Below are 54,663 nucleotides of genomic sequence, written 5' to 3' on the forward strand. Positions count from 1 at the left end.
GCGATCCGCCGCCTCTGCCGGGCGGTCGGCGGCAACATCGGCCATGAGGGAAGAAAGACCCCGGGCGAGGCCGCGGCGTTCCGGCTTGCGATCGTTCATGCGTTCCTCCGGTCAGGCCTGTTGAAGGCGGCGATGGCGCGCCAGGAATTCCTCGGCCAGCGCGCGATAGGCACTGCTGCCCTTGGACTGCGAATCATAGGCGAGGATCGGCAGCGCATGCGAGGGCGCCTCGCTGATGCGGACGTTGCGGGGGATCACGGTGGTGAACACCAGCGTGCCGAGCGTATCGCGCACATCGGTTTCCACCTGTTGCGACAAGCGGTTGCGGCCGTCGAACATGGTGAGCAGCACGCCTTCGATCCGCAGCGCGGGGTTGGCGGCGGCGCGGACCTCGCGGATGGTGAGCATCAGCTGCGACAGGCCTTCAAGCGCGAAAAACTCGCTCTGCAACGGGATGAGGACCGAATCGGCCGCCACCATTGCGTTGATCGTCAAAAGGCTGAGCGAGGGCGGGCAGTCGATCAGGATCAGGTCGAAACGATAGCGCGACAGCGCCGCGGGCGACAGCGCATCGCGCAGCAGGAAGCTCCGCTTTTCGTTCGCCACCAGATCGAGATCGGCCGAGGACAGGTCGGTCGTGGCCGGGGCGATCCAGATATTTTCGGCGTTGGTGGGGCGGATGACCGATTCGGGTTCGGCATCCTCGATCAGCAGGTCATAGGTCGTCATCCCGCGTTCCGACTGCGGCACCCCGAAGCCGGTGGAGGCATTGCCCTGCGGGTCGAGATCCACCAGCAACACGCGCAGGCCCCGTTCCGCCAGCGCGGCGGAAAAGTTGATCGCGGTCGTGGTCTTGCCCACCCCCCCCTTCTGGTTGGCGATCGCGATCACGCGCGGGGCGGCGGGGCTGATCGGGTCAGACATGGGTGAGGTTCCGAAGTTCCAGGATGACGGCCTTGGGGTCAGTGATACTCGGATGCGCGGTCGAGGTGAACCGCCAGTCTGCCGCGGCCTCTGCCAATTCCTGTTGATAACCCGCACCTTTGGGCAAAAGTGCGATGGTCTGCGGGGCCGCGTGCAGGGCGATGAGGGGCAGAAGGCGGGGCAGCGGCGCCAGCGCACGGGCGGAAATCACGTCAGCGGCCAATGGCCGGGTCGATTCGGCGCGGGTGGTGAGAATCACCGGGTTCAGGCCAAGTTGCCGGGATGATTCGGCCAGAAAGGTGGCCTTGCGCTGATCGCTTTCCACCAACGTCACGCGGGTTTGCGGGCTGTCCTGCGCCAGCAACACCGCGATAATGATACCGGGAAAGCCCCCGCCGCTGCCGAGGTCGGCCCAATGCGCGATATCGTCGCGGGCGTGGCCCAAGATCTGCGCCGAATCGAGGATATGGCGGTGCCAGAGATGCGGCAGCGTGCTTTTCGCCACCAGGTTGATGGCGGGGTTCCATCTGTGAACCAGCGCGGCGAACGCTTCCAACCGCGCAAATGTTTCACGTGAAACATCCCGGCCAAGAGCGGCGGTAAACTCCTCAAGGGTCATGCCCTTGCCTTCGCCTTCTGCGCGTTGCGGATATGGGCGAGGATCAGCGTCAGTGCCGCCGGTGTCATCCCCTCGATCCGCCCCGCCTGGCCGAGCGTTTCGGGTCGCACGCGGTTCAGCTTCAGCTTCAGTTCCGTGGACAGGCCGGACAGCGCACCGTAATCGAAATCCACCGGAATCCGCTGATTTTCATCCCGCGCCACAGCCTCTATCTGCTGCAACTGGCGCGGCAGATAAGCGGCGTAGATCGCGTCGCTGCGCAGCTGATCCAGAATCGCAACGGGGATCTCGTTCAACCCTAGCACCAACGGTTTCAGCGCCTCGGGATCGGTATCGGTAAAAGCCAGTAGATCCAGCGCGCTGCGTCGCTGGCCATCCTGATTCACCGGGATACCGTGCTGTTGCAATTGCTTCGGGGTGAACCGATCCGCGCTCAACGTGGCGCGGGCCGCCTCCAACCGTTCCATTTTGGCCTCGAACTGCCGTTGCCGGTCGGCGCCGACACAGCCGATCTCTACCCCCAAGGGCGTCAGGCGCTGGTCGGCATTGTCTGCCCGCAGATGCAACCGGAACTCCGCGCGCGAGGTGAACATGCGATAGGGCTCCGTCACCCCGCGGGTCGTCAGGTCATCCACCAGCACGCCCGTATAGGCGTTCGTGCGGCTCAACTGCACCTCATCCCGGCCCAGAACCGCCGCCGCAGCATTAAGCCCCGCCAGCAGACCCTGCGCCCCGGCCTCTTCATAACCCGTGGTCCCGTTGATCTGACCCGCGAAATAGAGCCCGGACAGCGCCCGCACCTCCAACCCCAAGGTCAGCCCCCGCGGGTCGAAGTAATCATATTCGATGGCATAGCCGGGTTGCAGGATCTCCACCCGCTCCAGCCCCCGGATGGAACGCACGTAATCCAGTTGCACCACCGCAGGCAGCGAGGTGGAAATCCCGTTTGGGTAGATAACATCGTTCGTCAGGCTTTCCGGTTCCAGAAACACCTGATGCGTCGTCTTGTCCGCGAACCGCACCACCTTGTCCTCGATCGAGGGGCAATAGCGCGGGCCGACGCCCTCAATATGCCCGCCGTACATCGCGGACAGATGGAGATTCTCGCGAATCACCTCATGCGTGCGCTCGTTGGTATGGGCGATGCCGCAGGATACCTGCCGCGCAATCGGCGCATCCGACAGGAAGGACAACATGACCGGCGCGTCATCGCCCGGCTGCACCTCCAATACCGACCAGTCGATGGTGCGCCCGTCCAGCCGTGGCGGGGTACCCGTTTTCAGCCGCCCAACGCCAAGCTCCAACCCCGCCAGCCGCCGTGCCAAGGGCTGCGAGGCCGGATCACCGACCCGCCCGCCGGGCCGCCGCTCGGCCCCCACATGGATCACACCGTTGAGAAACGTCCCCGTGGTCAGCACCACCGCCTGCGCCGTGACCTCTGCCCCGTCGCCCAGAACCACCCCGGCCACCCGGCCATCGCGAATCAGCAGGTCGCTGACCTCACCCTCCAGCAGGTCGAGATTGTCCTGAGCCCGCAGGATCCGCTGCACCGCGTCCCGATACAACGCCCGGTCCATTTGCGCCCGGGGCCCCTGCACCGCCGGCCCCTTGCGGCGGTTCAACAGGCGATACTGGATCCCCGCCATATCCGCCGCCCGCGCCATCACACCATCCAGCGCGTCGATCTCGCGCACCAGATGACCCTTGCCGAGGCCCCCGATAGCCGGGTTGCAGGACATCACCCCGATGGTGTCGATCTTCATCGTCACCAGACAGGTGCGCGCACCCATCCGCGCCGCCGCCGCCGCGGCCTCGGTCCCCGCATGCCCGCCGCCGACCACCAGCACCTGATATTGTTTCACGTGAAACACTCCTCATTTGCCGATGCAGAAGGACGCGAACACCTCGTCCAAGACCTGCTCGATATCCACCTTGCCGACGAGCGATTCAAGCCGCCCGATCGCCACCCGCAACTCGCTGGCCACGATTTCCTCGCTCACCCCACGGTCCAGCATTTCCGCCGCATCCTGCAAGGCCACCCGCGCCGCCAGTACCGCATCCCGGTGCCGTGCCCGGGTGATCGTCGCGGCCCCCGCCGCGCGCCGACCCAGTTCCGCCGCGATGGCGGCCAGCATTTCGGGCACACCCTGCCCCGTCGCACCCGATACCGCACCCGCGCCACCGCCCGACAGATCCGCCTTCGCCCGCAGATGCAGATCCCCCGGCCGCGCAGCGACAGTATCGGTTATCCCCTCCCCCTCGGGAAGCAGGAATATCCGCATATCCGCCATCTCGGCCCGTCGCCGCGCAAGATCCACGCCAAGCGCCTCGATCACGTCGCCGGTGTCGCGCAGCCCCGCCGTATCCAACAGCGTGACCGCTAAGCCCTCCAGGTCGATCCGCACCTCGATCACATCCCGAGTTGTCCCCGGAATATCGGATGTCAGCGCCGCCTCCCGCCCCGCGATCCGGTTCAGCAGCGTGGATTTCCCGGCATTCGGCGGCCCCACAATAGCCACCTCGAACCCGTCGCGAATCCGCTCCGCCACGCCGAAACCCGCTTCCTCCGCCGCCAGCGCCTCGGCCACCCCATCGACCAGCGCCAGAACCTCGGGACGCACGTCCACCGGCACATCCTCATCGGCAAAGTCGATCACCGCTTCCAGCAACGCCGCCGCCCGGACCAGATCGTGCCGCCACCCCTCGGCCTTGCGCCCCAGTGCACCGGAGAACACCCGCATCGCCTGCCGCCGCTGCGCCTCGGTTTCGGAATCGATCAAATCCGCCAGCCCCTCGACCTGCGCCAGATCCAGCCGCCCGTTTTCCAGCGCCCGCCGCGTGAACTCCCCCGGTTCCGCCATCCGCAGCCCCGGCATCGCGGCCAGCATGTCCAGGACCGCCTGCACCACCGCCATGCTGCCATGCAGATGCAGTTCCACCACCTCTTCGCCGGTAAAACTCGCCCCGGCCTCGAACCACAGCACCAGCGCCTGGTCGATCACCTCGCCCGCATGACGCACGGCCCGCAGCCCCGCCCGCCGCGCGGGCGGCAGATCGCCCACCAGCGCCCGCGCCGCCGTACCGGCCCCCGGGCCGGATACGCGGACAACCGCCACGCCAGCGCGCCCCCGCGCTGTCGCCAGGGCAAAGATCGTATCCATGGCGCCGGAACCCGGTCAGCTGTTCATCGAGTCGAAGAATTCCGAATTCGTCTTGGTCTGCTTCAGCTTGGAGATCAGGAATTCGATCGCATCCGTCGTCCCCATCGGGTTCAGGATCCGCCGCAACACATAGGTCTTCTGCAAGTCGTTCTTGGCGACCAGCAGTTCTTCCTTCCGCGTCCCGGACTTGAGGATGTCCATCGCCGGGAAGATCCGCTTGTCGGCCACCTTGCGGTCCAGCACGATTTCGCTGTTGCCGGTACCCTTGAACTCCTCGAAGATCACCTCGTCCATGCGGCTTCCGGTGTCGATCAGCGCCGTCGCGATGATGGTCAGCGACCCGCCTTCCTCGATATTCCGCGCCGCACCGAAGAACCGCTTCGGCCGTTGCAAGGCGTTCGCATCCACACCCCCGGTCAGCACCTTGCCCGAGGACGGCACCACCGTGTTGAACGCCCTACCAAGCCTTGTGATCGAATCCAGCAAGATCACAACATCTCGCTTATGCTCCACCAGCCGCTTGGCTTTCTCGATCACCATCTCGGCCACCGCCACGTGCCGCGTCGCCGGTTCGTCGAAGGTCGACGAAATCACCTCCCCCTTCACCGACCGCTGCATGTCGGTCACTTCTTCGGGCCGCTCGTCGATCAACAGCACGATCAGATAGCATTCGGGATGGTTCACCTCGATCGACCGCGCAATGTTCTGCAACAGCACGGTTTTCCCCGTCCGCGGCGGCGCCACGATCAGCGCCCGCTGGCCCTTGCCGATCGGCGCCACCAGATCGATGATCCGGGCCGAACGGTCGCGGATCGTCGGATCCTCAATTTCCATCTTCAGCCGCTCGTTGGGGTAAAGCGGCGTCAGGTTGTCGAACAGAACCTTGTGACGCGCCTTTTCCGGGTCGTCGAAGTTGATCTTCGTGACTTTGGTCAGGCTGAAATACCGCTCGTTCTCGCGCGGGGCCTGGATCACGCCCTCGACCGTATCCCCGGTGCGCAGCGACCACTGGCGGATCATGTCGGGGCTGACATAGATGTCATCGGGGCCGGGCAGATAGTTCGCCTCGGGGCTGCGCAGGAAGCCGAAACCGTCCTGCAACACCTCCAGCACGCCGTCGCCGCCGATTTCCCAGCCTTCCTCGGCATGTTCCTTCAGCAGCTGGAACATCATCTCGCCCTTGCGCATGGACGAGGCGTTCTCGATCTCCCATTCCTCGGCCATCGCCAGCAGGTCGGCGGGGGTCTTGGCCTTGAGATCGGCAAGCCGCAAGCGTTCGGTCGTCATCGTCATCACCAGGAAAGGCGCAGGGGCGCAGGACAGCGCGGCGCGAGGATATGCAGGGGGATTCCCGTCCGGGACCGGACGGAAGCTGCGGTACCTGCGATAGCGCGCAAAGTCAACGCTTCAGAACTTCACGATCACGGCAAAGACGATCACCAGCAGCAAAAGCGTCGGTACTTCGTTCATCATCCGGTAGGTCCGGCCCGTGCGGGTGTTGCGTCCCTCGGCGAACTCGCGCCGCCGCGCCGCCAGCCACATGTGGAACCAGGTCATCGCCAGCACCGCCGCCGCCTTGGCCCAGGGCCACGCATCCGACCAGTCCACCACCCCCGGCGTCAGCACCAGCAGCAGCCCAAAGACCCAGGTGGAAATCATCGCCGGATTCATGATCGCCCGCAGCAACCGCCGCTCCATCGTGCGGAACAGGTCCTCCGCCTGGGGCAGGCCGTTGGCCACCTGTTCGGCGTGATAGACCATCAGCCGGGGCAGGTAGAATATCCCTGCCATCCAGGCGATGACCGACACGACATGCAGCGCCTTGATCACCAGATAATATTCCGAAAGCAGGTCGAGCACCGGCAGCCTCCATCGTTGCCTCTTCTTAATCAGAAAGAAATATTTAAAGAAAGGATTCAGAGAATGTTGGCCCTCGGGATAACAGGAAAGCCACAGTTTTCCACCGGATCGCCCCATGGGAAAACCCTGTGGAAAATACCGGGCGCGGCGACGAAACTTTCGTAAAGCCCGAATTATATCATTTGAAATCAATGTCATGACAGGATGATGACAAAGCGGTATCCTGTTGATGCTTTTCCCGCGCCGCCGTGGATGCCCTGTTGCCCACAGGCCGCCTGTTATCCTGTCCCGAGGTGGAAAACCTGCCCCGGCGCTTGACAGCAACGGCGCCAGAGGGCCACTTCCCCTGCAACGGCTCCGGTTGCGCCCACAGCGCCCGCAAGAACAAAACGGCATTTTCCACAGACACGCCCACATCGGATGACAATACCCCTGATCCTTGCCTCCGCCTCGCCCACCCGCACGCGCCTGCTGGCCGATGCGGGCGTCGCCGTCACCACCCGCCCCGCGCGCGTGGATGAAGACGCCCTGCGCGCCGCCATGACGGCAGAGGGCATCCGCCCGCGCGATCAGGCCGACATGCTGGCCGAACAGAAGGCCCGCCGCGTCGCCGCCCAGGCCCCGGATGCGGTGGTGATCGGCTGCGACCAGGTGCTCGACTTCCGCGGCGAGGTCTGGGGCAAACCGGCGGATGCTGATGCAGCCAGGGCACAGTTGCTGGCTCTTCGTGGCCAGACCCACCATCTGCACACGGCGGTCGTGCTATACGAGGCCGGCGCGCCGGTCTGGCGCCATGTGGACGAGGCAAGGTTGACGATGCGCGACTTTTCCGATGCCTGGCTGGCCGGCTATATCGCGCGGGCCGGGGCGGGCATCACCGAAACCGTCGGCGGCTACCGGATCGAGGCAGAGGGCATCCGCCTTTTCTCGCGCATCGACGGGGATCACTTCGGCATCCTCGGCCTGCCGCTGCTGCCGCTTCTCACCTATCTCGGCCAGAGGGGAATGATCGAGTCATGACCGCCGCACCTGCCCGCATTCCGCTTGCCGGTGTCATCGGCTCGCCCGTCGCGCACAGCCGCTCGCCCGCGCTGCACGGCTACTGGCTGCGCCACTACGGGCTCAAGGGCCACTATATCCCGATGGATATCGCGCAGGCCGATCTGCGTCAGGCGCTGGAGGTTCTGCCCAGGCTCGGCTTCGTCGGCGTGAACGTGACGATCCCGCACAAGGAAACGGTGCTGGGTCTGGCCGACATCATCACCGACCGCGCGGCGCTGATCGGCGCGGCGAACACGCTGATCTTCCGCAAGGATGGCCGGATCCACGCCGACAACACCGACGGGTCCGGCTTCATCGCCAACCTGCGGCAAGAGGCCGCGCACTGGAACCCCGGCGCGGGCCCGGCGGCGGTTCTGGGTGCCGGCGGCGCCGCCCGCGCCGTGGTCGCCGCCCTGCTGGAGGTCGGCGTGCCGGAGGTCCGCGTGGCCAACCGCACCCGCCCGCGCGCCGATGCCCTGCGGGCCGATTTCGGCGCGCGCGTCGTGGTCTACGACTGGGTGCAGGCCGGCAACATGCTGGAAGAGGCCGCGACCGTGGTGAACACCACCGCGCTCGGCATGACCGGCAAGCCGGAATTCCGCGTGCCTCTGGATGCGCTCGACCCCCGCGCGCTGGTGACGGACATCGTTTATACGCCCTTGGAAACCACGCTGCTGCAACAGGCCCGGGCCATCGGCTGCACCACGGTGGACGGGCTCGGCATGCTGCTGCATCAGGCGGTGCCGGGGTTCGAACGCTGGTTCGGCAAGCGGCCCGAGGTCACGCCCGAAACCCGGGCTGCGGTGCTGGCGGGATGACGGTGCCGTTCCGCCTGGGCCTTACCGGTTCCATCGGCATGGGAAAATCGACCACCGCCGGGCTCTTCCGGGCGGAAGGCGTACCCGTCTGGGACGCCGACGCCGCGGTGCACCGTCTTTACGCCCCCGGCGGTGCGGCGGTCGCGCCGCTGGCCGCGCTGCATCCGCCTGCGCTGGTGGATGGCGGTATCGACCGGGGCGCGCTGAAGGCATGGATCGCCGCCGACCCATCGGCGCTAAGCCGGATCGAGGCCGTGGTCCACCCCCTCGTCGGCGCCGACCGCGCGGATTTCATCTCGCAGGCAACAGCCGACATCGTGGTGCTGGACATTCCGCTGCTGTTCGAGGGCGGCAGCGACGCGATGATGGACGCCACCCTTGTCGTCACCGCCCCGCCCGCGCTGCAACGCGCCCGCGTCCTCGCCCGCCCGGGGATGACCGAGGCGCAGTTCGACACCATCCTGTCCCGCCAGATGCCGGACCGTGACAAACGCGCCCGCGCCACCCATATCATAGAAACGCTGGCGATGGAGTCCGTCCGCGCCTGCGTCATCGCCCTGATCGCCTATATCCGCAGTACCCGCCATGCGTGAAATCGTTCTCGATACCGAAACAACGGGGTTCGAACCCTCGGAAGGCCACCGCATCGTCGAAATCGGCGCGGTGGAGCTGGTGAACCACATGCCCACCGGCCGGACCTACCACCAATACATCAACCCCGAACGCGACATGCCGGCAGAGGCTTTCGCCGTTCACGGGCTTGGCGACGATTTCCTGCGCGACAAGCCGGTTTTCGCACGTATCGCGGCGGATTTCGTGGAATTCATCGCCGATGCGCGGCTGGTGATCCACAACGCCACCTTCGACATGAAGTTCCTGAACTTCGAACTGGGCCTTCTGGGCTATCCGGCGATGCCTGCCAACCGCGCGCTGGATACGCTGGCGATGGCACGCAGCCGGTTTCCCGGGGCGCCGGCCTCGCTGGATGCGCTGTGCCGTCGCTTTGGCGTGGACAATTCGGCGCGCACCAAGCACGGCGCGCTGCTGGACAGCGAGATCCTGGCGGAAGTCTATCTGGAACTCATCGGCGGCCGTCAGCCCGGGCTGACACTGGCCGTCGGCCCCGCGACGCCGCGTGCGGGAAGCGCCGAAACCCTGGGCACCTGGCGCCCCGGGCCGCGCCCGCGCGCCCTGCCCCCGCGCGTGACAGCAGAGGAAACCGCCGCCCATGCCGCCTTTGTCGGGGCCATGGGCGATGCGGCGATCTGGAAGAAATGGGGCGGCTGACCGCCCTCAGTTCGTCACCGCCGGCTGCTGCTGTTGCCGCCGGGCCAGTTCCTGCCGGTAAAGGCCGAGGAAATCCACCGGATCGAGGTTCAGCGGCGGGAAGCCGCCGTCGCGGGTGATGTCCGACACGATGCGGCGGACGAAGGGAAAGGTCATCCGCGGGCATTCGATCAGCAGGAAGGGGTGCATCTGGTCTTCCGGCACGCCTTCGACATGGAACACCCCGCCATAGTCGATTTCCAGCAGGAACAGCATGTCGCCATTGCCACTGCGGTTCTTGGCGGTGATCTTGTATTTCTGCGTCACCTCGTACTGGTGATCCGCCGACCGCTTGGCCGCGTCGAGGCTCACCTGCACCTGGATGTCGGGCTGGACCTCATTGCCCGATTGCAGGCCGCGTTGCACGAGCGCGTTCTCGAACGACAGGTCGCGGATGTACTGCGCCATCACCTGCAAGCGGACCTGCGGTGCGGCCTGCGGCTCTGCCTGCGGCGTCCCCCCATTGGCGTCGGACATGGTGTTCTCCTGCTGAAATGCTTTGTGCGGCCTGTCTATCAGGAAGGCAGGTCGCCCACAACGTCACCGGCCAGCGTCATTGGCCCCTGTCATCGGGCAGCGGCGGGCGCGTCCAGCCAGAGGGGCGGTGGCGGGTGTCGGAAGGGTCTACCTCTTCCCATTCGCCCTCGATCGTCTCGCCCCGCATGCCGGCCCCGCGTGCGGCGAAACCGCCCAGGTTGACCGTGACCACCCGCGCGCCCACCCAGCCGATCAGCGCCCGGCGCAACGGCGGCGTCAGCAGCATCAGCGCGACCGCATCCGACAGGAACCCCGGCAGGACCAGCAACACCCCCGCCAGCATGATCAGCGACCCTTCGGCCAGCGCCCCGCCCGGGTCCGCGCCCTGCGCCAGCGCCGCGCGCATCCGCCCCGCCGTCACCGCGCCCTGGCGGCGCAGCACCGCCATGCCCGCCACCGCCGCCAGCACCACCAGCGCCAGCGTCGGCCACAGCGAAAGCCACCCGCCGACGATCACGAACAGCGCGATCTCGATCAGCGGCAGCAGGACGAACGCCCAAAGAAGCCCCCTGGCCATCTTACCTCCAGTGCAAAGGTGGACTTGACCCCACCCACCGCTTACATAATGAAAAGCGGCCCTCTCACCAAGCGGTCGCCCCCGGATTTCCGGGCAGACGACCCCCAACCGAGGTAACGATGAGCTCTCCCGTGTTGCAGCTTCTGGTTCTGGCCGCCATCGCGGTGTTTCTTATCCTGCGCCTCCGAAGCGTTCTCGGAACGCGCGAAGGATACGAAAAACCGCCCCTGCCGCCGGCGACAGAGGCGGATGAACGCCCGCGCCGGCGCGATTTCGCCGTGATCGAGGGCGGACCCGACCGCGACATCACCGACCACGTGCCCGAGGGCAGCCCCTCCGCCCGCGCGCTGGCGGCGATGAAGAACGCCGAACCCGCCTTTTCCGTGTCGGATTTCCTGCATGGCGCGCGCGGCGCGTATGAGATGATCCTGATGTCGTTCGAAAAGGGCGATCTGGCGGCGATCCGGCCTTTTCTGGCCGAAGAGGTCTACCAGACCTTCGCCGAGGTGGTGGCCGCACGCGAACGTGAAGGGCTGACGGTCGAGGCGAATTTCGTCGGCCTGCGGGAACTGACGCTGCAATCCGCCACCTTCGACCGCGACACGCGCGAGGCCGAACTGACCGTGCGTTTCGTCGGCGAACTCACCTCGGTCGTGCGCAACCGCGTGGGCGAGGTGGTCGAGGGCAGCCCGACCGAAATCCGCCGCCAGCGCGACGTCTGGACCTTTGCCCGCAACATGGGCTCCGACGATCCGAACTGGCAGCTGGTCGCCACCGGGGAATGATGCGTGCGGCGGCCCGCGCCCTTGGCGCCGCCCTTCTGGCCGCGGCCCTTGCCGTGACCGCCGCCCCCGCGCAGGAACTGTCCTTCGACGATCTCGAAGGTTGGGCGCGCGACGACCACGCCGCGGCGCTGGCCGCCTTTCGCGGCAGTTGCGACCTGATCAGGGGGCCGGAATGGGCCCCCCTGTGCCGTCTGGCGGCGGATGTGACCGATGCGCGGGCATTTTTCGAACTGTTCTTCCGCCCCGTTCAGATCGGCGCGCCCCCGGCGCTGTTCACCGGCTATTACGAACCCGAACTGGCCGGATCGCCCACCCGTTCCGGGCGCTTCGCCCATCCGATCTATGCCAAGCCGCCGGAAATGAACCCCCGTTCCATCTGGCATTCGCGGGCAGAGATCGAACGGCGCGGCCTGCTGCGCGGGCGCGGGCTGGAACTGGCCTGGCTGGATGACCCGGTGGAGGCGTTCTTTTTGCAGGTGCAGGGATCGGGCCGGATCCGTTTCCCGGACGGGCGGGTGATGCGGGTGGGTTTCGCGGCCAAGAACAACCACCCATACCGTTCCATAGGCGCCGAACTGGTGCGCCGGGGGCTTTTCAAGGCGCATGAGGTGTCCGCCCGCGCCATCCGCGATTACGTGCGCCGCAACCCGGCGGCGGGGCGGGCGCTGTTGTTGACCAACCCGTCCTTCGTGTTCTTCCGCCGGCTGGACGACCTGCCCCCCGAAAGCGGGCCCTTCGGCGCGATGGGGCGGCCGGTGACGGGCGGGCGGTCCATCGCCGTGGATCCGGCGCATGTACCGCTCGGCGCGCCGGTCTGGGTGGAAAAGGACGCGCCGGGGCCCCTGCGGCGGCTGATGGTGGCGCAGGATACCGGCACCGCGATCAAGGGCGCGCAACGGGCCGACATCTTCTATGGCACCGGCATGGCGGCGGGCGAGGTCGCGGGCCGGGTGCGCGATGGCGGGCGGATGGTGGTGCTGATGCCGCTGGCGATCACCCTGACAGCCGCGGGGCGGTGACATGGCGCGCCCGCCCCGCCCCCTGCACCCGGAAGAGGCCGAATTGTGGGACCGCGTGGCCCGCAGCACCCGGCCCCTGCACCCCCACCGCCCGAAGGCGCCGGAACCTGCGGCAGAGCCCCCCGCCCTGCGCCCACCCCTGCCCCGGCAGGATGCGCCGGGCCTGTCGGCCTTCCGCATCGGTGCGCATGCCCCGGGCGGCGCCCGCAGCCATGACCTTGCCCCCCCGCTGCGCGATGAACTCGCCGCCGCGCCGTTACGGATGGATGCCAGGACCTACCGCACCATGCGCCGCGGCAAGACGGTGCCGGAGGCGCGGCTGGATCTGCACGGCATGACGCTGGCAGAGGCGCATGGCGCGCTGATCCGGTTCATCCTCGGGGCGCATGCGGGCGGGCTGCGGCTGGTGCTGGTGATCACCGGCAAGGGCAAGATGCGTGACGATCCCGGCCCCATTCCGGCCCGCATGGGGGCGCTGCGCCATCAGGTGCCGCGCTGGCTCCACCTGCCGCCGCTGTCCGCCGTGGTGTTGCAGGTGGCCGAGGCGCATCTGAAACACGGCGGCGCGGGGGCCTGTTATGTCTACCTGCGCCGCCACCGCGGTCAGGACTAGTCCACCAGCCCCACCACCGGCGACAGGATGATCTGCGTCGCGTTCTGCACCGTCAGCACCGCCCCCGGCAGCAGCCCCACCCGCCCCAGTTCGTCGGCCCGCAGCGCGGTGTTGATATCGGGCATGCGGCTCAGCAACTGGATCAGCGCGGGCGAGGTGCCGGGCGTGAAATGCCCCGTGCCGTCCGAATAGGCCCCGACCTCCAGCAGCGTCACGTTCAGGTCCTTGAGTTCCGCCACATCCCGCAGGTTCCCCAACCGCGCGCGTTCGCCCGTGATCCGCGCCGACAGCGCCAGCGCCATGTCGCGGCGCGAGGTGAAGACGACGAAGGGCTCCGACAGATGCCCGACCGCGCTGGCCTGCGCCTTGAACACATCCACGTCGATGTCGGGCGAAATCAGCACCACCCCGCCGACCTTGCGCAGCACCTTTGTCTCGCCCCGGATCGACATCTGGCGCAGCGCCTCCATCGTCAGATTGGCGCCCATCGAATGCGCCACCAGGATGATCCGTTCGGCACCCGCCGCAGAGGTTTCGAGGATCAGCCGTTCCAGCCCGTCGCGGGCGAACAGCGCGGAATCGCGGTCGTAGACATAGCCGAGGGGGCTTGCCCGCGACGGCCAGGCGTAATGCGCCACCACGCCGGACATCTTGAGGTCATGGCCGAACTGCGCGATGCGATAGACGCCTTCGGCGAAATTGGTGTTGAACCCGTGGACAAAGACCACCGCCTCGCGCTGGCCCTTCGGCAGGGCGCGCAGCGACCGGCCCATCGCGGCGCGGAATTCGGCGGCCGACCCGAACTGTTCCGCCGCGGTGGTCAGGAACTGCGTCCGCGGGTCGGGCGTGCCGCGCCGGGGCGCCCAGGTGATGGTGCCCAGTTCCCGTTCCGGCGGGATGGAGATCGCGTAGCGTTCGTAGGTTTCCGTCAGGTTGCGCAGATGGCCGTGGACGCCGGTTCCGGCATCCACATCGCGGCTGGTGGCAACAAAGATCTCTTGCGTCGTGCCGATGTCCGCCGCCTCGGGCAGCAACACCATCGCCCCGCGCGGGGCACAGCCCGCCAGCAGCAGCGCCAGCGCCAGCAGCCGCAGCGCGTCAGAGAACATAGCGGCTGAGGTCCGCCGAGCGGGCCAAGTCGCCGACATGGCGTTCCACGAAGCCGTCATCCACCACCACCTCTTCGCCGCCACGGTCGGGCGCGGTGAAGGACAGGTCCTCGAACACGCGCTCCATCACCGTATATAGCCGACGCGCGCCGATATTCTCGACGCTTCGGTTGACCTCGGCGGCAATCCGCGCCAGCGCGGCGATGCCGTCGGGGGTGAAACGGACCTGCACGCCTTCGGTTTCCATCAGCGCGGTATACTGGCGGGTCAGGGCGTTGTCGGTCTCGGTCAGGATGCGGGTGAAATCTTCTTCCGTCAGGGCGGAAAGCTCCACCCGGATCGGCAGCCGCCCCTGAAGTTCCGGCAGCAGATCCGACGGCTTGGCGATATGGAACGCGCCGGAGGCGATGAAGAGGATATGGTCGGTCTTGACCGGCCCGTGCTTGGTGGAAACGGTCGTGCCTTCGATCAGCGGCAGCAGGTCGCGCTGTACGCCTTCGCGGCTGACATCGGCGCCGCGGGCCTCGGCGCGGGCGCAGACCTTGTCGATCTCGTCGATGAAGACGATGCCGTCTTCCTGCACCGCCTCCAGCGCCGCGGCGCGGACCTGTTCGTCGTCCAGCAGCTTGTCGGCCTCTTCCCCGATCAGCACCTCATAGCTTTCGGCGACAGTCATCCGCTTGCGGACCCGCCGCCCGCCAAGGGCCTTGCCGAACAGATCGCCCAGATTCATCACCCCCATGCCCATCCCGCCCGGCATTTCCATCTGCGGAAAGGGGTTGGAGGTATCGGCGACCTCAAGCTCGATCATCGTCGCGTCAAGTTCGCCGCGCTTGAGCTTGCCGCGGAACATGTCTTTCGTCGCCTCGCGGGCATCGGTGCCGGCCAGCGCGGCGATCACCCGGTCTTCCGCCGCCTTGTGGGCGCGGGCCTTCACCTCTTCGCGCATCCGCGCGCGGGTCTCGATCATCGCGGCGTCGGTCAGGTCACGGATGATGCTGTCCACGTCGCGGCCGACATAGCCGACCTCGGTGAACTTCGTCGCCTCGACCTTGAGGAACGGCGCGCGGGCCAGCCGCGCCAGTCGGCGGCTGATTTCCGTCTTGCCCACGCCGGTGGGCCCGATCATCAGGATGTTCTTGGGATAGACCTCGTCGCGCAGCCCCTCGTCCAGCTGCCGCCGCCGCCAGCGGTTGCGCAGCGCTACGGCCACGGCGCGCTTGGCGTCGCGCTGGCCGATGATGAAGCGGTCAAGCTCGGATACGATCTCGCGCGGGGTGAGGTTGGTCATGGTTGCTCCGCATAGGGGGGAAGGCGGTTCTTGCCCGGAAACGCGGGCAGCGCCCGCATCAAGGCGCCGCGCAGGTCCGTCCACCAGCTGCCGAGGCCGGTGACGATGGCGCCGAGGATCAGCAGCAGAAGGGCGATGGACCCGGTGCTTTCCCCGATCCGCAGGGCCCAGACCAGCAGCACCGCCAGATAGCCCAGACCGGCGGTCAGGAAACTGCGCCGGTCGATCGCCAGCGCCAGCCCGGTGATGACCACCAGCGCCAGGGCCAGCGCCAGATACCCCGCCGTGCCCCCGGTGTTCCAGGCCGTCAGCGCCACGGTGTTGACCAGCGCGGGGGCGGCAAGGATATGCAGCCAGAACCCGGTGGCCGACCACCGCCCCAGCCGCCAGGGATCGCGCATGTCGCAGTAAAGCCCCGCCGCCAGCGCCAGAAGCCCGAAGATCAGCGTGGCGACGGGCAGGCCGGTGCCATGCGTCAGGTCGAAGGCGGCCTCCCAGCTGTCGGGGAAATCGCCGAAGGGCATCACCCAGTCCACCAGCAGGAACACGATCGCGGCCGCCACCAGCCCCATCGGCAGCGCCATGAACGGCACCCGGAAGGTGCGGAAATGCGCCGCCAGCGCGATCAGCCCCAGAACGGCGTAAAGCAGGACCCAGCCCCGCGCCTCCTGCATGTTGTCCAGCATCTTGCCCATCAACTGGCCGATGGTCCCCAACGCCCCGCAGGCAAAGGCCACCGCCAGCACGATCGAGGGCAGCGTCATCCGCCGCCGCCGGGTGAAGTAGAGCGCCAGCCCCCAGGCGACCGCCGCCGCGATGGCGGGCAGGACGGGGCCTTCCATGATCGCGGCCAGCGTCATGACCCCGGCGATCAGCAGGATGAGCCCGACCGACACGAAGATCTCGGCAAAGCCCTTGAACAGTTCGAACGGCTCGTCATCCGGGCCCATCGCGGCGCGCTGCCCGGCGCGGGCCTGCGCCAGAACGGTCAGCCGCGCCGCCTGCGCCTCGGTGATCGTGCCGGCGGCAACGGCGGCGCGCAGATCGTCGGGCGTCAGCAGGGCGGTGCCATGGGGCAGCGCGGCGGTCTCGGTCATCGGGCGGGCCCCTCGGTGGTTCGCCGATCACAGGTATGGCCAAGCGCAGGGCACTTCAAGCCGCAAGGGCTGGCCGTATCGCCGCCTAAGCCCCGATCCGTTCGACCGTCAGGTTGCCGTTGGTATAGACACAGATATCGGCCGCGATGGCCATCGCCTTGCGCGCGATCTCCTCGGCGCCCAACTCGGTTTCCATCAGCCCCCGCGCCGCGGCCAGCGCGAAGTTGCCGCCGGACCCGATGGCCGCCACGTCATGTTCGGGTTCCAGCACGTCGCCCGCCCCGGTGATGACCAGCAGCACCTTGCCGTCGGTGACGATCAGCATGGCCTCCAGATTGCGCAGGTACTTGTCCATGCGCCAGTCCTTGGCCAGTTCCACGCTCGCCCGCGCCAGCTGCCCCGGCATCGCCTCCAGCTTCTTCTCCAGCCGTTCCAGCAGGGTGAAGGCATCGGCGGTGGAACCGGCAAAGCCCGCCACCACCTGATGCCCGCCGGGCGACAGGCGGCGCACCTTGCGCGCGGTGCCCTTGATGACGGTCTGGCCCAGGCTCACCTGCCCGTCGCCGGCCACCACCACCTCGCCGCCGCGCCGCACCGCGAGGATCGTGGTGCCGTGCCAGCCGGGAAACCGTTCTTCCGCCATCGCCTGTCCTCCGCCTGCCATCGCACTATGACCACCGCGCCCGGAAAGCCGACGTCATCTTGCCCCGACCCTGCCCGAAAACAAAGGGCGCCCCGCAAGGCGCCCCGACCGACCCCAAGGGGCCGAAACCTCAGATCGCGCTTTCGATCCAGCTTTGCAGCGCGGCCTTGGGCGCGGCGCCGACCTTGTTCGACACCACCTGCCCGTCCTTGAACAGGAACAGCGCCGGAATGCCGCGAATGCGCATGTCGGCGGTGGCGCCGGGGTTTTCGTCCACGTTCACCTTCACGATCTTCACGCGGCCGGCATAATGTTCCGACAGCTCTTCCAGCGCGGGGCCGATCTGTTTGCAGGGGCCGCACCATTCGGCCCAGAAATCGACGACCACGGGGATGTCGGACTGGCGGACTTCGGCGTCGAAGGTGGAATCGGTGGCGGCGACGGAGGGCATTTCATATCTCCCAGACGGAATGTGTCGCCTCAGAAGGTAAGAAGGCGGCCGGGGGCCGTCAACCCACCGCTGCGCGCCGCAGCGCCGCATTCACCAGATCTTGTGGCAGGGGCATCAGAAGGGGCGCGGCGGTCCAGACCACCGCCGTTTCCACCCGCCGCCCGGGATAGATCTGCGCCAGCGCCGCCGCATAGGCGCCCATCTGGCGCAGGATGCCTTCGGGCACGTCCTCGGGGCGGGGGGGCACGATGCGGTTGGATTTGAAATCCACCGCCAGCACACGGTCGGGCGTGACCACCAGCCGGTCGATCGCCCCCATCATCCGTCGCCCGCCGAGATCCGCCACCACCGGCACCTCTGCCAGCGTATCGGGGGCGAACAGGGCCGCCAGCGCCGGATCGCGCAGCACCGCCCCCGCCTCTGCCAGCAGCCCCGCATCCGCGCCCGGCAGGGTGCGGGCCAGCGGTTCCCATTCCGCCTCTGCCCGCCCGGGCAGCAGTTCCAGCAGCCGGTGCAGCGCCGTTCCGCGCGCAAGCGCGTCCGGGTCGCCCTCGCCCGCCAGCGCCTTCGCCCCGCCGAGGTCGGATGGCGACAGCGCCGCCATGGGCCGGGGGGGCGTCGCGGCATGGCTGCGCGCCCAAGGGGGCAGGGGCGGCGGGGCGGGGGGTGCTGCCGCCACTACCTCTGCCGCCGTATCGGGCCAGTCGCCGTGTTGCAGGCGCAGCCCCGCCCCGGTCGGGAAATCCTGCGCAACCGCCCCCGCGGCCTCTGCCCCGGCGCGGATCAGGTCGTGCCAGGCCTCGCCCTTGTCCAGCTTGCCCGCCGCCGCCACGATCAGCCAGCTTTCCGCCCGCGTCATCGCCACATACAAAAGCCGCAGGTTTTCCGCCGCGCGCCGCGCCTGCGCCTCTGCCCGGGCTTCGGCCATCGCCGGGGGCATGTCGGCGCTGGCCACGCGCCAGATCGGCGTGCCATCGGCGAGCGTGACGATTTCACCCTGTTCGGGCAGTTTGCGGTCGGCGGTGTCGGGCAGGATGACCACCGGTGCCTCCAGCCCCTTGGCGCCGTGCACCGTCATCACCCGGATCCGGTTGCCCGCGCTGTCGGGCTGGCGCTTGACCTCGATATCGTCGGTCTGAAGCCAGCCGAGAAAGCCGGTCAGGCTCGGGATTTCCACCCGCTCATAGGCCAGCGCCTGTTGCAGGAACTGGTCGATGCCGTCCTCCGCCTCCGGCCCCAGACGGGCGATCAGCTTGCGGCGGCCGTCATGGCGGGTCAGCATGCGGTCGATCAGTTCGAACGGGCGCAGGTAGTCGGCCTGGTCGCGCAGGTCGGTCAGCACGCCATGGGTGTCGGCGAAATCCGTCGCCCGGTCGCGCAGCGCCGCCCAGAGGTATCCCTTGCGGCCATGGGCGAGGTCGTGCAGCGCCGCCTCGCCCCAGCCGAACAGGGGCGACCGCAGAATCGCCGCCAGCGACAGGTCGTCCTCGGGCAGCGACAGAAAGGACAGCAGCGCCGCCAGATCCCGCACCGCCATTTCCGCACCCAGACGCAGCCTGTCGGCCCCCGCGATCGGCAGGCCGCGGGCCTTGCAGGCGCGGATGATCTGCTGGAACAGGGCCGATCTGCGCTGCACGAGGATCAGGAAATCCCCCGCCCGCACCGGCCGGAACCCGCCCCCCTGCGCCGGCACCGGCGCACGCGCCGCGATCATCCGGCCGATTTCCGCCGCAATGGTTTCGGCCAGTTCGGCGGTGTGGTGGCGCGGGGCGGGCATGTCCACCGGGTCGAACCAATCCTGCGGTTCGGGGTCGTCCGCCGGGGGCAGGGCGGGCCAGACATCGACGCGCCCGGGCATGGCCGAACGGAACGCCAGATGCCGCACCGCACCGCCGAGCGCCTCGGGCCCGAAGGTCCGGTCCACCACGTTCAGCACCGCGGGCGAGGACCGGAAGGAATATTCCAGTTCCAGCACGTTCAGCCCCTGTTGCGCGGCCGCCAGCCGGGTGCCGAACTGGGCCTGCATCGCCTCGAAAGTCGAAAGGTCGGCGCCCTGGAACGAATAGATCGACTGTTTCCTGTCGCCGACGACAAAGATCGTCCGCCCCTCGCCCCGCGCGCCTTCGCCGGCGGTGAATTCCTGCGCCAGAAGCTCGATCACCTTCCACTGGTCGGGCGAGGTATCCTGCGCCTCGTCCACCAGAATATGGTCGATGCCGCCATCCAGCCGGTACAGCACCCATTGCGCCACCGAAGGATCGGTCAGCAGCGCCCGCGCCCGCAGGATCAGGTCGTCGAAGTCGAGCCATCCGCGCAACAGCTTGCGGCGTTCGTATTCCGGCAGGAATCGTGACGCAAACGCCTGCAACACGGCCCCCCGCATGGCGGCCACGAGGGCGAGCCGTCCGGGCCGCGCGGCCTCTACCCGCGCCATCCAGTCCTCCAGCGGCGCCAGCAGGGGGCCAAGCGCCGCGCGCGTGTCCTTGGTGGGCAGGCTGCCGATCTTGGCGGCAAAGGGCGCCTTGGTCTTCTCGCCGAAAAGGAACAGCCCCTCCAGCGCCGCCAGCACGCCAAGATCGGGCGCGTCCAGGTCCAGCGCCGCGAGCGTTTCGGCCAGCTTGACGTCCGTCGCCTTGCCCTGCGCCAGCACCGGCGCGGCCTTGGCCAGCCACGCAGCCTCACCCCCCAGGAACACATCGGCCAAAAGGCGCTTTGCCGTCATCCCCTCCGGCAGGCCGAAAGCCGCGTGCAGGTCGTGGGGGGCGGCAAAACCGGCACGGTGGCGGGCGCATTCCGCCGCCAGATCGGTAAAGCTTTCGCCGGAATAGTGACGCGCCAGCGCGGCGATCACCCCGTCATCGGCATCCGCCATTTCCTCGATGATCTCGGCCCGCAGCAGTTCGGCGGTGCGGTCGTCCATTTCCGTGAACTGGGGCGACACCCCTGCCTCCAGCGGAAAGCGGCGCAGAAGCGAGGCGCAGAAGCTGTGGATCGTCTGGATCTTCAGCCCCCCCGGCGTCTCGATCGCGCGGGCGAACAGGCGGCGGGCGGCGGCGAGCGTTTCGGCATCCTGCGTGCCGCCGACGCCAAGCTGGTCAAGCTCTGCCCGAAGCGCACCTTCCTCCAGCATCGCCCAGGCACCCAGACGGCGGAACAGCCGGTTCTGCATCTCGCTCGCCGCGGCCTTGGTATAGGTCAGGCACAGGATCCGCTGCGGCTGACAGCCCGCCAGCAACAGCCGCGCCACCCGGTCGGTCAGCACCCGGGTCTTGCCCGACCCCGCATTGGCCGACAGCCAGGTGGATGCCCCCGGATCCGCCGCCTGCACCTGCCGTTCGCTGGCCGCATCGCGGATCATTCGGCGCCCCCCACATCGACGGGCACCGCAGGGTCGCTCTGATCCCATTCGCCGTAGCGGGCGAGGTGGTCGTAATCGCCGCCGAAGCGCAGGTTGAACACGGCACGGCGCGAGACATAGCCCTGTTCGCGCCGGGCGTAGCGGGCCAAAAGCGTCTCTAATCCGGCCCAAGCCGCCTGCAATTCCTCCGGCCCCATATCCACCGCCCGCGCCTCGGGGCTGGTGCCGAGGCCGACATAGGTGCCCCGCCCCGGCTCCACCGGCCCGATGGCGGCAAAGCCCCCGCGTTCGGCCAGCGCGGCGGTCAGCAGCACCTGTTTGTTGAAATGGGTCAACTGGTCTTTCGACGGCGGGCTGCCGGTCTTGTAGTCGATCACATGCAGCCGCCCGTCCGGCATCATGTCGATCCGGTCGGGTTTCGCGGTCAGGGTGATGTCCACCCCCGGAATAGTCACTGCGCCGGGGGTTTCCAGCACCACGGGCACGCCGGGGTTCGCCGCCTCGAACGCCACGAACCAGTCGGCCACCCGCGCGATCCGCGACAGCCACAGCGCCCGCGCGGCGGGCCAGGGCACCAGCCGGTCAAGCTCCGCCCGCGCAGTGGCGATCAGCCGGTCGCGGGCGGCGTCGGGCGTCTCGGCTTCCGGCCGGGCCAGGGCGAAACGTTCCATCACCGCATGCAGGACGGATCCGCGCAGCCGCGCATCCGGCGCCCGGCCGAGGGGGTCGAGCGGATAGAGCCGCAGGATATGCCGCGCATAGACGGCATAGGGATCGCGGATCAGCGTCTCGATCCGCGTCACCGGCAATATCCGGGGCCGCTGTGCCACCGGCGGGCGCGGGGCGGGGCGGGTGGCGCGATCCACCGCGTTTTCGGCGGTTTCGAGACTGCGGGCATGGGTGAGCCAGACCCGCCCCCGCGCCCGCATATCGGCCAGCGCCTCCGGCCCATGCCGGCCGGCCAGCCCCTGCATCAGGTTCGTCAGCCGGTTCAGCCAGCGCGAGGGCAGGGTTTCCGCCTCTGCATCCCGCACAGCGCGGGTCAGCACGACCTGCGGTGCGGCGATCGCCTGTTGGAAATCATGCGCCGACAGGCCGATGCGCCGCTCGGGCAGCAACAGCCCCGCGCGCAGCCGCATCTGCCGGTTCAGCCAGGGATCCGGCGGGGGCAGTTGCGGCCAGGTGCCGTCATTGAGCCCGCCGAGGATCGCCAGATCCGCGCCCTGCACCCGGGCCTCCAGCGTGCCCCAGATCATGATCGCGGGATGGGGAATGGCGCTTTCGCGGACCTCTTCGTGCAGCAGCGCGGCGAAAAGCGCGTCGTAATCCGCCGGGCCCATCGGCCCGCCATGATCGGCCTCTGCCACCAGCGCCGCCACGGCGGCCTGCGCGGCCTCGCCCGCCGTATCCTGCCACAGCCTGCCGGTACCCCCTTCGCCGGGGCCCTGGGCGAGCGTTCCGGCCAGCGACAGGTGATGCGCCAGATGGTCGGCCAGCGGGCGTTCGCCGATGCTGTCGATGCCGGAAAGGCACTGTTCCAGCCAGACCCCCCAATCCTCTGCCCCCCGCGCGCTGGCCCATGCGCGCAGCAGCGGCCCATCGGGAAAGGCGGGGCCGTTGCGGCGCAGGTCCAGTTCCAGTTCGCGCACCAGCAGCAGATGGGGGCCGCGATCCACGCCGGAATGCGCCAGCGGATGCTTCAGCAGCGCCAGCAGCGCGGGTGCCGTCAGCCGCTGACCGAAGAGCCGCGCCACCTGCCGCAGGAACCGCCCCGGCGCCGACAGCGCCAGTGGCTGGCCCGCGCTGTCGTCGGGCAGGATCCCCCAACGGTCGAGCGCCGCCACCACCTGCCGCGCCAGGCCTCGGTCGGGGGTGACCAGCGCGGCGCGGCGGCCATCCTCTGCCGCCTCGCGCAGGATCAGGGCGATGGCCAGGGCCTCGTCCCGCGGGCCGGGGGCCTCGATCAGCGTCAGGCCCGCGGTGGCGGCGCGCAGATCGGGCAGGGCGGCGCCTTCGGCCAGCCACTGGTCCGTCACCGGCGCGGGGCGCAGTGCCAGAGAAACGAGCCTGTTGCGGCCCAAATCGGGTGGTTCGGTACCGCACCACGCCTGCACATCGCCGGGCCGCAGGTCCAGCCCGCGCAGCAGATGGGCAAAGCGGTACTGAGGGTGGTCCTCTGCCGTCAGCGCATCGTCGAGGTTGTCCCAGACCGCCGCGGGCATGGTGAAATCGAACCCCGGCAGGATGATCGCCCCCTGCGGCAGCCGCGCCACCGCCTGCATCAGCAACGCGGTCGTCCCGCGCGACCCGGTAGATCCCGCGACGATCACCGGGCCCAAGGGCGGCGCCTTGGCCCATGCGGCGGCCAGAAGGGTCACGGCCAGCCGCCGCCGCGCCTCGGGGTCCGGGGCGGTGCTGTCGGCGAAGAAGGGGGTGATGATGGACAGGAAGGCCTGCGTCCGCTGCCAATGCGCCGAATGGTCCGACACGTCGAGCGCGGCGACCCGTTCCGGCGGCACGCCCTCGCCCGCCATTTCATCCATCAGCGCGGCAAGGCTGTCGGCCAGATCATAAAGCGCCGCGCGCGGGGCCATGTCGGGCTGCGCATCCAGCAGCCGGGCGATCAGCCGCGTCAGTTCCAGCCGCCGGCGAAGGGGAGGCAGCGCGGCGGGTACGCCGGGCAGCGGGTCATGCGTCAGATCGCTGACCAGCCGGATGCGCGGCAGCAGGCCCGGCCCGGCGGCGGCGAAGAGATCCGTCACCCGGCGGCGCATGCGGGTGGTGTTGACAAACAGCGTGACACGGGCCAGCGCCTCCGGCGGGCCGGGCAGGCGGGTGCGCAGTCCCTCGACCAGCGCGCGGGGGAAATCGACCCCGGGGGCGAGGCCGAAAACCCGGGGGGCGGGCCCCTCAAACACGCCCGGCCTCTTGCAGCATCGCCTCGGCCAGCGCGATGCCCTCGGGCCGGCCCACATCGCACCAGCCGCCGTGGTGGAGCATGCCGTGCGCCGTACCCCCCGCGATCATCGCATCCCACAGGCGGTTGAGCGAGAAGGCGCCCGGAATCATCTCTATCCCGGCCGGATTCACGATCTGCGCCCCCAGATAGACCAGCGGCCCGCCGCGCGTGATCCGCCCTTGGTCGTCCAGCGCGAAATCCCCCTTACCGCTGTGCCCCGTCACCCGGTCGGCGGGCGCCAGCAGCAGCAGCGCGCGCATATGTGCCGGATCCCAGCCCGAACGCAGGCGCGACAGCGGGTTTTCCCCCGTCCAGACCGCATCGGTATTCAGCGTGAACACCGGCCCCGGCCCCAACAGGGGCAGCGCGGCGCGCAGGCCCCCGCCGGTTTCCAGGATCTCGGGTTCCCACGACAGGGCGACATCCGCCCGCCCGGCCAGATGCGCGGCGATCTGGTCGCCCAGATAGTGCAGGTTCACCACCTTGCGCGCCACGCCCGCCCCGTCGGCCAGCGCCAGCGCATGGTCGATCAGCGCCCGGCCCGCGACCGGAACCAACGGCTTGGGCCGCGTCGCGGTCAGCGCGCCCATGCGGGTGCCGAAACCCGCGGCGAACAGCATCACAGCGTCGGGATCGTGCCGCATTGGTCCGTGATCCGTTGCAGGGCGGCGGGGGAGGGCGGCGGCAGGGCGGCCGCGCGCGCCAGCCCCGTAAGCGCCGGATGGGCAAGGTTCTGCTGCAACTGCCCCCAGACCCGGGGGATCAGCCGCACATAGCCCGGCTTGCCGTAATGCAGCGACAGCCGCGCGAAGGTACCGAGGATCCGCAACGCCCGTTGCGCCCCGAGCGCGGCGCAGGCGCGGGCGACCTGTGCCTCCTCCCGCCCCGTGGTATCGGCGAAACGGCGGATCATCGCGGGCTCGATCCCGGGGGACACATCGCGCCGCGCGTCCTGCAGCATCGAGATCAGGTCATATGCGGGCTGTCCCATCTCTGCCGACTGGAAATCCAGCAGGCCGACACGGGCAAGGCCCGCGCGCCCCGGCAGCCACAGCAGGTTTTCGGCGTGATAGTCCCGCAGGATCACCACCGGGGGCTCTGCCGCCAGCCGGTCCAGCGCCTCGGCCACGGCATCCATCAGCGGTGCGGGGTCCGCCCGTTCGCCGGTGATCGCGAAGGCATACCAGCCGACCGCCAGCCCCGCCGCCCGCGCCATGGCGGGGGTGTCATAGGCCGCCAGCCCTGCGGGGGCCGGATGGGCATGCAGATGCGCCAATACATCGGTTGCGGCGGCATAGAGACGATCCTCGCCCGCCGGATCGCGTTCCAGCACCCGGGCGTAAAGGTCGTCGCCCAGATCCTCCAGCAGCAGGAATCCCGCCGCCTCGTCCGCCGCCAGACATCCCGGCGCGCTGAGGCCGAGGGCGCGCAGATGCCCTGCGATATGCAGAAAGGGGCGCACGTCCTCGCCCTTTTCCGGCGGGGCGTCCATCAGCACGGCGGTTTCCGCGCCACGGTGCAGGCGGTGATACTTGCGGTTCGACGCATCGCCGGCCAGAAACCGCATCTCTGCCGTGCCCCACCCGGCTTGCCCTATGAACGCCGCCATAAGCGCCGCGCGGTCAGTCATCGAAACCCTCTTCTTCCAGCGCGGCCAGCAGGCCCGCCCATTTCGGCCCGCCGGCGAAGGCGGCCCGCCGCCCTTCGCCATCCGCGGAAAGTTTCACGTGTAACGCATCCGTCGGGGTGGCGGCACCCATCCGGTCGGGCCATTCGATCAGGCACAGGGCGGTGCCGATGGCCTCTTCCAGCCCCAGTTCGGCCAGTTCGTCCGGGTGCGACAGGCGGTAGAGGTCGGCATGCCAGATCGTCAGGCCGCCCGCCTCATAGCTTTGCACCAGCGTGAAGGTGGGCGAGGGCACGTCCTCGTGCAGCCCTTGGGCCGCCAGCCGCGCCTGGATCAGCGCGCGGGCCAGATGCGTCTTGCCCGCCCCGATCGGCCCCGACAGCAGCACCACATCCCCCGCGCCGAGCCGCCCGGCCAGCCAGCGGCCAAGGCGGTCTGTGGCTGCGGCATCGGGCAGCGGCAGGGAAAGCGTGCGGTCGGTCATGGGGCAGAGTTGTAAACGCTCTGCCAGCCCCCGCAAGCCCGGTTCAGGCACCCTGGCGTGCGGCCGCGCGGGCGGGGCGGGCATCGGGCGGCTGATCCGCCCCCTGCGCGAGTGAGAACCCCGCCAGCGTCGCACCCCCCGGCAACGGCACGAACCGGCAGGCAAGCGCCCGACCGTCCAGCAGCCGGGCATGGGCCTTCCATGCCGCGCGCGGGCCGGCATCGGCAAGGAATTCGCCCGCCTGCATCCAGACCGGGCTCGGTGCCGTCAGCGCCTGCCAGCGGGCGCAAAGACCGCTTGCCCCCGCATCCGCCAGCACCGCGCCCGGATCCTCGCCCCAGAGCGCGGCATAGGCGGTGTTCGACATGATGACCTGCCCGGCGGGGGAAAAGACGGCCACCGCCTCTTCCATCGTGTCCACCACCATCTGGCCCAGTTCCACATCGGCGCGATAGCGGCGGGTGCGGCTGATCTCGTCGGTGATGTCCTCGATCATCAGCGCCAGTGCGCCTTCGGGGTGCGGGCGGCCCAGAACGTGATAGGTCAGACCCGAGGGCAGCGACCATGTTTCCTCGAACACGCCCTCGCTGGCCGATTTTTCCAGCGCCGCGATCTGCCGCCGCCAGCTTTTGTAATCCTTCGGCTCGGGGATCATGCGGCGGCTGCGCATCGCGTCGAGAAAGGAAAAGAGGCTCGGCCGGGCGGACAGGAAATCCACCGGCAGGCTGCTGAGGTCGGTCAGCGCGGGGTTGAACAGTTGCAGCCGCCGCTGCCGGTCGAAGATCGCCAGGCCGATGGGCAGATGGGCAAAGGTCTTGGTCAGGGTCTGGACGAATTCGCGCAGCGCCTCTTCGGCCTGCACGGCGCCGTCGGCGGGCAGGGCGAACACCAGTTGTTCTGCGCCCGCGGCAAAGGCGTGGTGGTCGAACCAGAGCGGCCTGTCCTGCCCCGTCACGGCGATCTGGAACCGCTGACCCGCCGCCGCGCCCTCTGTCACGGTGGGGAAAAGCCGCGGCAGCGGCCAGACCCAGGCCCCTTCCTCGCCCAGCACCCGCGCGGCGAGGGCGGAATAGGCGCTGTTCGCCCAGGTCACGCTGCCGTCCGGGGCCTCGCGCCAGATCGGGAAGGGTGCGGTATCGGTGGTGTGGCGCAGGGATTCCAGTTCCTCATCCTGCGCGCGTTGGGTCAGTGCATCCACCATCTGCGCCCGCCCCTGCGCATGCGGGTCGAGCACCGAGAACTTGCGCAGGCCCCCCCGCCATTCCGCCACCAGCGTGATCGGATCGGCGGCGCGCGAGGTCAGCGTCACCCGGCCGAGGTCGGGCAGGTTCGTCACCATCGGTTCGAACCCGTCGAACCGTTGTGCGGCAAAGGCGGCAAAGCGCATCCAGGGATCGCCGCGCACCGGCATCGCGGCCAGCAGGGCGCGGCCGGAATCGCTTGCATCCACAAGGGTTTCCCCGTCGAACAGCAGGACCGTGCCGGGTTCGTCCTGCGTGAACAGCGATGTGGCGGGCAGCCGCCGCGCCGAAAGAATGGAAAGCACCATAAGGGCCGAAAGCGCCGCCGCAAAAGAAACGGCGAAAAGACTGAACACAATACCCAGATCCACTGACACCTCCAGGAACCCACAGATGCACGGGCAGCTGCGGGCACAACTAGGAAGTGTAAACGTTAAGCAAAGCTTAATTTGTGCGATTAAATCGCACAGCCGCAGCCGTACAAACCGTGTGTTGCGGTTGCGTCACGGGGTGAAGGGCTGGTTGCCGCCCAGGGCCTCGGTCCCCTCTGCGGCGATACGGTCCAGCGGCCAGACCACCTCCACGATGGCGCCGGACCGCGCCGGGCGGTCGCCCTCGGGCATCTCGGTGCCGTTGGCGAAGGTCAGTTCCGCCCCCGACCGTTCCAGCAGCGTCTTGGCGATGAACAGGCCGAGCCCCATGCCCTCATACCCCGCCCGGCCCTCGTTGCGGCTGCGCATGAAGGGTTCGCCGATGCGGCGGATGGTCTGCGAGGGATAGCCGGGCCCGTCGTCGGTGACGCGCACGGTCAGCCTGTCGGCGGTCCAGCGGCCGTCGATCCAGACGTTGCCCTGTGCGAAATCCACCGCGTTCTGGATCAGGTTGCGCAGGCCGTGCAGGATTTCCGGCGCGCGGTGCACGGTTGGCTGGCGCAGGTCGCCGCCGGGGCCGGGCGCCAGGTCGAAATGCAGCACCTTGCCCCGCGCGGCATGGGGCTCGCCCGCCTCGCGCAGCAGCGTATCCAGCGGCGCGGTGCGCATCAGCTTGTCGTCCTTGCCGGCCCGCCCCATGGACCGCAGGATATCGCGGCAGCGGTCGGCCTGATCGCGGATCAGGGCGGCGTCGTCGCGCAGATCGGGCAGGTCGCGGTCGTCCAGTTCCTCGATCAGTTCGGCGCTGACCAGCTTGATCGTGGCCAGCGGCGTGCCCAGTTCATGCGCCGCCGCGGCCACCACCCCGCCCAGATCCGTCAGCTTCTGTTCCCGCGCCAGCGCCAGTTGCGTCGCCACCAGCGCCTGCGACATCGACCGCATCTCTGTCGAGATCCGGTGGGAATAAAGCGCAAGGAACGCCACCCCGATCACCACCGCCAGAAGAAAGCCCCATTCCAGCACCGGCGGCAGCGCCAGCACCGCCCCGTCCGCCAGCCGCAGCGGCAGGTTCACCTGCCAGACCAGCGCCACCAGCCCGATGGCCAGCGCCCCCAGAACCAGCGTGCTGCGCAGGCCCAATGCGGTGGCCGAAACCGTCACCGGCGCCGCGATCAGCAGCGCGAAGGGGTTCGCCAGCCCCCCCGTCAGCGCCAGAAGCCCGGCCAGCTGCGTCAGGTCGAACACCAGCGTGACCAGCGTTTCCGGTTCCGACAGGCGGCGGTTTTCCGGAAAGACGAAGGTCGCCACCAGGTTGGAGATCATCAGCGCCCCCACTGCGGCCAGACAGGGGCCGAGCGGCAGTTGCACGCCCAGATAGCGGTCGGCCAGCAGGATCGCCGCGGTCTGCCCGATCACCGCCAGCCAGCGCAGCCATACCAGTGTGCGCAGGCGGATCCGCGCGCGTGCCGCATCGGCATCGGAAAACTCGTCAAAAGCGGTGGAATGGGTCATCGGGCGCTCCACTGGGCCTTGACCCTTGTTAGCGGGGGCGCGATCAGGGATCAATGAGGCGGCAGTAGAAGGAGTATCCGGTCATGTCGAAGCTTTATGCAGGCTCTGCCGTCGCCGTCGTGCTGGCGTTGATCGCCGGCAGCCTGTGGTACGTGATGGGCGGTCGCGGCGACGATCGCTTTGCCGAATGCCGCACCTCTGCCGTCGCCGGCGGGGCCGGGGCCATCGGCGGGCCCTTCACGCTGGTCGATCAGACCGGCGCCACCGTCACCGACCGCGATGTCATCACCAAGCCCTCGCTGGTCTATTTCGGCTATACCTTCTGCCCCGATGTCTGCCCGATGGATGCCGCGCGCAATGCCGAGGCGGTCGATATCCTCGAGGAAATGGGATACGAGGTGACGCCGGTCTTTATCTCGATCGACCCCAAGCGCGATACGCCCGAGGTGCTGGCGAATTTCGCCGGCAACATCCACCCGCGCATGATCGGCCTGACCGGGACGGAAGAACAGGTCAAGGCCGCTTCGCTGGCATACCGGACCTATTACAAGGCGCAGGAACCCGCGGACGACTACTATCTGGTCGACCATTCGACCTTCACCTATCTGGTCCTGCCGCAAACCGGCTTTGCCGAGTTCTTCAAGCGCGAGACCACGCCCGACCAGATGGCCCAGCAAGTGGCCTGTTTCATCGACGCTTCCTGACCCGGGGGCAAGGCCGCGTGCAACCGTGCAAGACGGTTTGACCATGCCCGCGCCCGCCCCTAAAGTCGTTGCGCACAAAGCGGAGAATGCAATGAACGATCAGCCTCTGGCGGAGATTGGACCAGACCGCAGCCTGCTTCTTGTCGATGACGACGAGGCATTCGTGAAGCGGCTGGCCAAGGCGATGGAAAAACGCGGGTTTCTGCCCGAAACCGCGGAAAGCGTCGCTGCCGGAAAAGAGATCGCCCGCATCCGCCCCCCCGCCTATGCCGTGGTCGATCTGCGGCTGGAGGATGGCAGCGGCCTCGACGTGGTCGAGGCTTTGCGCGAAAGCCGCCCGGATTGCCGGGTGGTGGTGCTGACCGGCTATGGCGCCATCGCGACGGCGGTGGCCGCGGTCAAGATCGGCGCCATCGACTATCTGTCCAAGCCTGCCGACGCCAACGACGTCACCAATGCGCTGCTGGCCCGGGGCGAAACCCTGCCGCCGCCGCCGGAAAACCCGATGTCGGCGGATCGCGTGCGGTGGGAACATATCCAGCGCGTCTACGAACAATGCGACCGGAACGTGTCGGAAACCGCCCGCAGGTTGAATATGCATCGCCGCACATTGCAGCGGATTCTTGCCAAAAGAAGCCCTAAATGAGCGTTTGACGCGATATTCTGCCCTCTCCAGAGGCAGGGGATCAGTTTTTCATTGTCGACAATGCGCGATGGGCATAGACATGTCGCGCAATCCATAATTATGGGGACATGATGGATATCGACCTTAATGCCCTTTCGCTTCGTGAACTGAAAGATCTACAGGCCCGCGTGAACCGCGCCATTTCCAGCTATGAAGAGCGCAAGAAGAAAGAGGCGCTGTCGGAACTGGAAGAGCGTGCGCGCTCCATGGGTTATTCTCTGGCCGAACTCACCGGCGTGGCGCCCACGCGCAAGCGCAGCCTTTCGGCCGCGAAATATGCCAATCCGGCAAACCCCGCGGAAACCTGGACCGGCCGTGGCCGCAAGCCCCGCTGGTACGAAGCGGCGATCGCCGCCGGAAAGTCGCCCGACGATCTGGCGATCTGATCGCATTCCTCCAGGGAATGCCGGTCCGCCCTGCGCCGTGCGGGGCGGATCGTCCGGGCCCTGCCTGGCAAGCGGGGTCGGCCGGGGGCATGCCCGGTCGCGGATGACGCGCTGATGGTCGCAGGCTGAACGTATTGCACGACAGGCCCGCTTGCGGCACTTTGCGCGCCACCCTTCATCAACCCGGCCCGCCGATGCCTTTGCCCCTTCGCCCGTCGCTGATCCTTGCGCTTTGCCTTCTGCCCGGCGCGGCCTTTGCCTGCGCGCTGCCGCCTTCGGTGATCCTGTTGCTGCCCACGGGGTACTACATGGCCGGGGCGGCGGTGACGGTGGCGGTGACGGCGCTTCTGGGGGTGCTGGCGGGGCGGTTGCCGGCGATGCGGCCCCATCTGCTGGGTGAACGGCAGGTGCTGGTGCCGCTGACGGTCAGCAGCTACCTGTCGTTCATCGCGTTTCTCGGGCTGGTGCTGATCGGCCTGTTCGGCCAGCGCGACCCGATGCACAACCTGATGACGCTGGTGTTCTGGACAGGGGTCTGGGTGGCGCTGCCGCTGGCCTCGATGCTGTTCGGCAATCTGTGGCGTGCGCTGAACCCCTGGACGGCGCCGGTGCGCATCGCCCGCACGCTTCTGGGCCGGACCGGGGGGGCGGGCCTGTCGCGATTGGGCCATTGGCCGGCGGTGGCGGGCTATGCCGGTTTCGCCTGGTTCCAGATCGTATCCCTGCGCCCCGACGACCCGGCAGTGCTGGCCGGCGTCGCGCTGGCCTATTGGCTGGCGATCTTCGTGCTGGCGGTGGCAGAAGGCGAGGAATGGCTGGAACAGGGCGAATTCCTGAGCCTGTTCTTCGCCTGCATTTCCCGCATCGCCCCCTTCTGGGCGACCGAGGATGGCCGCCGCCTGCGTGTGTTCGCCGGCTGGCCGGGCACGCAGATCGTCGCCATGCCGGCCCTTTCGGCCTCCGGCGTCGCCTTTGTCACGCTGGCGCTGGCCTCGCTGACCTTCGACGGGCTGGCGGAAACCTTCTGGTGGATGGGCCTGATCGGCGAGAACCCTCTGGAGTTCACGGGCCGGTCCGCCGTCATGGGGGTCAACACGCTCGGCCTCATCGCGGTCTGGGTGCTGACGGCGGGGGGGATCCTCGGCGCGATCTGGCTGGGGCGGCGGATGGGCGGGCGGTTTGCCGCGGGGCCGCTGATGCTGTCGTTCCTCGCCATCGCGGCGGGCTATCACGCGGCGCACTATCTGGTGACGCTGCTGACCGTCGGCCAATACACGCTCGCCGCCCTCAACGATCCGTTCATGCAGGGACAGAGCCTTCTGGGCCTGCCGATGCTGTATGTTTCCTTCGGTTTCCTTGCCGATGCCACGGTGATGCAGGCGATCTATGCCGCGCAGTTCGCGGCGATCCTCGGCGCGCATCTGCTGGCCGTGGTGCTGGCGCTGAAACTTGCCGGGCATGCGCGGGCCATCGCGCATCTGCCGCTGACTGTCCTCATGGTGGGGTACACGGTTCTGGGCCTGTGGCTGCTATCGACCGCGCGCGGGGCCTGAGGCGCGCATAAGAAGGAAGGCCGGAATTTCGCGTGGACAAACCGCGAAGCAGACGCAATGTTTACGCAGCGGAAAGCATTGCTGCACCGCCGCATCTATCGGAGAGACGCCAATGACCACCACTACCTTCCGTAATGCCGCAACGCGGCGCACCGTGATCAAGGGCCTCGCGGCCGGCGGTGGCGCATTGCTGGCGGCGGGCAGCTTTCCGCGCTTCGTGCAGGCCCAGTCCAGCGCGCCGATCAAGCTCGGATTCCAGCTGCACCGCACCGGGATCGGCGCCGCCTATGGCCGCTGGTACGAACGCACGACCCAGGCCGCGCTCAAGGTCCTGAACGAATCCGGCGGGATCAACGGCCGCCCGGTCGAAATCGTCTTCGAGGATGACGGCACCGACCCCAAACGCGGCGCCGAGGTGGTGGAAAAGCTGACCACCCAGCACGGCTGCGATCTGGTGTTCGGGGCGCTGTTCAGCCATGTCGTCACCGGATCGGCCCCCCGCGCGGGCGAACTGAAGGTGCCCTATCTGGTCTGTTCCGAGGGCTTCCACGTCGCCAGCGGCACGCTCAACCGCTGGACGTTGCAACCGGGCATCACCGATGTGCGCGCGCAGGTCAGCAGCATGGCGCCCTGGGTGACGCAGAACCTCGGCAAAAAGGTGACGATGGTGTTCCCCGACTATGCCTTCGGCCACGACCACCGCGACTATTTCACCGAGGCCGTCAAGGCGCAGGGCGGCGAGGTCATCAAGCACATCGCCATCCCGCCGACCGAGACCAGCTTCACCCGCTATCTGCCGCAGATCCCGCGGGATACCGAGGTTCTGTATCACGTCATGGTGGGCCCGGCGGTGCTGACCTTCGTCAAGGAACTGGGCGAGTTCTACGGCTCCGGCGCGCGGCCCGAAATCTTCGGCTTCATCGACAGCCTGGAGGCCGTGGACATGGCGAGCCCGGGTCTGGAATTCCTCGAAGGCACGCATTTCTGGGAAGGCCACTGCCGCACCAAACAGGCCGACGCGCCGGATTATGAAACCGCCTATCGCGCCGCCGTGGGGGTGGACGACAACGGCGCCTCGGTGACGGATGCGCGGGATGTGTCGACCTATGGCCACATGTTCTCGTGCTGGGAAACGCTGTTCGTCATCAAGCAGGGGATGGAGGCCGCGGGCTATCAGGGCACGGCCGACCGGCAGAAATTCGTCGAGGCGGTCGAGGCGATGACCGGTTTCGAGGCCGGGTTCGAACATCCGCAGGGCGACAAGCTGTTCAACGGCAAGACCCATCAGGTGTTCGGCCACCAGTTCATCACCCAGGTGCAGGGCGGCAAGCTGATCAAGGTGCATACCACCGCGATCGAGGATGGCATGTACCCCGACGCGGTGGATTACACCGCGCAATCCTTCTGACCTCGAGGCGGGGGCCGCCAGGGCCCCCGCGTTTGCCCTCGTGTCGCTCGGTCCGCTTCTTCTTCTGGCCCTGATGGAGGGGCTCGTCGCCGCCGCCGTTCTGGCGCTGACCGCGGTGGGGCTGAGCCTTGTGTTCGGCGTCATGCGCGTGGTCAATGTCGCGCATGGCGAATTCTTCATGCTGGGGGCGGTTTCGGCCTGGTTCGTGACGCAATGGGTGCCCGGGCCGCCCGCGCTGGCCTTTGCGGTGGCGCTGGTCGCCTGCCCGCTGATCGTCGCGGGGGTGGCGGCGCTGGCCGATACGCTGGTGCTGAAACGGCTGAACTACAACCCCGAGGCGACGATCGTCGCCACCATCGGGCTGCTGTATATCATCCAGCAACTGGCGCTGAGCCTGTACGGCCCCGATGCCCGCCCGGTGCCCGCGCCCTTCACCTGGCGGCTGCAACTGCCGTGGTTCGGCTATTCGGGCTACAAGCTGGCGGTGGTCGCGGCGGCGGGGGCGATATTGCTGGCGGTCTGGCTGTTCCTGCGGCGCAGCCGCGCCGGGCTGGTGATGCGCGCCACCCAGATCGACGGCGAAACCGCGCGCGCCTTCGGCATCAACGTGGATCGTGTCTATGCCGGCGTCTTTGCCCTTGGCGCGGCGCTGGCGGCGGTCGCTGCCGTGCTGATCGTGCCGATCCAGCAGGCGCATTACCTGATGGGGGGCGACCCGCTGTTGCTGAGCTTCATCGTCGTCATCATCGGCGGGCTCGGGTCGCTGCGCGGCACGCTGGTGGCGGCGCTGGTGATCGGGCTGTCGGACGGGATGATTTCCATGTTCTTCGCGCCCACGCTGGCCAAGATCCTCGCCACGCTGCTGGTGGCGCTGGTGCTGGTGTTCCGCCCGCAGGGCCTGTTCGGGGGCCGGGCATGAGGGTGCTGGCGCTGCATCTGGCGGTGATCGCGGCGCTGCTGGCGGCGCATTTCCTGCTGCCCGCCTATCACCACGCCAATGTCGCCCGCGTCATGGTGCTGGCGGTGTTCGCCATGGGCTACAACATCGCCTTCGGCTATACGGGACTGCTGAGCCTTGGCCATGCGCTGTTCTTCGGCGCGGGGATGTATGCGGCGGGGCTGTTGGTGGTCTATCAGGGCTGGACGGCAGGCCCCGCGCTGATCGCCGGGCTGGTGGGCGGGGGGCTGGCCGCCGCGGCGGTGGGGCTGCTGGCGCTGCGCACGGCGGGCGTGTCGTTCATGATCGTGACGCTGATGTTCGCGCAGGCGGGCTATCTGACGGTGCTCTATTTCGGCGCCTGGACGCGGGGCGACGAGGGGCTGGTGATCCCCGCCGCCGGGCGGCAACTGGGCCCGCTGAACCTGTCGGACGACGGCACCCGCTATCTGGTGGCGCTGGCGCTGTTCGCTGTCGCGCTGCTGGCCAATCTGGCGCTGGTGCGGTCGCGTTTCGGCCGCGTCATGGTGGCGATGCGCGAGAATGAGGAGCGCAGCCGGATGCTCGGCTACGACCCGTTCCGCACGAAACTGGCGGCGCTGGTGGCCTCGGGCCTTTATGCCGGGGCGGCGGGGGCGGCCTATGGGGTGATGTTCGGCTATGTCGGGGCGTCCTTCGCCGGGATCCAGTATTCCATCCTGCCGCTGCTCTATGTGCTGATGGGCGGGGCGGGCACGGCGCTGGGGCCGTTTCTGGGCGCGCTGGCCATGTTCTACCTGATCGACATCGCCAGCGGCCTGACCACGGCGCATCTGCTGGTCGTGGGGGTGGCGCTGCTGGTGCTGGTGCTGTTCGCGCCGCGCGGGATTTTGGGCGCGCTGCGGGAAAGGCTGGCGCCGTGGCTGCCGTGACGCTGTTGCAGGCCCGCGGGCTGACGCGGCATTTCGGCGGGCTCAGGGCCGTCGACGGGGTGGATTTCGACCTGACGCAGGGCGAGATCCACGCCCTCATCGGCCCCAACGGCGCGGGCAAGACGACCTTCGTCAGCCTGCTGTGCGGCCGCGTCGCCGCGCAGGCGGGCAGCATCGCCTTTGCCGGGCAGGACATCACCCGCCTGCCCGCACAGGCGCGTGTCCGCCTCGGCATCGCCTATACGTTCCAGATCACGTCGATCTATGCGCGGCTCAGCGTCTACGACAACGTGGCCCTCGCCGTGCAGCGCCGCGGCCTGCGCGACCTGCGGGCGGGCGTGATGGCGGCGCTGGACCGCGTGGGCCTTGGCGCGCAGGCGGATCAGGTGGCGGGCACGCTGTCCTACGGGCATCAGCGGCTGCTGGAAATCGCCATGGGCCTTGGCCTCGCGCCGCGGCTGCTGATCCTGGACGAGCCGACGCAAGGGCTGGCGGCAGGCGAGATCGAGGGCTTCAAGACTCTCGTCCGCGGTCTGGTGCCGGATGTCACGGTGCTGCTGATCGAACACAACATGGATGTGGTGATGGATCTGGCCGACCGGATCACGGTGCTGAACTTCGGCCGTGTGCTGGCCACCGGGACGCCCGCGCAGATCCGGGCCGACAGGGCGGTGCAGGCCGCCTATCTGGGGGGCTGAATGCTGGTTCTGAACGGCGTCGATGCGGGCTATGGCGGGGTGCAGGTGCTGCGCGGACTGAGCTTCGCCGCCCGCGCGGGCGAGGTGACCTGCGTCATGGGCCGCAACGGGGCCGGCAAGTCGACCCTTCTGCGCTGTATCATGGGGCTGGTGCGGGTGCGCGAGGGCGAGGTTCTGCTGGACGGCCAGCCCATCCACCAGCTGCCCGCGCATGAGGTGCCGCGCCGGGGCATCGGCTATGTGCCGCAGGGCCGCCGCCTGTTCGGCCCGCTGACGGTGGCCGAAAACCTCGACATCGGCCTGATGACCCGCAACCGGGGCGCCGAGGTGCGCGAACGGGTGCTGGCCCTGTTCCCCCGCCTGCGCGAACGGCTGGATCAGGTGTCGTCGACCCTTTCGGGGGGCGAACAGCAGATGTTGGCCATCGCGCGGGCGCTGTGTCTGGAACCGCGGGTGCTGTTGCTGGACGAGCCGGCCGAAGGCTTGCAGCCCTCGATGATCGCGCTGATCCGCGACACGGTGGTGGCGCTGCGGGCGACGGGGGTGACGGTGGTGCTGGTGGAACAGCGGGTGGATACCGCCTTGGCGCTGGCCGACCGCGTGGCCTTCGTCACCGGCGGGCAGGTGGCAGAGGTGCTGGCGGCCGAGGGGCTGACCCACGACGCGCCGCAGTTCCACCGCTATCTGGGTGTCTGATCCAGCAGTTCGGCATGCCGCGCAAGGAAATCCGCCCGCACCTGTGCGGCGGGGCGCAACAGGATCTCCAGCCCCTTCAGCAGCGCCGCCCCCGGGCGGCCGAAGAAACGGTCGGCCTCGTCGGGGGAAAACCCCGCGATTTCCACCGCTTCCAGCCAGGCGGAAACCCGGTCGGCGCGCTTGATCGCGGTCTTGACCGTGACGGGCAGCGCCGTGGGCAGGCCAAAGCGCAGATGGATCGCAGCGGTCAGCCGTGCGTCCAGATCCTCGTACCCGCCGCCCACGGTGGCCTTCACCGGGCTGATCATGTCGCCGATCACATATTCCGGCGCGTCGTGCAGCAGCGCCGCCAGCCGCCAGCGGGTGGGGGCGGCGGGGTTCATGCGGGCATAGATCCGTTCCACCAGCAGCGAATGTTCCGCCACCGAATAGGGCCAGTCGCCCTGCGTCTGCCCGTTCCACCGCGCGACGAAGGCGAGGCCATGGGCGATGTCCTCGATCTCGATATCCATCGGCGTCGGGTCGAGCAGGTCGAGCCTGCGGCCCGACAGCATCCTTTGCCACGCGCGCGGCTGTTTCATGGCGCCCCCTCGTCTGACGCCCCCCGTATCCGCAATCACGGGACGGTTGTCGAGCCTCAGCCGGGCCGACGCAGGGCCGAAACCGCACCGGCGGCGACGCTGATGTCGCCCGGCGTCATCAGCATGATCCCGCCCCCGGTTCTGCGCGCTTCCAGCACCGGGGCGTAGACCTCGACGGTGTTGGTGCCAAGCAGGCTGTCGCCGGAATAGCTTTCCAGTTCAAAGCTGTAGGTGCCATGGGGCAGGGGCGCGCCATCCGCCGCCGTGCCGCCCCAGTCGAGCGTTTCCGCCGTCAGCGCGATATCCTCGCGCGAAACGGTCCGCCCGTCGGCGTCGCGCACCACCAGCACCGCCCGGTCCGCCAGCGCCGCCGGGTTGGGCGACAGCGTGACGGTGCCGCCCGTGAACCGCACCGGCGCCGGCACCTGCACCTCCATCCCGATCCAGCCCGACAGCTGCGCCATGTTCATCAGCCCCAGTTGCGACGACACCGTTTCCAGCATCTGGTTCGTCCGCATCTGCTGTTCCACGGTGGAAAAGCTGGCCATCTGCTGCGCGAACTGGGTCGAATCCATCGGGTTCAGCGGGTCCTGGTTCTGCATCTGCGTGGTCAGCATGCGCAGGAAGGTGTCGAAGTCGGAATTGAGCAACTGCCGCCGGGTGCCGCCCGTGGCGGTGCTGCCGGCGGCGGTATTGGTGATCTCCATCGGGTCCTCACAATCTCAGGTCGAGGCCGGACGCCCGGGTGGGCGCGGGCGTCTGTGCGGCCGCCATGGCGGGCGGCGCGGGTGGCGGGCTGTCGTCACGGGGCGGCTGGTCCCCGCCCCGCCCGCCGGCAAAGCCGGGGGCGCCGAAATCCAGCACCGCCCCCCCGAAGCCCGCCGCGCGAAACTCCGCCGCCAGTTCGGCGGCGTTGCGGCGCAGCAGGTCCAGCGTCTCGGGCCGGTCCGCATGGATCGTGGCGCGGATCGTGTCGCCCTCGGGCATCAGCATCAGCCGCAGGGTGCCAAGCTCCGGCGGGTCGAGCCGCAGTTCCACCACCCCGTCCCCCTGCTGCGCGGCCTCGGCAATGCGCCGCAGGGCCGGGAGTGGCGCGGGCGGGGCTGCGGCGGGCATGGTTCCCGCAGAGGTTGGCCGCGGCGCGGCTGCCGGGGATGACGCGGTGTCGGCGAGCGGGACCGGCCCTTGGTCTGCGCCAGCCTGTTCCCCGACCCCCGGCACCATCACGGTGTCGAGGACCGGGCTATCCGATTCCGGCAGGGATGGCATCGCGGGATCATCCATCGGCACGAATTCCACCACCGGGGGCGGCGCGGCATGCAGCGGCCGGATGAAACGCAGGCTGGCGCCGGGAAACGCCGCCAGGCTGGTTTCGAGCGACGCCGGGCCGATATGCGGCAAATCGGGCTCGGCTGGCTGCGGGGGTGCGGTGGGGGTCTGGGTGAATAAAACCGTCTCTGTATCACTGGAATCGAGACCGATAGCGCCCTCGGCAGGAGCCGCCTGACCCCCCTTCTGCACGTTGGCTCGCAGCGGATCCGGCGGTGAGGGCCACGGGATCGCCGTTCCGGGCAGAATCTCCGCCCCCTCGGCCCCAGACGAGTCGGCCTGTTCCTCCGCCGGGCCGATGCGGGTCTGGAACGCGCCGCGACCGAAGGCGGGCGACAGGACGGCAAAGCCCGGCGCCGCCCCCGCCATCAGCGCCGCGAAATCACCGCCGCCTTCGCCTCCTGCCGCCGGTGCCGCTACGCCCCGTGCCACGCCCTGCACGGCCCCCGCCGGGATGTCGAACCATGCCATCGTGCCTGCCGATCCTGTTGTTTCCGCCCCACCACTCTGGCCGCAAGGAGTTACCGCTTGTTTACCGGATGCGGAAAAAATGGCCCCGCAACGAAAGGAACCGCCGATGATCCCCCCGATTCCCCCCGACCGCCCGCCGCCGCAGCCGGACAGGGACGCCACCCTGCGCGCCCGCGCGCAAGAGATGGAGGCGCTGTTTCTGGCCGAAATGCTGGGCCACGCGGGCCTTGGCGCCACGTCGGGGGACTTTGGCGGCGGCGTGGGCGAAGAACAGTTCGCATCCTTCCTGCGCGCCGAACAGGCGAGGGCCATCACGGCAAAGGGGGGAATCGGGCTGGCCGAATCGCTTTTCAAGGCCCTGGCCGCGCGGGGCCGCGATGCGGGGTGATCCGGCGCTGGCCCGGCTGGAACGGGCGCTGGAGGATGTGGGCGCGGCGCTGGCCGGGGGCGCCTTCGCGGGGCTCGGCCCGCTGACGGGGGAACTGGATGCCGCGCTGGCCGCGGTCGAGGCGCATCCGCCCGCCGACCGCGCGGCGCTGGACCGGCTGGCCGCGCGCGCGCGGGGCAACATGACAATGCTGGCGGCGGCGGCGCGGGGCGTGCGCGCGGCGCGCCAGCGGCTGCGCGACCTGACCGCGGCGGGGCAGGGCATCGGCACCTATGACCGCGATGGCCGCCGCACCGTCATCGGCCCCGGGGCGGACCGGCCGCCGCACCGGTCCTGAGATGGCTCAAATGCCACCGATTTCGCCCCGGACCTTAGCGAGTTCTTAGAGATTCGGGCGCCAGATGGCCCTGCACCCCGGTCGGGGTGGCGCTACAGGGCCGACCTGAAGCACCGGCAGAAACGCCGCCAGTGCCGCCCGGAACCCGGGTGGCGGGTATGCCGCGCCAAAAGCGCCGGCGCAGAAAGGGAAAATACCGATGTCGTCCATTCTCACGAACACCAGCGCGATGGTGGCCCTGCAAACGCTCAAGGGCATCAACCAGAACCTGAACAAGACCCAGTCGGAAATCTCGACGGGCAAGACCGTGGCCACCGCACGCGACAACGCGGCGGTCTGGTCGATTTCCAAGGTCATGGAATCCGACGTGAAAGGCTTCAAGGGAATCGCCGACAGCCTTTCGCTCGGCTCCTCCACCATCGCCGTGGCGCGCGAGGCGTCGGAAACGATCACCGACCTGCTGACCGAGATCAAGGGCAAGATCGTCGCCGCGCAGGAAGAAAACGTCGACCGCAGCAAGATCCAGACCGACATCGCGGCCTATCGCGACCGGATCACCTCGGTCGTCAACGCGGCGCAGTACAACGGCCTGAACCTGATCAAGGGAACGGACGCCATGAACGTCCTGGCGTCCCTCGACCGCGACAGCGCGGGGGGCGTCACCGCCTCGCAGATCACCGTCAGCCGCAACGACCTGACGATGGGTGCGGGCACCTATGGCTCCGGCACGGCGCTGAACGCGAATGCCGTCGTCAGCGACACCGCCGCCGGCGCGCTGGCCGCAGCGGGCAACACCGCCCAGATCACCATGGCGACCGGGGCGGATTATTCGGACGGCGAGGCATCCTTCGCCATCGGGGGCATGAACTTCAGCTTCGCCGCCGGTGAACTGGGGGATGGCGATCAGGACGCCGCGGCCGGCATCGTTGCCGGGCGGATCAACGCGCTCGGGATCGCGGGTGTGACCGCCTCGGCCGCCGGCGCGGTGATCACCATCACCTCCACCCGCGCGTTCGAGGGGGCGGAGGTCGCCGTCTCGGGTCTCGGGGGTTCCGCCGCGGGGTCGGAGATCACCGAACTGAACGGCGCGGCGGTGACCGTGGCCAGCGGCACGATCAACGAACGGTCGGAAAACGTCACCTTCAGCAACATCGCCGCAGTGAGCGATGGCGACGGCTATCGCGTGTCCTTCGGCGGCAAGACCTTCACCTATGTCGCAGGCCCCGGCCAGTCGATGGAGGATGTGGCCAAGGGCCTGAAAACCGCGGTCGACGGTGCGGGCATGGCCGGGATCACCACCGCCGTCGCGCAGGACAGCAACGGCGCCTGGCAGCTGAAGATCGACAACTCCAGCACCACCACGATGACGCTGGCCGCGGTCGGCAATGCGGGCGGCGAGGCCTCGGGCGGGTTGTTCGGCCTCGACGGGATCGACGTGACGACGAAAGAGGGCGCGGCCGCCGCGCTGTCGAACATCGAGCACATGATCACCCGCGCCATCGACGCCTCGGCCTCCTTCGGTTCGGCGCAGCGCGGGATCGACATCCAGAACTCCTTCGTCAGCAAGCTGACCGACTCGCTGCGTGCGGGCATCGGCACGCTGGTGGATGCGGATATGGAAGAAGCCTCGGCCCGGCTCCAGGCGTTGCAGGTGCAGCAGCAACTCGGCATCCAGGCGCTGTCGATCGCCAACCAGGCACCGCAGAGCATCCTGTCGCTCTTCCGGTAAGGCATTGGGCCGGGGCGTGACGCGCGCCCCGGCCCGTTCCGACCCCCAGGACACCGGAAGGACACGCCGTGAACGCCTATCTCGCCGCCCGCAGCGCCTATGCGCAGACCACCACCCCCGCGCGCAACCCGCGCAGCATCGAATACGATCTTTTCGCCCGGGTCACACAGCGGCTCAACACCGCCTGGGCCGCGCGCGAACAGGATTACCCGGCGCTGATCGCGGCGCTGGATGAAAACAACCGGCTCTGGACGGTGCTGGCCGCCGATGTGGCGAGCCCGGGCAACGCCCTGCCGCCGCAACTGCGCGCGCAACTGTTCTACCTTTATGAATTCACCGCCGAACACAGCCGCAAGATCCGCGCCGGCGAGGCGGGGGTGGAGGCGCTGGTGGACATCAACACCGCCGTCATGCGCGGCCTGCGCGGCGAAGGGGGCGGGGCATGACCGGGCTGGTGCTGAAACTGGGCCCGCACGAACGGGTGCTGATCAACGGCGCGGTGGTCGAGAACGGCGACCGCCGCTCGCGCCTCGCCATCATGACCCCGAACGCGCATATCCTGCGGCTGCGCGACGCGATCCACCCCGAACAGGTGAACACGCCGGTGCGGCGCGTCTGCTATATCGCGCAGCTGGTGCTGTCGGGCGATGCCGGGGCGGGCGAGGCGCGGATGCAGCTTCTGCGCGGGATCGAACAGCTGAGCCAGGTCCTGACCGACCACGACAGCCGCGTGCAACTGACGCTCGCCACCCAGGCGGTGCTGGAGGATCAGCATTATCAGGCGCTGAAGGCCCTGCGCAGCCTTCTGCCGCGGGAGGAGCGGCTGTTCGCCGCCGCAAGGGCATGAGTTTCGCGCCCGTCCTGCCGATGGGCGGCCTTGCCGGGTGGGGCTTCCTCAAGCGCACGCAGGAAACCCAGGCCGCGGCCTTTACCCGCCAGGCATCCGTTCAGCGGGAAGAGGCGTATTTCCGCGACCGGATCGCATCGGTCGAGACGGCCGAGGATCTGGTGAACGACCCCCGCCTGCTGCGCGTCGCCCTCAGCGCCTTCGGGCTCGAGGCCGATGTGAACAACCGCTATTTCATCCGCAAGGTGCTGGAGGACGGCACGACCAGCGACACCGCGCTGGCCAACCGGCTGGCGGACAAGCGGTATCTGGAATTCGCCACCGCCTTTCGTCTGCACAAGGGCGGCGTGCCGCGCACCGGGTTGACCGGCTTTGCCGACGGCATCCTGTCGCAATGGAAAACGCGCAGCTTCGAGACCGCGGTGGGCAGCAAGGATGAAACCTACCGGCTGGCGCTGAACGCCGAACGCGAACTGGCGGCGCTGGCGCAGAAGGACATGTCGAATGACGCGCGCTGGTTCACGGTGATGGGCAACACCCCCCTGCGCAAGGTGTTCGAGACTGCGCTGGCCCTGCCGCCGAGTTTCGGTGCGCTCGACATCGACCGGCAGCTGGCGGTGTTCAAGGAAAAGGCCGCCGCCGCCTTCGGTTCGTCCGAAATCGCCCAGTTCGAGGCGCCGGAAAAGATGGAGGCGCTGGTGCGCCGTTATCTGCTGCGCGCGGATCAGGCGGCGGCGCCAGCGACCAGCCCGGCGCTGATGCTGTTGCAGGCCGCTCGCCGCTGACCCTCAGCGCGCGGAAAGGCACTGTTCCAGCCGGACGAAGCTCGCCGCGGTATCCTCCGCCTCGTCCTCGGCGATGAAGGCGTCGAGCGCGGGCCAGACCCGGATCGCCTGATCCACCACCGGGTCGGACCCCGCGGCGTAAAGCCCGGCCTGGATCATCATCTCGGCCCGGTCATAGGCGCCAAGCAGCCGCCGTGCCTCTGCGATCAGGCGGTTTTCGGCCTCGTCCGCCGCCTCCGGCAGCGCGCGGGACACGGACCGCAGCAGGTCGATCGCTGGAAACCGGCCGCGTTCGGCGATGCGCCGGTCCATCACCACATGGCCGTCCAGCACCCCGCGCAGAATGTCGGCCACGGGTTCCTCCATATCCGATCCGGCGACCAGCACGGTAAAGACCGCGGTGATGTCGCCCGCCCCCTGCGGCCCCGGCCCCGCGCGTTCGGCCAGCGACATGATCGCATGCGCGACGGAAGGAGGATAGCCGCGCATCGACGCCTCCTCCCCCCCGGCCAGCGCCACCTCGCGGTGCGCCTCGGCAAAGCGCGTGACCGAATCGGCCAGCAGCAGCACATGCAGCCCCTGATCGCGGAAATGTTCCGCCACCGCCATCGCCGCCCAGGCACAACGCCGCCGGATCAGCGGCGACTGGTCGGATGTCGCGGCCACGACGACCGACCGCGCCATCCCCGCCGGGCCAAGGACATGTTCGGTGAAATCCCGCAACTCGCGCCCGCGCTCGCCGATCAGGGCCAGCACGACCACATCCGCCTCCACCCCCCGGGCGAACTTGGCCAGAAGCGAGGATTTGCCGACCCCCGACCCGGCGAACAGCCCGATCCGCTGACCCCGCACCAGCGGCAGCAGCGTGTTGAATGCGCGCAGCCCGGTTTCCAGCCGCGCGCCGAGGCGGCGGCGGCTGGCGGCGGCGGGGGCGGCCCCGCGCAGGCCGCGCGGCACAGGGCCGGGGAACAGCGGGCGACCATCCAGCGGGCGGCCGAACGGGTCCACCACCCGGCCGATCCAGCTGTCGTCGGGCGCGATCTGCGCGGGGCCGGTCAGGGCGACCTCCGCCCCGATGGCCAGCCCCTCGGGCGCGGCGTCGGGCAGGACCGTCAGCCCCTCGCGCGCGACGCGGATGACCTCGCCCCCCAGGGCGCCGACCGTCACCCGGTCGCCAAGCCCCGTGCCTTCGGCCAGGCCCGACACGACCAGCGTGCCGCGGCCGATTTCGGCCACCCGGCCGATCCGCTGCACCACCGGCACCGCCGCGATCCCTGCGCGCAATCCATCGAATAGTCCCCGCATGCCGTCACCTTTTGTTCTGCCGATTACGGTTTCTAAACGAATCACTCTTAAGCCTTGGTGAAACGGATCGAGGGAGAAGCCCCGATGTTACCCAAGCTCGAAGTGATCGAAATGACGCGCGCGCTCGCGGCCCATGCCGGTGCGCGGCAAGAGGCGGTCGCGCGCAATGTCGCCAATGCCGACACGCCCGGCTATCGCGCCGCGGACCTGCCCGGTTTCGCTGCCGCCTATCGCGGCACCGGCGACACGCAGATGCGCGCGACCCGCGCCGGCCATCTGGGCAGCGGGGGCCAAAGCGTGACGCTGGCCGCCCGCGCGCTGACGGCAGAGGCCGCGCCCAACGGCAATACCGTCTCGCTGGAACAGGAAATGGTCCGCGCGGCAGAGGTGCGCCAGCAGCACGACATGGCGCTGTCGATCTATACCAGCCTGTCCGGCGTCCTGCGCAGCAGTCTGGGACGGAGGTAGGGGATGAGCGATCTGATCCGCAGCCTCGCCACCTCGGCCTCGGGCATGCAGGCGCAATCGGGCCGCCTGCGCCATGTGTCCGAAAACATCGCCAATGCCGACACGCCCGGCTATCGCCGCAAGACGGTGGAATTCCGCGACGTGATGGGCGGCGCGCAGGTCGCTCTCGGCCCCGTGCGGCTGGACCGTTCGGCGCTGGAACGCATCTACGACCCCGGCCACCCGCTGGCCGACGAAACGGGGCACCATGACGGCACCAATGTCGATCTGGTGCTGGAACTGGCCGACGCGCGCGAGGCGCAGCGCAGCTACGAGGCCAATCTGAGGATGTTCGACCAGGCCCGCCAGATGACGCAGGGCCTGTTCGAACTGCTGCGCCGATAGGAGGATCCAGAATGGATGTGAAAGCTTCGCTGGCCGCCCAGGCCTATGCCCAGGCACGCCCCGCCACCGCCCCGGAACCCGGCGGCGCGGCAGAGGCGTTCGGCAACCTCGCCGCCAGTTTCGCCGAAACGCTGGCGCGGGGCGAGGAAACGGCGAAGGCCGCGATGACCGGCCGGGCCGATCCCTATGCGCTGGTGCAGGCGCTGGCGGCCGCGGAAACCGCCGTCGAAACCGTGGTGACGGTGCGCGACAAGGTGGTCGAGGCCTATCAGGAAATCCTGCGGATGCCGGTCTGAGGGCGCGCGATGCTGGCCGATACCACGCTTTACGACACGCTGCGCCAGGGACTTTGGGTTGCGGTGGTGATCTCTGCCCCGCTGCTGGGGGTGGCGCTGGCGGCGGGGGTGGCGATCGGCCTCTTCCAGGCGCTCACCTCGGTGCAGGAGGCGACGCTGACCTTCGTGCCCAAGGTCGCCGCGATGCTGGCGGTGTTCTGGGTCTCGATGAGCTTCATGACCGCGACGCTGGTGAGCTTTTTCACCGACCGGATCGTTCCGCTGATCGCAGGGGGTTAGGGATGGACAACGCGATCTACGCCACACTGTCGCGCCAGTCGGGATTGATGCGGGAAATGCAGGTGCTGGCGCATAATATCGCCAATACCTCGACCACCGGCTTTCGCCGCGAAGGCGTGATCTTCGCCGAACATGTGCGCGCGGCGGGCGACGGGCCGTCGCTGTCGATGCCCCATGCCAGCGCGCGGCATGTGGATCTGGCGCAGGGCGACCTGACGCAGACCGGCGCGCCCTTCGACATGGCGATCCGGGGCGAGGGGTTCTTTCTGGTCGAGACCCCGCAGGGCCAGCGGCTGACCCGTGCCGGCAGCTTCACCCCCAATGCGGAAGGGGAACTGGTCACACCCGATGGCCACCGGCTGCTCGATGCGGGCGGCGCGCCGGTGTTCGTGCCGCCCGATGCCGGGCAGGCGACGCTGGCGCAGGACGGTACGTTGTCGGCGGGCGGGCGGCCTTTGGCGCAGATCGGCCTCTGGCAGCCCGCCGACCCCCTGACCCTGCGGCACGAGGCCGGCACGCTCTTCGCCGCCGACGCGGTGACACCGTTGGAGGAACCCGGCGTGATCCTGCAAGGCCGGCTGGAGGGCGCCAATATCAACCCGGTGGCCGAAATCGCCCGCATGATCGCGGTGCAGCGCGCCTACGAGGCCGGGCAGAACCTGATGGACCGCGAGGATGAACGCATCCGCGGCGTGATCCAGACCCTTGGACGATAGGAGAACGGGATGAAGGCGCTCCAGATCGCGGCGAGCGGGATGGCGGCTCAGCAGATGCGGGTCGATGTGGTCTCGAACAACCTCGCCAACATGTCGACGACGGGCTACAACGCCCGCCGCGCCGAATTCGCCGACCTGCATTATCAGCAGGTCGCGCGCCCCGGCACCATTTCGGCCCAGGACGGCACGATGCTGCCGACCGGGGTGCAGGTGGGGCTGGGGGTGCGGGCCACCGCGGTGTCGGTGGTGCTGGCGCAGGGGCCGGTCAGCCAGACGGGGGGCGACCTCGACCTGGCGATCGAGGGGCGCGGGTATCTGGAGGTCACTTTGCCCTCGGGCCTGTCGGGCTATACCCGCGACGGGGGGCTGAAACGGTCTGCCGACGGGTTGATCGTCACCTCCGACGGCTATCCGGTGGTGCCGGGCGTCACCATCCCCTCGGATGCGCGCAGCATTTCGGTCAACGCGGCGGGCGAGGTCCACGCCTATTTCTCCGACCGGGTGGAACCCGAACTGCTGGGCCAGTTCACGCTGGCCGGTTTCGCCAACGAAAAGGGGCTGGAGGCTTTGGGGTCGAACCTCTTTCTCGAAACCGGCGCCTCGGGCCCGCCGCTGATCGGTGCGCCGGGCGAGGACGGGATCGGCACCCTGCGGCAGGGGTATCTGGAGGAAAGCTCGGTCGACGCGGTGCGCGAGGTGACGGAACTCATCAAGGCGCAGCGGGGGTACGAACTGAACGCCAAGGTCATCAGCGCCGCCGACCAGATGCTCGGCGCGACCACGCAGGTGCGCTGATGCGGTGGCTTCTGGTCCTGCTGGCCGCCAGCCCCGCCGGGGCGGACACGCTGGTCGCGGCGCGCACGATCCGGGCGCAGGCGATCCTGACCCCGGCGGATGTGACCGTGACCCCCGCCGCCGTGCCCGGTGCGCTGGCCCATCCGGACGAGGCCCTGGGGATGGAAACCCGGGTCGTTCTTTACGCCGGCCGCCCGATCCGGCCAGAGGATCTGGGCCCCCCCGCCATCGTCGACCGCAACCAGACCGTACCGCTCGCCTATCGCGCCGGGCCGCTGACCATCCGGGCCGAGGGGCGCGCGCTGGCCCGCGGCGGGGCGGGCGACGTGATCCGGGTGATGAACCTCGCCTCCCGCACCACCGTTTCGGGCGTGATCCGCCCGGACGGCAGCGTCGCGGTCGGCGCCAGCCGTTGAAGGACCAAACGATGCGCCCCCACCTGATCCTGCCCGTCCTGATCCTTGCCGCCGCCTGCGGCCGGCTGGAGGAGGTCGGCAAGGCCCCCGGTTTCAGCCCGCTCGAAGGCAGCTACCAGCATCACGCGATGTATTCCGCCCCCCTGCCCGAAACCGCGCCGTCGACCGCCCCAAGCGACGCGGCATCGCTCTGGACGGGCAACCGCGCCTCGCTTTTCGGCGACCGGCGGGCGGCGCGGCGGGGCGATATCCTGACCGTGGTGATCGAGATCAACGAGAATGCCGAAATCTCGAATTCCACCGACCGCTCGCGCGCGGGCAGCCGCACGATGGGCGTCCCCCAGATGCTGGGCATCCCGCAGCGGCTCGACCGCAAGCTGCCCGAGGGGGCGAGCATGGCGGAGGCCGTGGACAGCGGCGGCGAGACGAGCTTTTCCGGCGACGGTTCGGTCCGCCGCAAGGAGAAACTGATGCTGCGCGTCGCCGCCACGGTGGTGGAGGAACTGCCGAACGGCGTCCTGCGGATCGAGGGGCAACAGGAGGTGCGGGTGAACTACGAACTGCGCGAACTGGTGGTGACCGGCTATGTCCGGCCCGGCGACATCTCGCGCCAGAACGAGATCACCTATGACAAGATCGCCGGCGCCCGCATTTCCTATGGCGGCCGGGGCCAGATCAGCGACATGCAGCAGCCCGCCTACGGCCAGCAGATCGCCGATATCATCCTGCCGTTCTGAGGTCCGCGATGTTGCGCAAACTGTTGCCGGTGCTTCTGGGTCTGGTCGGTCTCGGGCTTGGTGCGGGGGCGGGGATCCTGCTGCGCCCGCCGCCCGCCGAACCCGCGGCAGAGGCCCCGCCCCCCCCGCCGGCCGAGGAAAAGCCGCGCGATTACGTGCGCATGAACAACCAGTTCGTCGTGCCGGTAGTCGAGGACGGGCGCGTCGTGTCGCTGGTGATCCTGTCGCTGAGCCTCGAGGTGGAAACCGGCGGGTCCGAAGGCGTCTACGCGCGCGAGCCCAAGCTGCGCGACGCTTTCCTGCAGATCCTGTTCGACCATGCCAATACCGGCGGCTTCCGCGGCAGTTTCACCGATGGTTCGAACATGACGATCCTGCGCGCGGCGCTGCGCGAGGCGGCCGTGCGGGTTCTGGGGCCGCTGGTGACGGATGTGCTGATCGTCGACATCGTGCGCCAGGACAGCTAGCGCCGCTTGCCGTCCCGCAACCGCGCCAGCGCCTCTGCCCGGCCGAAGGCCGCCCGCGCGGCATCCTGCGCCGTCATCCATTCCGCCGTCTGCCGGGCAAGCGTGGTGTTGAGATCCCTCCGCCGCGCCTCGGCCCATTGCTGATGCCGCAGATCGGCCAGCATCAGCGCCATATCCGCCGTATCCGCGGGCGGGGCCGTGGCGAGGCCGGCCAGATGCGCGCGGGTCTGCGCCATCGCCTCCGCCCGGGCGCGCAACTGGCCGAGTTCATGGTCGCGGATCATCCCCGCCAGAACGGCAAGGCGCACCAGCCGCGGATCCTTCATTTTTTGCCCCTTTCCCGCGCGCGCTGCCGCATGCGTTCGGCAAACCGGATCGCGGCGGCCACGGCGCGGTAATGTTCGCGCCGGATTTCCGTGCCCACCGCGACCGTGGCATGGATCGCCCGCGCGGTCGGCGGGTCGCGGTGGATCGGCACCCCGGCCTCTGCCGCGCGGTCGCGGATGCGGGCGGCGATCTCGTCCACCCCCTTGGCCAGGCAGATCGGCGCATGCCTGTCCTGCCGGTTCCACTTCAGCGCCACCGCGTAATGGGTGGGGTTGACGATCACCACATCGGCCCGGGGCACATCGGCGAGCATCCGGTTCATCGCGATTTCCGTCCCGCGCTGGCGCCGCTGCGCCTTGATATGGGGGTCGCCCTCGGCGTTCTTGACCTCATCGGTCATTTCCTTGCGGGTCATCCGGTGGCGGCGGCGGTGATCGAACCGCTGCCACAGCAGGTCGGCCAGGCCGACCACGCCCTGCACCGCCAGGACGATGGCGAGGAATCCGGCCAGCATCCGCAACAGCACCGCCACCGCCTGCGCCGGTTCGAGGTGGAGCACCCCGCGCAGGCTGTCGAACTGATCCGAGAGGTAGAGCGCCATCACCGTGGACACCGCCAGCATCTTCAGCACGCTTTTGGCGAATTCGACCAGCCCCGACAGGCCGAAACGGTTCTTGATCCCCCGGATCGGCGAAATCCGCGACAGTTTCGGCAACAGCTTGTCCGGCGCGAACACCAGCCCTCGCAGCGCGACCAGCGCCACGATCACCGCCGCCATGGGCAACAGGAAAAACGGCAGGATCCCGGCCATCCCCGCCGCGATCCCCGCAGGCAGGGCCGCGCCGCCCCCGAACAGCGCGGGCGCAAGGCTGTCCGCCTGGTCGAGCAGCACCGCCCCCGCCTGCGCCGCCGCCGACAGCGCCCGGGGGCCCAGGGCCAGTGCCGCCAGCAGGAACCCGCCATAGGCCGCCGCGGTCAGCAGGTCCTGCTGGCGGGGAATGTCGCCCTTTTCGCGCGCCTCTTCGAGTTTTCGCTCGCTCGGGTCGAATTCCTTCTCTGCGCCGTCTTCCTCGCTCATCGCGGCACCGAAAAGGGGGCGTCGAGAAAGCCGTGCAGCACCGACAGCCAGACCGCCAGCATCCCCGGCACGGTGAGCATCAGCAGGATCAGCCCCCCTGCCGTCAACGCGGGTGCGCCGATGAAAGACACCATCAGTTGCGGCATCGCCCGGTTGATGGCACCAAGTGCTGCGTTGTAGATCACCGAGGCGATCAGGAACGGCGCCGCAAGGGTGAAGCCGAGCGCGAACATCCGCGCCACCTGCGCCAGCCCCCAGGCGGCGGCATCGGCAGCCAGCGGAAAGCGCCCGGGCGGCAGCAGGTCGTAGGACAGCAGAAATGCCTCTGCCACCCGCACATGCAGCCCCAGGCTCGCCGCCAGCGCGAGGCCCGAAACCGTCAGCACATGGCCGATGGCCGGTTGCGGTTCGGCCCCCGCGCCGCCGAGGATCTGCGACAGCGACACCGCCTGCGCCGCCATCGTCCCCGCCACCTGCAATGCGAGGAACAGCAGCCGGAACCCGGCCCCGAGCAACAGGCCCGCCGCAGCCTCCGCCAGCAGGGGGGCGGCGCCTTGGGGCGCGGCCTGCGGGTCGATGGCGGGGGCGACGACGGCGGTGAAGGCCAGCGTCAGCACCAGCTTCACCCGCGCCGGCACCGCCTGTTCGCCAAAGGCGGGCAGCAGCGCCATCGCCCCACCGGTGCGCAGGAACACCAGCACCGCCGCCCAGGCAAAGCCCTCGCCCAGGTCCAGCAGCGCCGCCAGCGCCCCGACCATCCCGGTCATGCCGCCACCACGCCCAAAAGCGCGGGCCGCGCCTCCATCCCGATCTCGTCATAGGACAGCACCGGCGCGGGCAGCCCGCGCGCCGCCAGCACCGTGCGCAGGAACCGCCGCCGCAGCGCCGATGTCACCAGCGCCGGCACCGCCCCCGTTTCCGCCGCCCGCGTCAGCCGGTCCGCCAGCGCATTGCCGAGCCGGTTGAACTGATCCGGCGGCAAAGCCACGTCCTGCAAGCCCCGCTCGCCGTCGATCTGATAGCGGGCGAAGGTCGCCTCCCATTCCGGCGCCAGCTGGATGAGCGGGATCGTCCCGTCCGCGCGTTTCAGTTCCGCCACCAGCTGGAACCCGAGCCGCCGGCGGACATGTTCGCAGATCGCCTCGGCCGGCAGCGGCGCGCCGCGCAGTTCCGCGATCGCCTCGAGGATCAGCGGCAGGTTGCGGATCGACACCCGTTCCTCCAGCAGCAGCCGCAGCACCGCCAGCAGCACATCGACCGGCACCTTGTCGGGCACCAGTTCATCCAGCAGCCGCCGGTTCGCCGCCGCGCGCTGCGGATCGGACAGGTTGGTGAATTCATCCAGCAGCCGCCGCAGGCCCTTGAGCGTCAGAAGCCGCGCCATGTTGGTCTTGAGCACCTCCAGCAGATGCGTCGCCAGCACCTCGGCCGGCGACACCACCGTCAGCCCGGCCAGCGCCGCCTCTTCCTGCGTGTCGGGCCAGATCCAGCGGGCGGGCGCGCCATAGACGGGCTCGCGCACGTCCTCGCCCGGGGGGGCGGCGGCGGTGCCGTCGGGCAGCAGCAGCATCGCCCGGTCCGGCATCAGCCGGTCGCGCACCTGTTCGACCCCCTGAATGCGGATGCGATACGTGCCCGGCGGCAGGGCGGGTTCGTCCGTGAGGCGGATTTCCGGCAGGATCAGCCCGAAGGCAGAGGCCACATGCGTGCGGATATTGGCGATCCGCGCGTCGAGGCCCGTCGCCGGGTCGAGGATCATCGCCACCAGATCCGGCGCGAATTCGACATGGATGTCGTCGAAATCCAGCACATCGCCAAGCGGGCGGGGTTTGGGCGCCTCTGCGGCCACATCTTCCTCTGCCGCCGGGGGGGCGCGGCGGGCCATGGCCCAGGCCGCCCCGCCCAGACCCAGGGCCGCGGCCATGAACGGCAGGAACGGCAGCCCCGGCACCACCGCGAACAGCGCCATCAGCGCCGCGACCGTCCCCAACGCGGCCGGATAGCGGCCGAGTTGCGAAAACACCGCCGTTTCCGTCGCCTCTTTCGACCCGCCCCGCGCCAGCAGCAGCGCCGCCGCGACCGAGGTGATGACGGCCGGGATCTGGCTGACCAGCCCGTCGCCCACGGTGAGGATCGCATAGGTCTCGAACGCGCGGGCGACATCCATCCCGTGCACGCCGATCCCCATGAACAGCCCGACGATGATGTTCAGCCCGGTGATCAGCAGCCCCGCGACGGCATCGCCCTTGACGAATTTCGACGCCCCGTCGAGCGAGCCGAAAAAGGTCGTCTCGGCCAGTTCGCGTTCGCGCCGCGCCTTGGCCTCGGCATGGTCGATGGCGCCCGCCGACATGTCGCTGTCGATCGCCAGCTGCCGCCCCGGCATCCCGTCCAGCGCGAACCGCGCGCCGACCTCGGCCATCCGCCCGGCGCCCTTGGTGATGACCATGAAGTTCACGATCATCAGCACGCAGAAGATCACCACCCCCAGAAGGACCGAGCCGCCCATGATGAAGCTCGCGAATCCCTCGATCACCGAACCGGCGGCATGGGTGCCGGTATGGCCCTGCCCGATGATCAGCTTGGTGGACGAGACGTTGAGCGACAGCCGCAGCAGCAGCGAGGCGAGAAGGATGGTGGGGAAGGCCGAAAAGTCCAGCGGCCGTTCGATGAACAGCGTAACCGTGAACATCAGCACTGCAAGCGCGAAGGAAACTGCCAGCCCAACATCCAGCATCCAGGCCGGCACCGGCAGCACCATCATGATGATGACCGCCATCAGCGCCAGCGCCAGCAGCACCGTGGGCCGGTAGAGATCGCGCAGGGTCAGGCGCATCTGCGGCATGTCAGCCCTTCCCGAAGAGCGGCGCGACCGCCCCGCCGATCAGCGCGGGCCGCATCTGCACCCGGGGCACCAGCGAGCCGATGCCCCCGCCCGCCCCCGCGCGCAGCAGCGGATAGGCGTTTGCCCCGGGCCCCGGGGCGGGCGCCTCCTGCGGGCGGAGGGTGGCCAGATGCGCCTCGAACCGGTCGCGATAGCGGATGGCGAAGACCGCGGTCCGCGAATGGAAGGCGCCCGCGGCCACCGACCAGTCGCCGCTTTCCCGATGCAGATCCAGCAGGAATCGTGCCGCATATTGGGCATTCGCCTCGGGGTCGATCATTGCGTCGAGCGAGGGGAAGGCCCCGGCATGCCAGCGGTGGTTGATCTGGAAACAGCCGAGGTCGACATTGCGGCTGCCACTTTCCAGCACCGAACGGGCGAAGGCCAGCGCCTCTGCCGGGGTGGCGAACCAGCGCCCGTCGCCGGCGTGGTTCACCGTCCAGGGCCAGGGCCGCATCGCCGCGCCCATCCGCCGCCCGGTTTCCGTCAGCGCCACCGCGCGCAGCACCGCGACCGGCACGCCGGTCTGCGCGGCTGCCCGCGCCGCCGCCCGATCGCAGAGCGCCGCCGGGTCCGCCTGCGCGGCGGGGGCGGCCAGCAGCGCGCAGAGCCCTGCCAGCAGGCGTGGCCAGTGGGTGAACCATCCCCGTCGGATCATCCGGTGTCTCCTGCGTTCTTGCGGGTAGGGGCAGCCTCGGCGGCA

61 protein-coding genes (1 of these 61 only partly in view) are annotated in these 54,663 nt (G+C 69.0%); 31 read left to right on the plus strand and 30 right to left on the minus strand.

Annotation, left to right across the window (positions count from 1 at the left end):
• The 7 genes from RGD00_RS08595 to RGD00_RS08625 all read right to left on the minus strand — a co-directional run.
• On the minus strand, positions 1-99 hold the 5' portion of the coding sequence (locus RGD00_RS08595) for a ParB/RepB/Spo0J family partition protein (RefSeq protein WP_310456902.1). Its footprint begins 822 nt before the window's first position; only the first 99 of its 921 coding nucleotides appear in the window; the start codon lies at positions 97-99; its stop codon lies beyond the left edge, outside the window.
• 12 nt (positions 100-111) lie between these two features.
• Positions 112-924 (minus strand): ParA family protein, encoded by an 813-nt coding sequence (locus RGD00_RS08600; protein ID WP_310456903.1) that lies wholly within the window; start codon positions 922-924, stop codon positions 112-114.
• Positions 917-1,543, minus strand: a complete 627-nt coding sequence (gene rsmG / locus RGD00_RS08605) for a 16S rRNA (guanine(527)-N(7))-methyltransferase RsmG (RefSeq protein WP_310456904.1) — start codon at positions 1,541-1,543, stop codon at positions 917-919. Before rsmG ends, RGD00_RS08600 begins: the two co-directional genes overlap by 8 nt.
• Positions 1,540-3,405, minus strand: coding sequence for a tRNA uridine-5-carboxymethylaminomethyl(34) synthesis enzyme MnmG (gene mnmG, locus RGD00_RS08610; protein ID WP_310456905.1), 1,866 nt, complete (start codon positions 3,403-3,405; stop codon positions 1,540-1,542). Before mnmG ends, rsmG begins: the two co-directional genes overlap by 4 nt.
• 12 nt (positions 3,406-3,417) lie before the next feature.
• Positions 3,418-4,704 carry a tRNA uridine-5-carboxymethylaminomethyl(34) synthesis GTPase MnmE gene (gene mnmE, locus RGD00_RS08615; RefSeq protein ID WP_310456906.1) on the minus strand — a complete coding sequence of 429 codons (1,287 nt, stop codon included), beginning with the start codon at positions 4,702-4,704 and terminating at the stop codon, positions 3,418-3,420.
• Positions 4,705-4,719: 15 nt separating this feature from the next.
• On the minus strand, positions 4,720-5,991 hold the full coding sequence (rho, locus tag RGD00_RS08620; protein ID WP_310456907.1) for a transcription termination factor Rho: 1,272 nt from the start codon (positions 5,989-5,991) through the stop codon (positions 4,720-4,722).
• A gap of 120 nt (positions 5,992-6,111) precedes the next feature.
• Positions 6,112-6,564, minus strand: a complete 453-nt coding sequence (locus RGD00_RS08625) for a CopD family protein (protein ID WP_310456908.1) — start codon at positions 6,562-6,564, stop codon at positions 6,112-6,114.
• Between the two features lie 426 nt (positions 6,565-6,990).
• Between RGD00_RS08625 and RGD00_RS08630 the strand changes: the two genes are divergently transcribed.
• From RGD00_RS08630 to dnaQ, 4 genes are read left to right on the plus strand one after another with little or no spacing between them, the layout of a single operon-like run.
• A complete protein-coding gene (locus tag RGD00_RS08630) occupies positions 6,991-7,584 on the plus strand; it encodes a Maf family protein (RefSeq protein WP_310456976.1) in 594 nt (197 codons plus the stop codon).
• Positions 7,581-8,423, plus strand: coding sequence for a shikimate dehydrogenase (locus RGD00_RS08635; RefSeq protein ID WP_310456909.1), 843 nt, complete (start codon positions 7,581-7,583; stop codon positions 8,421-8,423). The genes RGD00_RS08630 and RGD00_RS08635 overlap by 4 nt, the downstream gene beginning before the upstream one ends.
• Positions 8,420-9,016 carry a dephospho-CoA kinase gene (gene coaE, locus RGD00_RS08640; protein WP_310456910.1) on the plus strand — a complete coding sequence of 199 codons (597 nt, stop codon included), beginning with the start codon at positions 8,420-8,422 and terminating at the stop codon, positions 9,014-9,016. The genes RGD00_RS08635 and coaE overlap by 4 nt, the downstream gene beginning before the upstream one ends.
• The gene (gene dnaQ / locus RGD00_RS08645) at positions 9,009-9,710 is read left to right on the plus strand and encodes a DNA polymerase III subunit epsilon (RefSeq protein WP_310456911.1); all 702 of its coding nucleotides are present in this window, start codon (positions 9,009-9,011) and stop codon (positions 9,708-9,710) included. Before coaE ends, dnaQ begins: the two co-directional genes overlap by 8 nt.
• 6 nt (positions 9,711-9,716) lie before the next feature.
• Here the strand turns inward: dnaQ and secB are convergent, their stop codons facing one another.
• Together secB and RGD00_RS08655 are read right to left on the minus strand one after the other, a co-directional pair.
• On the minus strand, positions 9,717-10,226 hold the full coding sequence (gene secB / locus RGD00_RS08650) for a protein-export chaperone SecB (protein WP_310456912.1): 510 nt from the start codon (positions 10,224-10,226) through the stop codon (positions 9,717-9,719).
• A gap of 76 nt (positions 10,227-10,302) precedes the next feature.
• Entirely contained in the window at positions 10,303-10,803 is a 501-nt protein-coding gene (locus tag RGD00_RS08655; RefSeq protein WP_310456913.1) for an FxsA family protein, read from the minus strand.
• Between the two features lie 119 nt (positions 10,804-10,922).
• Here RGD00_RS08655 and RGD00_RS08660 point away from each other — a divergent pair, with 119 nt between their 5' ends.
• The 3 genes from RGD00_RS08660 to RGD00_RS08670 are packed head-to-tail and all read left to right on the plus strand — an operon-like array spanning position 10,923 to position 13,220.
• Entirely contained in the window at positions 10,923-11,588 is a 666-nt protein-coding gene (locus tag RGD00_RS08660) for a Tim44/TimA family putative adaptor protein (protein WP_310456914.1), read from the plus strand.
• Entirely contained in the window at positions 11,588-12,607 is a 1,020-nt protein-coding gene (gene mltA, locus RGD00_RS08665) for a murein transglycosylase A (protein ID WP_310456977.1), read from the plus strand. Before RGD00_RS08660 ends, mltA begins: the two co-directional genes overlap by 1 nt.
• A gap of 1 nt (position 12,608) precedes the next feature.
• A complete protein-coding gene (locus RGD00_RS08670; protein WP_310456915.1) occupies positions 12,609-13,220 on the plus strand; it encodes a Smr/MutS family protein in 612 nt (203 codons plus the stop codon).
• On the opposite strand, the gene RGD00_RS08675 is transcribed toward RGD00_RS08670, so the two are convergent.
• From RGD00_RS08675 to regB, 12 genes are all read right to left on the minus strand, one after another.
• Positions 13,217-14,329: an alpha/beta hydrolase gene (locus RGD00_RS08675; RefSeq protein WP_310456916.1), complete on the minus strand. Its 1,113-nt coding sequence runs from the start codon at positions 14,327-14,329 to the stop codon at positions 13,217-13,219. The genes RGD00_RS08670 and RGD00_RS08675 overlap by 4 nt on opposite strands.
• Positions 14,319-15,620 carry an ATP-dependent protease ATPase subunit HslU gene (gene hslU, locus RGD00_RS08680; protein WP_310456917.1) on the minus strand — a complete coding sequence of 434 codons (1,302 nt, stop codon included), beginning with the start codon at positions 15,618-15,620 and terminating at the stop codon, positions 14,319-14,321. The genes RGD00_RS08675 and hslU overlap by 11 nt, the downstream gene beginning before the upstream one ends.
• Positions 15,617-16,717, minus strand: a complete 1,101-nt coding sequence (locus tag RGD00_RS08685) for a hypothetical protein (RefSeq protein ID WP_310456918.1) — start codon at positions 16,715-16,717, stop codon at positions 15,617-15,619. Before RGD00_RS08685 ends, hslU begins: the two co-directional genes overlap by 4 nt.
• 85 nt (positions 16,718-16,802) lie before the next feature.
• Entirely contained in the window at positions 16,803-17,360 is a 558-nt protein-coding gene (hslV, locus tag RGD00_RS08690; protein ID WP_310456919.1) for an ATP-dependent protease subunit HslV, read from the minus strand.
• Positions 17,361-17,490: 130 nt separating this feature from the next.
• Positions 17,491-17,811 (minus strand): thioredoxin, encoded by a 321-nt coding sequence (trxA, locus tag RGD00_RS08695; RefSeq protein WP_310456920.1) that lies wholly within the window; start codon positions 17,809-17,811, stop codon positions 17,491-17,493.
• A 58-nt stretch (positions 17,812-17,869) separates the two neighbouring features.
• Entirely contained in the window at positions 17,870-21,169 is a 3,300-nt protein-coding gene (gene addA / locus RGD00_RS08700; RefSeq protein ID WP_310456921.1) for a double-strand break repair helicase AddA, read from the minus strand.
• On the minus strand, positions 21,166-24,087 hold the full coding sequence (gene addB / locus RGD00_RS08705; protein ID WP_310456922.1) for a double-strand break repair protein AddB: 2,922 nt from the start codon (positions 24,085-24,087) through the stop codon (positions 21,166-21,168). The genes addA and addB overlap by 4 nt, the downstream gene beginning before the upstream one ends.
• Entirely contained in the window at positions 24,080-24,772 is a 693-nt protein-coding gene (locus tag RGD00_RS08710) for a nucleotidyltransferase family protein (protein WP_310456923.1), read from the minus strand. Before RGD00_RS08710 ends, addB begins: the two co-directional genes overlap by 8 nt.
• Positions 24,748-25,758 carry an aminoglycoside phosphotransferase family protein gene (locus RGD00_RS08715; protein WP_310456924.1) on the minus strand — a complete coding sequence of 337 codons (1,011 nt, stop codon included), beginning with the start codon at positions 25,756-25,758 and terminating at the stop codon, positions 24,748-24,750. Before RGD00_RS08715 ends, RGD00_RS08710 begins: the two co-directional genes overlap by 25 nt.
• Positions 25,751-26,239: a tRNA (adenosine(37)-N6)-threonylcarbamoyltransferase complex ATPase subunit type 1 TsaE gene (tsaE, locus tag RGD00_RS08720; protein WP_310456925.1), complete on the minus strand. Its 489-nt coding sequence runs from the start codon at positions 26,237-26,239 to the stop codon at positions 25,751-25,753. The genes RGD00_RS08715 and tsaE overlap by 8 nt, the downstream gene beginning before the upstream one ends.
• Positions 26,240-26,282: 43 nt before the next feature.
• On the minus strand, positions 26,283-27,788 hold the full coding sequence (locus RGD00_RS08725; RefSeq protein WP_310456978.1) for a PAS-domain containing protein: 1,506 nt from the start codon (positions 27,786-27,788) through the stop codon (positions 26,283-26,285).
• Positions 27,789-27,983: 195 nt separating this feature from the next.
• Positions 27,984-29,363 (minus strand): sensor histidine kinase RegB, encoded by a 1,380-nt coding sequence (gene regB / locus RGD00_RS08730; RefSeq protein WP_310456926.1) that lies wholly within the window; start codon positions 29,361-29,363, stop codon positions 27,984-27,986.
• Positions 29,364-29,446: 83 nt separating this feature from the next.
• Between regB and RGD00_RS08735 the strand changes: the two genes are divergently transcribed.
• The 9 genes from RGD00_RS08735 to RGD00_RS08775 all read left to right on the plus strand — a co-directional run bounded on the left by RGD00_RS08735 (position 29,447) and on the right by RGD00_RS08775 (position 37,341).
• Positions 29,447-30,067: an SCO family protein gene (locus RGD00_RS08735; protein ID WP_310456927.1), complete on the plus strand. Its 621-nt coding sequence runs from the start codon at positions 29,447-29,449 to the stop codon at positions 30,065-30,067.
• Positions 30,068-30,158: 91 nt separating this feature from the next.
• Entirely contained in the window at positions 30,159-30,713 is a 555-nt protein-coding gene (locus RGD00_RS08740; RefSeq protein WP_310456928.1) for an ActR/PrrA/RegA family redox response regulator transcription factor, read from the plus strand.
• Between the two features lie 110 nt (positions 30,714-30,823).
• Entirely contained in the window at positions 30,824-31,138 is a 315-nt protein-coding gene (locus tag RGD00_RS08745; protein ID WP_310456979.1) for an H-NS histone family protein, read from the plus strand.
• Between the two features lie 194 nt (positions 31,139-31,332).
• The gene (locus tag RGD00_RS08750) at positions 31,333-32,691 is read left to right on the plus strand and encodes a hypothetical protein (protein WP_310456929.1); all 1,359 of its coding nucleotides are present in this window, start codon (positions 31,333-31,335) and stop codon (positions 32,689-32,691) included.
• A 112-nt stretch (positions 32,692-32,803) separates the two neighbouring features.
• Complete coding sequence (locus RGD00_RS08755; protein ID WP_310456930.1) at positions 32,804-34,099, plus strand: ABC transporter substrate-binding protein; 1,296 nt, start codon at positions 32,804-32,806, stop codon at positions 34,097-34,099.
• Positions 34,100-34,139: 40 nt separating this feature from the next.
• Positions 34,140-35,018 carry a branched-chain amino acid ABC transporter permease gene (locus RGD00_RS08760; RefSeq protein WP_310456931.1) on the plus strand — a complete coding sequence of 293 codons (879 nt, stop codon included), beginning with the start codon at positions 34,140-34,142 and terminating at the stop codon, positions 35,016-35,018.
• Positions 35,015-35,947, plus strand: coding sequence for a branched-chain amino acid ABC transporter permease (locus tag RGD00_RS08765; RefSeq protein WP_310456932.1), 933 nt, complete (start codon positions 35,015-35,017; stop codon positions 35,945-35,947). Before RGD00_RS08760 ends, RGD00_RS08765 begins: the two co-directional genes overlap by 4 nt.
• A complete protein-coding gene (locus RGD00_RS08770; RefSeq protein WP_310456980.1) occupies positions 35,944-36,645 on the plus strand; it encodes an ABC transporter ATP-binding protein in 702 nt (233 codons plus the stop codon). Before RGD00_RS08765 ends, RGD00_RS08770 begins: the two co-directional genes overlap by 4 nt.
• Entirely contained in the window at positions 36,646-37,341 is a 696-nt protein-coding gene (locus RGD00_RS08775; protein WP_310456933.1) for an ABC transporter ATP-binding protein, read from the plus strand.
• On the opposite strand, the gene RGD00_RS08780 is transcribed toward RGD00_RS08775, so the two are convergent.
• Genes RGD00_RS08780 through RGD00_RS08790 form a run of 3 tightly spaced genes read right to left on the minus strand, consistent with a single transcriptional unit; the run spans position 37,326 to position 39,722 of the window.
• Positions 37,326-37,922: an HD domain-containing protein gene (locus tag RGD00_RS08780; protein ID WP_310456934.1), complete on the minus strand. Its 597-nt coding sequence runs from the start codon at positions 37,920-37,922 to the stop codon at positions 37,326-37,328. The genes RGD00_RS08775 and RGD00_RS08780 overlap by 16 nt on opposite strands.
• A gap of 56 nt (positions 37,923-37,978) precedes the next feature.
• Positions 37,979-38,629 (minus strand): flagellar hook capping FlgD N-terminal domain-containing protein, encoded by a 651-nt coding sequence (locus RGD00_RS08785; RefSeq protein WP_310456935.1) that lies wholly within the window; start codon positions 38,627-38,629, stop codon positions 37,979-37,981.
• Between the two features lie 7 nt (positions 38,630-38,636).
• Positions 38,637-39,722 carry a flagellar hook-length control protein FliK gene (locus RGD00_RS08790; RefSeq protein WP_310456936.1) on the minus strand — a complete coding sequence of 362 codons (1,086 nt, stop codon included), beginning with the start codon at positions 39,720-39,722 and terminating at the stop codon, positions 38,637-38,639.
• Between the two features lie 106 nt (positions 39,723-39,828).
• On the opposite strand from RGD00_RS08790, the gene RGD00_RS08795 reads away from it, so the two are divergent.
• From RGD00_RS08795 to RGD00_RS08820, 6 genes are all read left to right on the plus strand, one after another.
• The gene (locus RGD00_RS08795; protein ID WP_310456937.1) at positions 39,829-40,110 is read left to right on the plus strand and encodes a rod-binding protein; all 282 of its coding nucleotides are present in this window, start codon (positions 39,829-39,831) and stop codon (positions 40,108-40,110) included.
• Positions 40,100-40,447 carry a hypothetical protein gene (locus RGD00_RS08800; protein WP_310456938.1) on the plus strand — a complete coding sequence of 116 codons (348 nt, stop codon included), beginning with the start codon at positions 40,100-40,102 and terminating at the stop codon, positions 40,445-40,447. The genes RGD00_RS08795 and RGD00_RS08800 overlap by 11 nt, the downstream gene beginning before the upstream one ends.
• A 199-nt stretch (positions 40,448-40,646) precedes the next feature.
• Complete coding sequence (locus RGD00_RS08805; protein ID WP_310456939.1) at positions 40,647-42,176, plus strand: flagellin; 1,530 nt, start codon at positions 40,647-40,649, stop codon at positions 42,174-42,176.
• A 68-nt stretch (positions 42,177-42,244) separates the two neighbouring features.
• Complete coding sequence (gene flaF, locus RGD00_RS08810; RefSeq protein ID WP_310456940.1) at positions 42,245-42,622, plus strand: flagellar biosynthesis regulator FlaF; 378 nt, start codon at positions 42,245-42,247, stop codon at positions 42,620-42,622.
• A complete protein-coding gene (gene flbT, locus RGD00_RS08815) occupies positions 42,619-43,023 on the plus strand; it encodes a flagellar biosynthesis repressor FlbT (protein WP_310456941.1) in 405 nt (134 codons plus the stop codon). Before flaF ends, flbT begins: the two co-directional genes overlap by 4 nt.
• Entirely contained in the window at positions 43,020-43,808 is a 789-nt protein-coding gene (locus RGD00_RS08820; RefSeq protein ID WP_310456942.1) for a DUF1217 domain-containing protein, read from the plus strand. The genes flbT and RGD00_RS08820 overlap by 4 nt, the downstream gene beginning before the upstream one ends.
• A 3-nt stretch (positions 43,809-43,811) precedes the next feature.
• Here RGD00_RS08820 and RGD00_RS08825 read toward each other — a convergent pair whose 3' ends face one another.
• Complete coding sequence (locus RGD00_RS08825; protein ID WP_310456943.1) at positions 43,812-45,113, minus strand: FliI/YscN family ATPase; 1,302 nt, start codon at positions 45,111-45,113, stop codon at positions 43,812-43,814.
• Positions 45,114-45,197: 84 nt separating this feature from the next.
• Between RGD00_RS08825 and RGD00_RS08830 the strand changes: the two genes are divergently transcribed.
• From RGD00_RS08830 to RGD00_RS08870, 9 genes are read left to right on the plus strand one after another with little or no spacing between them, the layout of a single operon-like run.
• Positions 45,198-45,581: a FlgB family protein gene (locus tag RGD00_RS08830; protein WP_310456944.1), complete on the plus strand. Its 384-nt coding sequence runs from the start codon at positions 45,198-45,200 to the stop codon at positions 45,579-45,581.
• Between the two features lie 3 nt (positions 45,582-45,584).
• A complete protein-coding gene (gene flgC / locus RGD00_RS08835) occupies positions 45,585-45,965 on the plus strand; it encodes a flagellar basal body rod protein FlgC (protein WP_310456945.1) in 381 nt (126 codons plus the stop codon).
• An 11-nt stretch (positions 45,966-45,976) separates the two neighbouring features.
• A complete protein-coding gene (gene fliE / locus RGD00_RS08840) occupies positions 45,977-46,261 on the plus strand; it encodes a flagellar hook-basal body complex protein FliE (RefSeq protein ID WP_310456946.1) in 285 nt (94 codons plus the stop codon).
• Between the two features lie 9 nt (positions 46,262-46,270).
• Complete coding sequence (locus tag RGD00_RS08845; RefSeq protein ID WP_425603395.1) at positions 46,271-46,540, plus strand: flagellar biosynthetic protein FliQ; 270 nt, start codon at positions 46,271-46,273, stop codon at positions 46,538-46,540.
• 2 nt (positions 46,541-46,542) lie between these two features.
• The gene (locus tag RGD00_RS08850) at positions 46,543-47,256 is read left to right on the plus strand and encodes a flagellar hook-basal body complex protein (RefSeq protein WP_310456947.1); all 714 of its coding nucleotides are present in this window, start codon (positions 46,543-46,545) and stop codon (positions 47,254-47,256) included.
• Between the two features lie 9 nt (positions 47,257-47,265).
• Positions 47,266-48,051: a flagellar basal-body rod protein FlgG gene (gene flgG, locus RGD00_RS08855; RefSeq protein ID WP_310456948.1), complete on the plus strand. Its 786-nt coding sequence runs from the start codon at positions 47,266-47,268 to the stop codon at positions 48,049-48,051.
• Positions 48,051-48,467, plus strand: a complete 417-nt coding sequence (gene flgA, locus RGD00_RS08860) for a flagellar basal body P-ring formation chaperone FlgA (RefSeq protein ID WP_425603396.1) — start codon at positions 48,051-48,053, stop codon at positions 48,465-48,467. Before flgG ends, flgA begins: the two co-directional genes overlap by 1 nt.
• Positions 48,468-48,478: 11 nt before the next feature.
• Entirely contained in the window at positions 48,479-49,204 is a 726-nt protein-coding gene (flgH, locus tag RGD00_RS08865; protein WP_310456949.1) for a flagellar basal body L-ring protein FlgH, read from the plus strand.
• 8 nt (positions 49,205-49,212) lie between these two features.
• Complete coding sequence (locus tag RGD00_RS08870) at positions 49,213-49,671, plus strand: flagellar basal body-associated FliL family protein (RefSeq protein WP_310456950.1); 459 nt, start codon at positions 49,213-49,215, stop codon at positions 49,669-49,671.
• Here RGD00_RS08870 and RGD00_RS08875 read toward each other — a convergent pair.
• The 5 genes from RGD00_RS08875 to RGD00_RS08895 are packed head-to-tail and all read right to left on the minus strand — an operon-like array spanning position 49,668 to position 54,618.
• Entirely contained in the window at positions 49,668-49,997 is a 330-nt protein-coding gene (locus RGD00_RS08875; protein WP_310456951.1) for a hypothetical protein, read from the minus strand. The two genes, RGD00_RS08870 and RGD00_RS08875, sit on opposite strands and share 4 nt — an antisense overlap.
• Positions 49,994-51,076, minus strand: coding sequence for a flagellar type III secretion system protein FlhB (flhB, locus tag RGD00_RS08880; protein WP_310456952.1), 1,083 nt, complete (start codon positions 51,074-51,076; stop codon positions 49,994-49,996). Before flhB ends, RGD00_RS08875 begins: the two co-directional genes overlap by 4 nt.
• On the minus strand, positions 51,073-51,843 hold the full coding sequence (locus RGD00_RS08885; RefSeq protein ID WP_310456953.1) for a flagellar biosynthetic protein FliR: 771 nt from the start codon (positions 51,841-51,843) through the stop codon (positions 51,073-51,075). Before RGD00_RS08885 ends, flhB begins: the two co-directional genes overlap by 4 nt.
• Complete coding sequence (gene flhA / locus RGD00_RS08890) at positions 51,840-53,912, minus strand: flagellar biosynthesis protein FlhA (protein WP_310456983.1); 2,073 nt, start codon at positions 53,910-53,912, stop codon at positions 51,840-51,842. Before flhA ends, RGD00_RS08885 begins: the two co-directional genes overlap by 4 nt.
• 10 nt (positions 53,913-53,922) lie before the next feature.
• Positions 53,923-54,618 (minus strand): lysozyme family protein, encoded by a 696-nt coding sequence (locus RGD00_RS08895; protein WP_310456954.1) that lies wholly within the window; start codon positions 54,616-54,618, stop codon positions 53,923-53,925.
• Positions 54,619-54,663 lie beyond the last annotated feature (45 nt).

Origin of the sequence: Ruixingdingia sedimenti (assembly GCF_031432425.1) — a bacterium.
GTDB classification, from domain to species: Bacteria; Pseudomonadota; Alphaproteobacteria; order Rhodobacterales; family Rhodobacteraceae; genus Ruixingdingia; species Ruixingdingia sedimenti.

Bases quoted from the DNA above. Each gene is read 5' to 3' on its own strand.
- RGD00_RS08600 (WP_310456903.1), bottom strand. From the start codon at position 924: ATGTCTGACCCGATCAGCCCCGCCGCCCCGCGCGTGATCGCGATCGCC.
- rsmG (WP_310456904.1), bottom strand. From the start codon at position 1,543: ATGACCCTTGAGGAGTTTACCGCCGCTCTTGGCCGGGATGTTTCACGT.
- mnmE (WP_310456906.1), bottom strand. From the start codon at position 4,704: ATGGATACGATCTTTGCCCTGGCGACAGCGCGGGGGCGCGCTGGCGTG.
- rho (WP_310456907.1), bottom strand. From the start codon at position 5,991: ATGACGACCGAACGCTTGCGGCTTGCCGATCTCAAGGCCAAGACCCCC.
- RGD00_RS08635 (WP_310456909.1), top strand. From the start codon at position 7,581: ATGACCGCCGCACCTGCCCGCATTCCGCTTGCCGGTGTCATCGGCTCG.
- coaE (WP_310456910.1), top strand. From the start codon at position 8,420: ATGACGGTGCCGTTCCGCCTGGGCCTTACCGGTTCCATCGGCATGGGA.
- dnaQ (WP_310456911.1), top strand. From the start codon at position 9,009: ATGCGTGAAATCGTTCTCGATACCGAAACAACGGGGTTCGAACCCTCG.
- secB (WP_310456912.1), bottom strand. From the start codon at position 10,226: ATGTCCGACGCCAATGGGGGGACGCCGCAGGCAGAGCCGCAGGCCGCA.
- RGD00_RS08655 (WP_310456913.1), bottom strand. From the start codon at position 10,803: ATGGCCAGGGGGCTTCTTTGGGCGTTCGTCCTGCTGCCGCTGATCGAG.
- RGD00_RS08660 (WP_310456914.1), top strand. From the start codon at position 10,923: ATGAGCTCTCCCGTGTTGCAGCTTCTGGTTCTGGCCGCCATCGCGGTG.
- mltA (WP_310456977.1), top strand. From the start codon at position 11,588: ATGCGTGCGGCGGCCCGCGCCCTTGGCGCCGCCCTTCTGGCCGCGGCC.
- RGD00_RS08670 (WP_310456915.1), top strand. From the start codon at position 12,609: ATGGCGCGCCCGCCCCGCCCCCTGCACCCGGAAGAGGCCGAATTGTGG.
- RGD00_RS08675 (WP_310456916.1), bottom strand. From the start codon at position 14,329: ATGTTCTCTGACGCGCTGCGGCTGCTGGCGCTGGCGCTGCTGCTGGCG.
- hslU (WP_310456917.1), bottom strand. From the start codon at position 15,620: ATGACCAACCTCACCCCGCGCGAGATCGTATCCGAGCTTGACCGCTTC.
- RGD00_RS08685 (WP_310456918.1), bottom strand. From the start codon at position 16,717: ATGACCGAGACCGCCGCGCTGCCCCATGGCACCGCCCTGCTGACGCCC.
- hslV (WP_310456919.1), bottom strand. From the start codon at position 17,360: ATGGCGGAAGAACGGTTTCCCGGCTGGCACGGCACCACGATCCTCGCG.
- trxA (WP_310456920.1), bottom strand. From the start codon at position 17,811: ATGCCCTCCGTCGCCGCCACCGATTCCACCTTCGACGCCGAAGTCCGC.
- addA (WP_310456921.1), bottom strand. From the start codon at position 21,169: ATGATCCGCGATGCGGCCAGCGAACGGCAGGTGCAGGCGGCGGATCCG.
- RGD00_RS08710 (WP_310456923.1), bottom strand. From the start codon at position 24,772: ATGCGGCACGATCCCGACGCTGTGATGCTGTTCGCCGCGGGTTTCGGC.
- RGD00_RS08715 (WP_310456924.1), bottom strand. From the start codon at position 25,758: ATGACTGACCGCGCGGCGCTTATGGCGGCGTTCATAGGGCAAGCCGGG.
- tsaE (WP_310456925.1), bottom strand. From the start codon at position 26,239: ATGACCGACCGCACGCTTTCCCTGCCGCTGCCCGATGCCGCAGCCACA.
- RGD00_RS08725 (WP_310456978.1), bottom strand. From the start codon at position 27,788: ATGGTGCTTTCCATTCTTTCGGCGCGGCGGCTGCCCGCCACATCGCTG.
- regB (WP_310456926.1), bottom strand. From the start codon at position 29,363: ATGACCCATTCCACCGCTTTTGACGAGTTTTCCGATGCCGATGCGGCA.
- RGD00_RS08735 (WP_310456927.1), top strand. From the start codon at position 29,447: ATGTCGAAGCTTTATGCAGGCTCTGCCGTCGCCGTCGTGCTGGCGTTG.
- RGD00_RS08740 (WP_310456928.1), top strand. From the start codon at position 30,159: ATGAACGATCAGCCTCTGGCGGAGATTGGACCAGACCGCAGCCTGCTT.
- RGD00_RS08745 (WP_310456979.1), top strand. From the start codon at position 30,824: ATGGATATCGACCTTAATGCCCTTTCGCTTCGTGAACTGAAAGATCTA.
- RGD00_RS08750 (WP_310456929.1), top strand. From the start codon at position 31,333: ATGCCTTTGCCCCTTCGCCCGTCGCTGATCCTTGCGCTTTGCCTTCTG.
- RGD00_RS08755 (WP_310456930.1), top strand. From the start codon at position 32,804: ATGACCACCACTACCTTCCGTAATGCCGCAACGCGGCGCACCGTGATC.
- RGD00_RS08765 (WP_310456932.1), top strand. From the start codon at position 35,015: ATGAGGGTGCTGGCGCTGCATCTGGCGGTGATCGCGGCGCTGCTGGCG.
- RGD00_RS08775 (WP_310456933.1), top strand. From the start codon at position 36,646: ATGCTGGTTCTGAACGGCGTCGATGCGGGCTATGGCGGGGTGCAGGTG.
- RGD00_RS08780 (WP_310456934.1), bottom strand. From the start codon at position 37,922: ATGAAACAGCCGCGCGCGTGGCAAAGGATGCTGTCGGGCCGCAGGCTC.
- RGD00_RS08785 (WP_310456935.1), bottom strand. From the start codon at position 38,629: ATGGAGATCACCAATACCGCCGCCGGCAGCACCGCCACGGGCGGCACC.
- RGD00_RS08790 (WP_310456936.1), bottom strand. From the start codon at position 39,722: ATGGCATGGTTCGACATCCCGGCGGGGGCCGTGCAGGGCGTGGCACGG.
- RGD00_RS08795 (WP_310456937.1), top strand. From the start codon at position 39,829: ATGATCCCCCCGATTCCCCCCGACCGCCCGCCGCCGCAGCCGGACAGG.
- RGD00_RS08800 (WP_310456938.1), top strand. From the start codon at position 40,100: ATGCGGGGTGATCCGGCGCTGGCCCGGCTGGAACGGGCGCTGGAGGAT.
- RGD00_RS08805 (WP_310456939.1), top strand. From the start codon at position 40,647: ATGTCGTCCATTCTCACGAACACCAGCGCGATGGTGGCCCTGCAAACG.
- flbT (WP_310456941.1), top strand. From the start codon at position 42,619: ATGACCGGGCTGGTGCTGAAACTGGGCCCGCACGAACGGGTGCTGATC.
- RGD00_RS08820 (WP_310456942.1), top strand. From the start codon at position 43,020: ATGAGTTTCGCGCCCGTCCTGCCGATGGGCGGCCTTGCCGGGTGGGGC.
- RGD00_RS08825 (WP_310456943.1), bottom strand. From the start codon at position 45,113: ATGCGGGGACTATTCGATGGATTGCGCGCAGGGATCGCGGCGGTGCCG.
- RGD00_RS08830 (WP_310456944.1), top strand. From the start codon at position 45,198: ATGTTACCCAAGCTCGAAGTGATCGAAATGACGCGCGCGCTCGCGGCC.
- flgC (WP_310456945.1), top strand. From the start codon at position 45,585: ATGAGCGATCTGATCCGCAGCCTCGCCACCTCGGCCTCGGGCATGCAG.
- fliE (WP_310456946.1), top strand. From the start codon at position 45,977: ATGGATGTGAAAGCTTCGCTGGCCGCCCAGGCCTATGCCCAGGCACGC.
- RGD00_RS08845 (WP_425603395.1), top strand. From the start codon at position 46,271: ATGCTGGCCGATACCACGCTTTACGACACGCTGCGCCAGGGACTTTGG.
- RGD00_RS08850 (WP_310456947.1), top strand. From the start codon at position 46,543: ATGGACAACGCGATCTACGCCACACTGTCGCGCCAGTCGGGATTGATG.
- flgG (WP_310456948.1), top strand. From the start codon at position 47,266: ATGAAGGCGCTCCAGATCGCGGCGAGCGGGATGGCGGCTCAGCAGATG.
- flgA (WP_425603396.1), top strand. From the start codon at position 48,051: ATGCGGTGGCTTCTGGTCCTGCTGGCCGCCAGCCCCGCCGGGGCGGAC.
- flgH (WP_310456949.1), top strand. From the start codon at position 48,479: ATGCGCCCCCACCTGATCCTGCCCGTCCTGATCCTTGCCGCCGCCTGC.
- RGD00_RS08870 (WP_310456950.1), top strand. From the start codon at position 49,213: ATGTTGCGCAAACTGTTGCCGGTGCTTCTGGGTCTGGTCGGTCTCGGG.
- RGD00_RS08875 (WP_310456951.1), bottom strand. From the start codon at position 49,997: ATGAAGGATCCGCGGCTGGTGCGCCTTGCCGTTCTGGCGGGGATGATC.
- flhB (WP_310456952.1), bottom strand. From the start codon at position 51,076: ATGAGCGAGGAAGACGGCGCAGAGAAGGAATTCGACCCGAGCGAGCGA.
- RGD00_RS08885 (WP_310456953.1), bottom strand. From the start codon at position 51,843: ATGACCGGGATGGTCGGGGCGCTGGCGGCGCTGCTGGACCTGGGCGAG.
- flhA (WP_310456983.1), bottom strand. From the start codon at position 53,912: ATGCGCCTGACCCTGCGCGATCTCTACCGGCCCACGGTGCTGCTGGCG.
- RGD00_RS08895 (WP_310456954.1), bottom strand. From the start codon at position 54,618: ATGATCCGACGGGGATGGTTCACCCACTGGCCACGCCTGCTGGCAGGG.